The sequence below is a fragment of the Pseudomonas sp. LF020 genome, from assembly GCF_053456425.1.
In genome coordinates, this window is the sequence record NZ_JBRFIX010000001.1 from 798,861 (window position 1) to 856,531 (window position 57,671).

Here is a 57,671-nt window from a genome sequence, read left to right on the forward strand (position 1 = left end):
CCTCCGACAACAACAATTGAGGTATGCCATGCGTGAAGTGGTGATCGTCGACAGCGTGCGGACCGGCCTGGCCAAGTCCTTTCGCGGCAAGTTCAACCAGACCCGTCCCGACGACATGGCGGCCCATTGCGTCAACGCGCTGCTGTCGCGCAACGACATCGACCCGGCCAGCGTCGAGGACTGCATTGTCGGCGCCGGCTCCAACGAGGGCGCGCAGGGTTACAACATCGGCCGCAACGTGGCGGTGCTTTCGCGGCTGGGCACCGGTGTGGCCGGCATGACCCTCAACCGTTTCTGCTCTTCGGGTTTGCAGGCGATTGCGATTGCCGCCAACCAGATTGCTTCCGGTTGCAGCGACATCATTGTTGCCGGCGGCGTCGAGTCGATCAGCCTGACCCTGAAAAGCGTCAACACCGATCACCTGATCAACCCTTTGCTCAAGCAGCAGGTGCCGGGCATCTACTACACCATGGGCCAGACCGCCGAAGTGGTTGCGCGCCGTTACGACGTCAGCCGCGAGGCCCAGGATCGTTACGCGCTGCAAAGCCAGTTGCGCACTGCCCAGGCGCAGGCGGCCGGGCTGTTCGATGACGAAATTGTGCCGATGGCGGTCAAGTACCGGGTCGAGGACAAGAACAGCGGCGCTGTGCAGATTCTTGACGGCATCGTCGATCGCGACGACTGCAACCGCCCGGACACCACTTACGAAAGTCTCGCCGGACTGAAACCGGTATTTGCCGAGGACGGTTCGGTGACAGCCGGCAACTCGTCACAGCTGTCTGACGGCGCCTCGATGACGCTGGTGATGAGCCTGGAAAAAGCCCTGCAACTGGGGCTCAAGCCCAAAGCGTTTTTCCGTGGCTTCACCGTCGCCGGGTGCGAGCCGGATGAAATGGGCATCGGCCCGGTGTTCTCGGTGCCAAAACTGCTCAAGGCCAAGGGCCTGCAAGTGGCCGATATCGACCTGTGGGAGCTCAACGAGGCGTTTGCTTCGCAGTGCCTGTATGCCCGCGATCGGCTGGAGATCGACAACGAAAAATACAACGTCAACGGCGGCTCGATCTCCATCGGCCACCCGTTCGGCATGACCGGATCGCGGCAGGTCGGGCATCTGGTGCGTGAGTTGCAGCGGCGTAATTTGCGTTACGGCATCGTGACCATGTGCGTGGGGGGCGGGATGGGGGCGACGGGGTTGTTTGAGGCTGTTCGCTGACGGGCCAACACAATCCTTGTGGCGAGGGAGCTTGCTCCCGCTGGGCTGCGGAGCAGACCTGAAATTTCCCGGTAAAGCCTGAAACGAGGGCCGCTGCGCGCCCCAGCGGGAGCAAGCTCCCTCGCCACAGGTCTACGCTGTCTGCGCCTGCATCCGCGCGATATACGCCTGAATTTCCTGCTCAGCCTTCTCCGGGGACTCGAACGGCCCCTCAAGGGTGTTCTCCCGCGTGCAGAAAAACAGTTCGCCATTGACCCGGCACAACCGGTCGCTGCGAAAGTGCGTGGCGGGGGCGCTGTCCTGGGCGCGCATTCCGTACATGATCGGGGCTCCTTGAGTGATCCGTTGCAGGGATCCAATCAGCTTATGCCTGAAGCACTTGGCACGCCCGGTGAGCCGATCAACGGCAAAGCGTCAATTTAATACTGCGACCTGCACAGTTTCATTCGCGGCCTGGCCCGAACTGTCCCTGTGTTACGTCTGACGGCGAGCCTAGAATGACCGCTCTTGTCAGCAGGCATTGGGGTTCGCATGCACATTTCATCCGGTCGCTGGGTTTACGGTCTGTTCCTGGCGCTGCTGACGGCATTTTTGTGGGGCATCCTGCCGATCAAGCTCAAACAGGTGTTGCAGGTGATGGACCCGATCACCGTGACCTGGTTTCGCCTGTTGGTCTCCGGGGGATGCCTGTTCATTTATCTGGCTTCGGTCAGGCGCTTGCCCAGTCGCAAGGTGCTGGGGCCAAAGGGCGGCTGGCTGGTGTTGATGGCGGTGCTCGGGCTGGTGGGCAACTACGTGTTGTACCTGATGGGTCTCAACCTGCTCAGCCCCGGCACCGCGCAACTGGTGGTGCAGATGGGGCCGATCATGTTGCTGATCGCCAGCCTGTTTGTGTTCAAGGAGCGCTTCAGCATCGGTCAGGGCATTGGCCTGGCGGTGTTGCTGATCGGCTTTGTGCTGTTTTTCAATCAACGGCTGGCCGAACTGCTCACCTCATTGTCGGACTATACCGCCGGCGTGTTGCTGGTGCTCTTGGCCTCGACGGTCTGGACCTTCTATGCGCTGGGTCAGAAGCAGTTGCTCACGGTGTGGAATTCGCTGCAGGTGATGATGGTGATCTACCTGTTCTGCGCGCTGCTGCTGACGCCGTGGGTGCATCCACTCAAAGCGCTGGAGCTAAGCCCGTTGCAGGGCTGGCTGCTGTTGGCGTGCTGCATGAACACGCTGATTGCCTACGGTGCCTTTGCCGAGGCGCTGGCGCATTGGGAGGCCTCGCGGGTCAGTGCGACGCTGGCGATCACGCCGTTGGTGACCTTTGGCGCGGTGGCGATTGCCGCCGGGGTGTGGCCGGACTATGTGCACGCCGAGCAGATCAACGGGCTGGGTTATGGCGGGGCGGTGCTGGTGGTGCTGGGGTCGGCGCTGGTGGCGTTGGGGCCATCGTTGATTGCCGGGCTGAAGGCGCGGCGGATGAAGATGGCCGCCAGTTGAATCGCGTCAACCTCATTCGCGAGCAAGCTCGCTCCCACATTGTCACGGCGTACACCGATCAAAATGTGGGAGCGAGCTTGCTCTCGAAGGCTTACTTTCAGGCGCTGCATAAGCTAGCCCTTGGCGCCAGCCTCGATCATATTCTCCGGACGCACCCAGGCATCGAACTCTTCATCGGTCAGATAGCCCAGCTGCAGCGCCGCCTCACGCAAGGTCAGGCCTTCGCCGTAAGCCTTCTTGGCGATTTCCGCTGATTTGTCGTAACCGATGTGCGGGTTCAGTGCAGTCACCAGCATCAGGCCACGTTCCAGGTGCTGGGCCATGACCTGCGCATCCGGCTCGAGCCCTGCAATGCAATGCTGCTGGAAGTTGCTGCACCCGTCAGCGAGCAGGCGAATCGATTGCAGCACATTGTGGATAATCACCGGTTTGTACACGTTCAGTTGCAGGTGACCCTGACTCGCCGCGATGCCGATGGTGACGTCGTTGCCCAACACCTGGCAGGCCAGCATCGACAGCGCTTCGCATTGAGTCGGGTTGACCTTGCCGGGCATGATCGAACTGCCCGGCTCGTTCGCCGGCAACTTGACTTCGGCAAAGCCAGCACGAGGGCCGGAGCCGAGCAGGCGCAGGTCGTTGGCGATTTTCATCAGCGCCACGGCGAGGGTCTTGAGCGCGCCGGACAGACTGGTCAGCGGCTCATGCCCGGCCAGGGCAGCAAACTTGTTCGGCGCGGTAACGAACGGCAGGCCGGAAAGGGCGGCGAGTTCGGCGGCAATCGCTTCGCCAAAACCGTGCGGCGAATTCAGGCCGGTGCCGACCGCGGTACCACCCTGCGCCAGTTCACACACCGCCGGTAGCGCGGCGCGGATCGCCCGTTCGGCGTAATCCAGCTGCGCTATAAAGCCTGACAGCTCCTGACCGAAGGTGATCGGCGTCGCGTCCATCATGTGCGTACGGCCGGTCTTCACCAGTTTCATGTGCCGTGCGGCCAATTCGGCCAGACCACCGGACAGCTCGGCGATCGCCGGCAGCAATTGCTCCTGCACGGCTTTGGCGGTGGCGATGCTCATGGCGGTGGGGAAGCAGTCGTTGGAGCTTTGCGAGCGGTTGACGTGATCGTTGGGATGCACCGGCGTTTTGCCGCCGCGCGGGTTGCCGGCCAGTTCGTTGGCACGGCCGGCGATCACTTCGTTGACGTTCATGTTGCTCTGGGTGCCGCTGCCGGTCTGCCAGACCACCAGCGGAAACTGGTCGTCGTGCTGGCCGTCGAGGACTTCGTCGGCGGCCTGTTCGATCAGGCGGGCGATGTCGGCGGGCAGGTCGCCGTTGCGGTCGTTGACCCGGGCGGCGGCTTTCTTGATCAGGGCCAGGGCGTGCAGTACCGGCAGCGGCATGCGTTCCTGGCCAATGGCGAAGTTGATCAGTGAGCGTTGCGTCTGAGCACCCCAGTAGGCGTCGTCCGGGACTTCGATCTGGCCCAGGCTGTCGGTTTCGATACGGCTCATCGTGCACACTCCTGTTGGTCTGTTTGCGCAGTTTAGGCCCGGTCAGGCCCAGGTGGTTCCCTCGAACCGATTGTTGACCGGTAAAACCCGGCCAATCAAGCACGGCAAGGCTCGGGGGTTGAGCCACAAGGTTTTTTAGGCGCAGAATGGTCGCCCTTGGGGTTTTACCTCGCCTAGCTGAAAAGGAAACTCGATGACTCGTCTTCGTGCCATCTGCACCGCGGTTGCACTGGTTTGCGCCAGCGGCCAGGTGCTTGCCGATACCGCCAGCCACAACGCCAGTGCTGAAGCTTTCCTGACCCTGGCGCACGCTGACAAGCTGGGCACTCCGGTGTACATGCAAGTGCAGCAAATGTTCGCTCAGCGTTTTGAACAGACCAAAGCCCCGGAATCCAAGAAAGCCGTACTGGAAACCTACCAGGCCAAGGCCAACGCCGCCCTGGACCAGGCCATCGGCTGGAACAAGCTCAAGCCTGACATGGTCAAGCTCTACACCAGCAACTTCAGCGAATCGGAGCTCAAAGACCTGGTCGCGTTCTACCAGTCGCCACTGGGCAAGAAAGTCCTGGAAAAAATGCCGCAGCTGACCCAGCAATCGGCCCAGATGACCCAGGCCAAGCTGGAAAGCGCCGTGCCTGTCGTCAACAAGTTGCTCGACGACATGACCAACGAGCTGGCACCGAAAGGCGCTGCGCCGGCCAAGAAGAAGTAAGCGGAGTTCGTGATGAGCATGCAACAACGCATCGAATCGACGCTGGGCCTGCTGCAGCCTGAGCATCTGCAAGTGCTGGACGAAAGCCACATGCACAGTCGCGGGTTACAGACGCACTTCAAGGCGGTGGTGGTCAGCGCGCAGTTCGAAGGCCTGAACCGGGTCAAGCGCCACCAGAAAGTCTACGGCACGCTCGGCGAGCTGATGGGCGAGTTCCATGCGTTGGCGCTGCACACCTACACCCCGCAGGAATGGGCAGAAGTGGGCGCCGCCCCGGCGTCGCCGACCTGTGCCGGCGGTAGCAAACACTGAGGATTGCGAGGGCTGTTGTGGCGAGGGAGCTTGCTCCCGCTGGAGTGCGCAGCACTCCCAAGATGCGAGTTTTGCGACTGCTGCGCAGCCGAGCGGGAGCAAGCTCCCTCGCCACAGAGTTTCGACAGATCCAAAATTCACCGTGTTTTTGCTAGAATCCGCAACGCGCCGCTCACCCGGCGCGTTTTTTTTTGAATCCGGTTCACCCTTTGCGAGGGTAGCCACCTGGAGAAATACCCATGACACAACCGATTGTCGTGGCGGCACTGTATAAGTTCGTCACCCTCGAAGACTACGTCAACCTGCGCGAGCCTCTGCTGCAAGCGATGGTCGACAACGGTATCAAAGGCACCCTGCTGATCGCCGAAGAAGGCATCAACGGCACCGTGTCCGGCAGCCGCGAAGGCATCGATGGCCTGCTCGCCTGGCTGAAGAACGACCCGCGCATGATCGACATCGACCACAAAGAGTCGTACTGCGACGAGCAGCCGTTCTACCGCACCAAGGTCAAGCTGAAGAAAGAGATCGTCACCCTCGGCGTCGAAGGCGTGGACCCGAACAAGAAGGTCGGCACCTACGTCGAGCCGCAGGACTGGAACGCGCTGATCAGCGACCCGGAAGTGCTGCTGATCGACACCCGCAACGACTACGAAGTGGCGATCGGCACCTTCGAAGGCGCCATTGATCCGAAAACCACCAGTTTTCGCGAATTCCCCGACTACATCAAAGAGCACTTCGACCCGGCCGTGCACAAGAAGGTCGCGATGTTCTGCACCGGCGGCATTCGCTGCGAGAAAGCCTCCAGCTACATGCTGGGCGAGGGGTTCGAAGAGGTTTACCACCTCAAGGGCGGCATCCTGAAGTACCTCGAAGAAGTGCCGCAGGAAGAGACCAAGTGGCAGGGCGACTGCTTTGTGTTCGACAACCGCGTGACCGTGCGTCACGACCTCAGCGAAGGCGACTACGATCAATGTCATGCCTGCCGCACACCGGTCAGTGTTGAAGATCGCGCCTCCGAGCACTACGTGGCCGGCATCAGCTGCCCGCACTGCTGGGACACGCTGAGCGAGAAAACCCGCCGCAGCGCCATCGATCGGCAGAAGCAGATCGAACTGGCCAAGGCGCGCAACATGCCGCACCCGATCGGCTACAACTATAAACAAGCATCCACCGAGGCCTGATCATGACTGCGCGCCTGCTCTATGTGATGGATCCGATGTGTTCCTGGTGCTGGGGGTTCGCTCCGGTCGCCAAGGCCTTGGTCGAGCAGGCGCAGGCAGCCGGAGTGGAGCTGCACCTGGTGGTCGGCGGCTTGCGCACCGGCAGCGGTGCGGCGCTGGAGCCGACCACGCGGCGTTACATTCTTGAGCACTGGCAGGCGGTCACCGAGGCCACCGGTCAGCCGTTCAAGTTCGACGGCGCGCTACCCGATGGTTTCGTCTACGACACCGAGCCGGCCTGCCGCGCGATCGTCACCGCGCGCAGTCTGGCGCCGGATTGCGCATGGAAACTGGTCGGCCTGATCCAGCAGGCGTTTTACGCTGAAGGCCGCGATGTCACCCAGGCCAGTGTGTTGGTCGAGCTGGCCGAGCAGGCCGGCGTGCCGCGTATCGAGTTTGCCGCGCTGTTCGATCATGCCGATCAGCACAAGGCGACTCAGGCTGATTTCAGCTGGGTGCAAGATCTGGGCATCGCCGGGTTCCCGACCCTGCTCGCCGAGCGCAACGGCCAACTGGCGCTGTTGACCAACGGCTATCAACCGCTCAGCGAGCTGTCGCCGTTGCTCGGACGCTGGCTGGAGCGCGCAGCCTGTGCCTGACCGGGCCGATGACACGCCAGCCGTAAAGCGTGTCGACCGGCTGAGCTGGGCAGAAGTCCGGCGCCTGGCACTGCATCACAAAAAGTCTCTGTGGATCGCCAACGGTGTGGCCGTGCTGGCGACGCTGTGCAGTGTGCCGATTCCGTTGCTGTTGCCGTTGCTGGTGGACGAGGTCCTGCTCGGGCATGGCGATGCCGCGCTGAAAGTCATGAATCACGTGCTGCCGTCGATGTGGCAACAAGCGGCGGGCTACATCGGCCTGATGCTGGTGGTCACCCTGACGCTGCGTTGCAGTGCCCTGTGTTTTGGTGTGTTGCAGGCGCGGCTGTTTGCGCGGCTGGCGAAAGACATCGTTTACCGTATCCGTGTGCGCCTGATCGAACGCCTGAAGAGGATTTCCCTCGGCGAATACGAAAGCCTCGGCAGCGGCACCGTGACCACGCACCTGGTCACTGATCTGGACACCCTCGACAAGTTCGTCGGCGAAACCCTCAGCCGGTTTCTGGTGGCGATGCTGACCCTGGTCGGCACCGCGAGCATCCTGATGTGGATGCACTGGAAACTGGCGCTGCTGATCCTGCTGTTCAACCCGTTGGTGATCTACGCCACGGTGCAATTGGGCAAACGGGTCAAGCACCTGAAGAAACTCGAGAACGACAGCACCTCGCGTTTCACTCAGGCCTTGAGTGAAACCCTCGATGCGATTCAGGAAGTGCGCGCCGGCAACCGACAGGGCTTCTTCCTCGGGCGGCTTGGCTTGCGTGCGCAGGAAGTGCGCAATTATGCAGTCAACTCGCAGTGGAAGACCGATGCGTCCAATCGCGCCAGCGGTCTGCTGTTCCAGTTCGGCATCGACATCTTCCGCGCGGCGGCGATGCTCACCGTGCTGTTTTCCGACCTGTCGATCGGCCAGATGCTCGCGGTGTTCAGCTACCTGTGGTTCATGATTGGCCCGGTCGAGCAACTGCTCAATCTGCAATACGCCTATTACGCGGCGGGTGGCGCACTGTCGCGGATCAACGAACTGCTGGCGCGGGCTGATGAGCCGCAGTACCCCGGTGGTGTCGATCCGTTCAAGGGCCGGGAAACCGTGGGCATCGAGGTGCAGGGGCTGAGCTTTGGTTACGGCGACGAGTTGGTGGTGGATCAGATGAACCTGTCGATCGCCCCCGGGGAAAAAGTCGCGATTGTCGGTGCCAGTGGCGGCGGCAAAAGTACTCTGGTGCAGTTGCTGCTGGGGCTGTACACACCGTCGGCGGGTACCATTCGTTTCGGCGGTTCGACCCAGCAGGAAATCGGCCTGGAGCTGATTCGCGAAAACGTCGCGGTGGTGCTGCAGCATCCGGCGCTGTTCAACGACACGGTACGAGCCAACCTGACCATGGGCCGCCCCCGCAGCGACGAAGCCTGCTGGCAGGCGCTGGAAATCGCTCAACTGGAGGCGACGATTCGGGCGCTGCCGGACGGCCTCGACAGTATCGTCGGACGTTCCGGCGTGCGTCTGTCCGGTGGTCAGCGCCAGCGTCTGGCGATTGCGCGGATGATTCTCGCCGAGCCGAAAGTGGTGATTCTCGACGAGGCCACTTCGGCCCTCGATGCCGCCACCGAATACAACCTGCATCAGGCCATGGCACGGTTTCTCCATGGCCGCACCACGCTGATCATTGCCCATCGCCTGTCGGCGGTGAAACAGGCGGATCGGGTGCTGGTGTTCGATGGCGGGCAAGTGGCCGAGGATGGCGATCACCAGCAACTGATCGCCGATGGCGGCCTCTACGCCAAGCTCTACGGCCACCTCCAGCGCCTCTGATCAGCCCCAGAGCACCTGCAACGCCGCCTCTCCGCCGTCATGGGCGAACTGCTTCATCACCACCGAACAGGATTCGCACGGGCGCATGGTCGTCGCGATGTCGACCGCGCGGATCTCTGTCGGGTCGGGGTATTTCTCGCGCAGCACGCTGATCAGTTTGCTTTCGCTGTCCAGCGAGGTCGGCCGACTGGTCTGCGTCGGTTGATAGCTTTTCAGGTCCTTGATGGTCAGCGGCACGGCCAGCAATTGCCCTTGCTCGGTAACCTCCAGCGAGGTTCGCGCAAACGCCGGGTTGTAGTCGATGTTGATGTAAGTGGTGTCGCCGATCCGCACGTGATTGGCGCCCATGTGGCGAAACAGCGGCAGACGCTGGGTACTGCCTTGAGCGCCGGACACGCTGACGTAAATTTCCCGTTTGCCGCTGACCGTGGTGACTTCGGCATAGGCAATGTTGCGTGCGTTGACCGGCCGCTCCCGCATGGGCAACAGGTTGTGCAATTTCTGCATGGTACTGTCGATGCGCAGTGCTGCGTTGGTGTTGGCCGGATTGATCGTCGGTGACAGAAACAGCGTGTCGAAAATCTCTGCGGTTTTCTGCCGAAAGGCTTCCGGCGCCTCTTTGCTGCGCGCCCAGGTGGCGGCGCCTTCGGGCAGGCGGGTGACGATCATCCGTGTCGAGTGATCGAACATCAGTGCTTCGCCCGGGCTGGTGTCGACCTTCAGCCATTTCATGTTGTTTGCAGGAATGGCTGTGGTGCCGATGGGGATCGCGATCTGTTCCATGGTGCGCATCGCGCGCTCGACTGATTCAAGGCCATGGAGGCGCACCATGTTGTTGGCATGCAGCGAGCCGGTGTAGACGGTCAGCAGTTCCGCACCGAGGGTGCCGTCGGCCAGTTCGGCGGGGGCCAGGCGCTTGAACGTCAGCTGCTTGCCGGGGATTTCGCCTTTGGCGAAGGTTGCCAGGTAGTACTCATGGTTGTTGACCCGGAAAAACACATGGGTGGCCGAGCCGTCGATGGCCGGCATCAGCACGGCGCCGACCTGATGTGAATCGTTGATTCCGTCATAGGTACCGCCGGTTTTTATCCGCGCATAAATGCCTTTGCGAAACTGCAGCGTGGCTTGAATCTGCTGCCTCGGCACCAGTTTGCCTTGATTGATGCCCAGCCGACGCAGGTCGCCGGTGAACAGCCGCGGGCGGTTATCCACGATCTGATAAAGCTTGGCATCGACCGCCAGCAACGGTGCGTCTTGCCGGGGCAGGGTGGCCGGCTCCGAAACCCGTTCGCCGAACCACGGGGCGTAACCTTTTTCCTTGTCGATGGTGCCGAGCGCGGGGGTCGGGGCGGGGTCTGCAGTGATGTAGCTGACGCGGCAGTCGCCCGCGCCCGGTGCGCGACGTATCCTGCACGGCAGCAGCGTCCAGTGCTGACTGTCATCGAGCAGATCGACCCGGCGCAGTTCATCGCCGTCAAGTCGATAGGGCACATCATCGATCAACACCGTGGTGCGTCCGCCAGCCTCGGGCATGAGCTCGACGCGCCTGTCGGGCATCAGCTCGATATCGATCTTGTCGTCGGTTTTTTTCACCGTGCTGTAGTGCGAACGCCCCAGCGAAAAGTCATGTTCGTGTGCGAGCAGCTGTGGCCCGTAAGGGCGGTCGGACAGCGGATCGAGCACGTGATACCGCGAGCCGCCGATGTTGCGCACCGGCACATCGTCAATGCCCCTGACCACGGCCAGATGATCGGCAGGCTTCAGCGCTTTCCAGCGTCCGGCATCCAGCGCCTGAGGCAGGCTGTGCAGCAGGTCATAGTCAGCGCTTCTGCCGGCGAGCCTTTTCAGACGCGCCACGGCACGGTGTTCCAGATGCGCTACGGCCCGCACCGCGCCGATTGCGCCTCGGCCACCGAGCTTGAGCAAGAGGGGTACAGCGGCCAGCGGGTTGACGTTTTTCAAGGTCGAAACCAGCAGGTTTTCCGACAGTCGCGCCATGCGGGGCAGGGCGACGCGAATCGACATTTTTCCTGCCACTGCGGCGAGGCGGATGCTGCCGGCGACGAACTTGCCCAAGGGAATTGCGAACGAGACGATATCGAGGAACAGGCCGAGCACGCCCAGTGCGCGTTTCCACAGCTTGTCCGATTGCAGGTCTTCGAGGCTGCCCCAGAACGGGATAAAGCCCCTGATGGCATGAATCCAGTGTTTTTTGCTGGTGTCGCGTTCGAAGCGGGTTCTTCCCCAGGCTTCACTGCGCAGCGCCTGCTCATCGACATAGAACAACTGGTTCGCGATGAGCGAGGCTAATTGCGTAGTGCGTGGCGAGGTGAAGGTCAGGTTCGGTGAACTGTCGTGATGGGCCGCCGGGATCATCGAAGCCGGGAGGGGGCCGCCCAGTGGTTCGAGAATGGCAACGCACTTGGCGTCGGGGGCGGGTATCGAACCGTTCCAGTGTGCTTCTCGATCGAATGGCAGGCGGCGGGCGACGATGCGAGAGATGCTCTGGCCTTTGGTGCGTCCACGTTTGGGCGGTAGTGGTCGCAATAACAGACCGCCGATATGTGTACCATCCAGATCCGGGCGTTGACGAATGATGCCGGCGCGTGGCAAGCATTCATAGAAGCGCGGCGGGCCATGATACGTCGCCTGCAGCACGAAGCCCATGCGGGCCCGGTACGGCAGGATGTTTTCCGCTGTTTCCAGGTGAGCCTCGATATGCCGTGTCGGATCCCTGAGGCCGAGAATCCTCACTTCACCGTGCTCCAGTGCCCGGCGATCAGCCCACGGCAGCGTGACCAGCAGCGACTTGATCAGATATTCGTAGGCTTTGCGGGTCTTGCTCAGATAGCCGTCATAGCCGTCGAACTGCTGGTCGAACAAGGTCTTGATGTCGGGCAGAGTGCGGTTGCTCGGGAACCGGGAGAGGGGGCGGCCAGGTTGGTCGGAATTGACGAAGCCGCTTTGCAGTTTGCCTGCTGCATTGAGGCTGATCCACTCGCTGGCGTTGCGGCCATCATGACTGACGTACCAGCGCGAGTCGGTGCTCAGCCCGCCAGAGGCATAGACCTCAAGCAGCGGCCAGGTGGGCAATGCCACATCCGGGGTATCGATAATGCTGCGTCGGCTACGGTTGGGCGTTGAAGGGTGGTGGCGTTTGAGGCGAATCGTCGTGTGATCGTACAGATCGTTGGCCAGCGCCTTGTCCAGTTGCTGTTTGGCCAGGGCGAGCCGCCGTGGCGGTTCGATGTCCAGTTGCAGGATCGCTGCGTTCAATTTTGTCTTGTGGTTTTCCAGCGCTTGCAGGGCAGCGTCATCTCCGGATGTCTCGTTCGCTGCGGGCTGGGCTCCGGTGGCCAGTGTCCAGGTCTGAGCGGCGGCCGCTCGGGTCATGGCGATCAGGGTCTGCAGTTCGGGGCTGGCGTTTTCGCTTTTGTGCAGCGGCAGATCGACCAGTTGCTGAAAGCTCAGATGCTCCAGCAACTGTGGATCAAGGGCATGGGCGAGGTGCACGCCATGCACGAAATTGACCCAGACCACCGAGCTGGCATACGGCAGGTCGTCAGGGATGTCTTGCACTTGAAAATCCAGTCCGAACTGCGCCAGGCATACCCATCCCAGCAGATGTTTTTCGGTGGTGGTCGAGGTTCGGTGCGTCTCCTCCAGATGCCGTAAAAAGTCCCGGCGAATGGTGGCGTAGCTGGCGCCGTGGTGAGCGTGTTGTTCCAGCGCAAAACCCGCCACTTCGGTCGAGTTGCTGTCGCCGGGCAGTTCGTACCACAGGCACAAGGCTTCGAGCAGTAAACGCAGGCCAATATCGGGGACGGTCGGCTCATCGGGCCGGGCGCCGTACCATTGCAGTTTCTGCAGCAAGCGCTGGCCCAGGTCGCGCGCCTTGGGGGTGTCGAGCAGGCGTTCCAGGCACGCGGCGGGCTGCTGTTCCAATTGCTGGCGGGTGAAGGAAGGCGTTACTTCAGCGGCCAGACTGTCGATCGCCGACAAGGTTTTGCCAGTGAGCCAGTCGCCAATCAGGTCGTGAACCGCGGCTTTGTCATCGTCGCTCATCAGTACCGTCAGCGCCGGGTGATGTCGCAGATTCAGCCGGTGGCTGGCGCGTCGTTCTTCGACCTTGGCGATCAGCCGGGTCAGTGCCGTGGCGTCCTGTGCGCCCGCAAATGTGAACCCCGACTCACGCAGCAGTTGTGACAACGGCAGCAGCCTGTCGGAACGCAGGTGTGCGCCTATACTCAGCAACGCTCGCTGAAACTCTTGAATGCGGCTGGAGGCCCGGCTGACATCCTCGATGGCGTAACGGGCGACACTGCCATCGGGACGGTTGAAGGAGAAGCTGCAGTGACCGGCTGTGGCGTCGACTTGCAGCAGTGATCCTCTGGACGCTTGCAGGTGAGCCGCCAATAGGGGTCCGGCGCTGTCTTCGAACAGAGCTTGCAGAAGGTTTTGCGCCTGATCGTGTGCAGCACCCAGGCGTGAATGTGTCTGGGGCGTGAGGTAGCAGGTCTCCACTGACGTCGAAGCGTCAAGGACGGCGCGCAGGGCGGTGATCATTGCGCGGTATTCGCTCTGTTGGGCAGTATGGCGTTGCAGCGTGGCGGAAGGTGACTGCATGGAAAACGACTCTGGAATGATTGAAAGCCGTCAGTGTCGAAGCATGGCGAACAGCGGGTGCGGTACATACGTATCGCCGGTTGAAAATGTCCTGGCTTGCTGGAAGGGGTCGCTCCCTGGTCTGGCTCTGGCGGTCTCCCCTTGAAGATGACAGTGCGTGCGCAAAGGACCTCATGAAGCAAAAAAGGACTCTCGGAACGCCACGGTTGTTGGGCATCGTCTGGCCATTTATTGCCGTCGTGTTATTTCAGGCGTTATTGGGGGGCGTGAGTCTTTACGTCCTGTCGGCCGTTCGCGGCTATGTCGCCGGCGAGAGTCTCTGGTCCAAGGGCCAGAAAGACGCCATCTATTACCTGAACCTGTATGCCGACAGCCGCGACGAGGCGATCTTCCTCAAATACAAGGAAGCGATTGCCGTGCCTCAGGGCGGTCACCAGTTGCGTCTGGCGCTGGATCGTCAGCCGCCGGATCTGCAGGCGGCACGGGAGGGGATTCTCAAGGGCGGCAACCATCCCGATGATGTGTCGAGCCTGATCTGGCTGTACCTCAATTTTCGTCATTTCAGTTATCTGGAAACCGCGATCGACCGCTGGACCATCGGCGACGCCTATCTGGTGCAACTGGACAATGTCGCGCGCGAGATGCATCAGCGCATCAGCGAAAACATCGCGACGCCGGCTGATATTCAGCACTGGAAAGCGCAGATCTTTGCCATCAACGACGGTGTGACGCCGGCGGCCAAGGCGTTCAGCGATGCCTTGGGCGAAGGTTCGCGGATGATCCTGCGCCTGCTGCTGTTCACCAACCTGGCCACGGCGCTGGGGTTGATCGTGCTGGCACTGTTGCGCACCCACAAACTGCTCAAGCAGCGGCATGCCTTTGCTCAGGCGTTGCAGCTGGAGAAGGATCGGGCACATATCACCCTGCAATCGATTGGCGACGGGGTGATCACTACCGACGTCAACGGCGCTATCGATTACATGAACCCGGCGGCGGAGGCCATGACGCACTGGAAGTCCGAGCACGCGGCGGGTCTTCCGTTGGCGGCGTTGTTCAATCTATTGGATGACAACGCCCAGGCCGAAGGGCTGACGCTGATCGAGCATATTCTCAGTGGGCAACTGGTCGGTGGCAGCGAACACTCCAAGCTGATCCAGCGTCTGGATGGCAGCACGGTCTCGGTGACGCTGGTGGGCGCGCCGATCCGCAATGCCGACAAGGTCATTGGGACGGTGCTGGTGCTGCATGACATGACTCAGGAACGGCAATACATCGCCAACCTGTCGTGGCAGGCGACCCACGATGCCCTGACCGGTCTGGCCAATCGCCGCGAATTCGAATATCGCCTGGAGCAGGCGTTGCACAACCTGACGCGTCAGCCCGGTCGGCATGCGCTGATGTTCCTCGATCTGGATCAGTTCAAACTGGTCAACGACACCTGCGGTCACGCCGCCGGCGATGAGTTGCTGCGGCACATCTGCACGCTGTTGCAATCGGGCTTGCGCGAGAGCGACACCCTGGCGCGGCTGGGCGGTGACGAGTTCGGCATTCTGCTGGAGAACTGCGCTCCGGATGCCGCCGAGAAAATCGCCGAGAGCCTGCGCCAGACCGTGCAGAACCTGCACTTCGTGTGGAAGGGGCGGCCGTTCCTGACCACTGTGAGCATCGGCCTGGTGCACATCGCCCAGACCCCGACCACCCTCGAAGCGTCATTGCGCGCCGCCGACATGGCCTGCTACATGGCCAAGGAAAAGGGCCGCAACCGGGTCCAGGTCTACCATGCCGACGACTCCGAACTGTCGCTGCGTTTCGGCGAAATGGCCTGGGTGCAGCGCCTGCACATGGCGCTGGAAGAAAACCGCTTCTGCCTCTATGCCCAGGAAATTGCTCCGCTGGGCGCTACAGCCCATGGCGGCGGGCACATCGAAATACTCTTGCGTCTGCATGACGAAGCCGGACGAATGATCCTGCCGGACAGTTTCATTCCGGCGGCAGAACGTTATGGCCTGATGAGTCAACTGGATCGTTGGGTGGTCGAGAATGTTTTTAAAGTGATTGCCCAATGCATCGCCGAACAACATGAAGGTCCGTTGGCAATGTGTGCGATTAATCTTTCAGGCATTACTATCGGAGATGACGCGTTCTTGCACTTTCTGCGTGAACAGTTTGTTAGTTACGCTATACCCCCTGAAATGATTTGTTTTGAAGTTACTGAAACCAGTGCTATTGCCAATCTGGGCAGCGCAATCCGATTTATTAATGAACTCAAAGGCTTAGGTTGTTACTTCTCACTTGATGACTTTTGTGCCGGAATGTCTTCATTCGCTTATTTGAAACATTTGCCTGTAGACTTCCTGAAGATCGACGGGAGTTTCGTAAAGGATATGCTGGACGACCCGATTAACCGCGCTATGGTCGAGGTGATCAATCACATCGGGCATGTCATGGGTAAGCAGACAATTGCCGAGTTTGTAGAAACAACTCAGATCGAGCAGGCATTGCTTGAAATCGGGGTGGATTACGCTCAGGGTTATGTCATCGAACGCCCGCAGTTGTTTACCTGCGACAGTTTGCAAAGTCGGCCCGCCAGACCGCAGCCGCTGTTGTTCAAGGCGCCTGGCACGTTCCGTTGAAAGCTCTTGCCGATCCTTACAATCACAAATCAAAAGGAGCCGAACAGTGATCGACACATTCAACCGAACCGGACCACTCATGGAAGCTGCAAGTTATCCTGCCTGGGCCCAACAGCTCATAACGGATTGCAGCGAGAGCAAGCGCCGGGTTGTCGAACATGAACTGTATATGCGCATGCGTGATAACAAGCTCAGCGCCAAAACCATGCGTCAGTACCTGATCGGGGGCTGGCCAGTGGTTGAACAGTTTGCGTTGTATATGGCGCAGAACCTGACCAAGACCAAGTTCGCCCGCCATCCTGGGGAGGATATGGCGCGCCGCTGGTTGATGCGCAACATCCGCGTCGAACTCAATCACGCCGACTACTGGCTGAACTGGAGCCGCGCGCATGGCGTCAGCCTGGAGGATCTGCAGGCCCAGCAAGTACCGCCGGAACTGCATGCGCTGAGTCACTGGTGCTGGCATACGAGTTCGGCGGATTCGCTGATCGTCGCCATCGCTGCGACCAACTACGCTATCGAGGGGGCGACCGGGGAGTGGTCGGCGCTGGTCTGCTCAACTGGCGTGTACGCGGCGGCGTTCCCGGAAGAAGAGCGCAAGCGCGCGATGAAGTGGCTGAAGATGCATGCCCAATACGACGACGCCCATCCGTGGGAAGCGCTGGAAATCATCTGCACGCTGGCAGGCATGAACCCGAGCAAGGCGTTGCAGACGGAACTGCGCCAGGCGGTGTGCAAGAGCTACGACTACATGTACCTGTTCCTGGAGCGCTGCATGCAGCTGGAAACCGCCGAGCGTGCGTTGCACGGGCGTGAACGTCGGGCACTTGTAGAGAGCTGATAGCCAATAACGCCGTAAAAAATGTAGGAGTGAGCCTGCTCGCGGTGTGTCAGTCAATGTAGAGGGTGACTGACACTCCGGATCGCGAGCAGGCTCACTCCTACAGTGGTTTTTGGGTGTCTGGAAGAATTCAGCCAGCCATCGCCAACCGATTGCGCCCCTCGCGCTTGGCCACGTACAGCGCACTGTCGGCCCGGCGCAGCAGACTGTCCGCGGATTCACCCGGCAGCAGAGTCGAGCAGCCAAGGCTCACAGTCAGGTCGATCAACTGCCCGTCCGCGAAATATTCCGCAGTCTGCGCGGCATGGCGCAGACGCTCGCCGACCATCGCCGCCGCTTCCCGGCCGGTGTTGCACAGCAAGATCAGAAACTCTTCCCCGCCATAGCGAAACACCATGTCGACGTTGCGCAGCTGGCCCTTGATCGAGGCCGCCACGGCTTTGAGCACGTCATCCCCGGCGCTGTGGCCGTGGCTGTCGTTGACTCGCTTGAAGTGGTCGATGTCGAGCATCAGCACCGACAGCGGTTGCAGGTGCCGGCGGGACATGTCGATTTCGCGTTGCAGGGTCTGCTCCATGGCGATTCGGTTGCCGGTTCCGGTCAACGGGTCGCGCAATGCACTTTGCGTTGCTGCGCGGTAGAGCAGGGCGTTGCGCATCGGGAATAACAGAGACGACAGCAGTGACTCTAGGTTGCCCTGATCCTGCTCGCTGAAGCGCTGGTTGCGGCGGAAAACCAGTTCGCCCAAGTGTTCGCCTTCGTGGCTGAGGCTGTAGCTGACCGAATGGTGACCGCGCGCGCCGAACTCCAGGCGCAGGTCGCTGCCCGTATGCACGTAGCTCAAGGCATCCAGCGGCACCAGGCGCTGAACTTCACGGAAAAACAGACCAAGGATTCGTTGCGGCTCAAGACTGGTTTGCAGTTGCAGGCTCATTTGCTGACGCAATTGCGCCAGGCTGGCCGGGCGTTCCAGAAGCGGAGGCAGCTGACCAAAGCCCAGGCGTTGCAATTTGGCACTGTCAAAGTCAATTGCATTGGTCTGGGAGGGTGATTTCATATGGCGTGAGCCCCTAAGCAGTAAGTCTGTCTTACAGGCTGGGTGAGAGCGGCTATGGGCTGCGCGTCATACTGATCCATCAGTCCCGTAGGACATTTGGCGTAAGTTTAGTCTGCCTGATGACGATTAGTCAGCTATCGAAATCGGCCTTGCCCCAGTGCCTTCACACGGCATGCTTTGAGGAAAATTAGAGCGAAAGTCGTGCCATTCAGTTCAGGTTTATTAAAACCTTTATAAATCAACAGGATGGCTTTTTGCTTTAAGGGCCGGTGGCGGATATTTGACTGAAGTGTGACGGTGAGAAGCGGCAATTGTGTGCCGCGACGGTAATCCGCCACGGCAACAAAAGCGACGTATGGCAGTTATTGCGCGTTGAATGCCTGGCCATTGATGCCCGTGCTGTCCGGGCCCATCAGGTACAGGTACACCGGCATGATCTCTTCCGGAGTCGGATTGTTCAGCGGGTTTTCCCCCGGATAGGCCTGTGCACGCATGCTGGTACGCGTGCCGCCCGGGTTGATGCTGTTGGAGCGCACGGGGGCCACGCCATCGACCTCGTCGGCCAGCGTTTGCATCAGGCCTTCGGTGGCGAACTTCGACACCCCGTAGGCGCCCCAATAGGCGCGGCCCTTGCGCCCGACGCTGCTGGAGGTGAACACCACCGAGGCATCCTGCGACAGCTTGAGCAGCGGCAGCAGGGTGCTGGTCAGCATGAACATGGCGTTGACGTTGACCTGCATGACACGCATGAAGTTTTCGCCCGACAGCTGTTCGATCGGCGTGCGCGGCCCGATGATCGAGGCGTTGTGCAGCAGGCCGTCGAGGTGGCCGAACTCGGTTTCGATCATCGCCGCCAGCTCATCGTACTGATGCGGCAGGGCAGTCTCGAGGTTGAATGGGATCACTGCCGGTTGCGGATGGCCCGCGGCCTCGATCTCGTCGTAGACCTGGGTCAGATTGGCTTCGGTCTTGCCCAGCAGCAGCACGGTGGCGCCATGGGCGGCGTAGGTTTTCGCGGCAGCCGCACCGATGCCACGACCGGCACCGGTGACCAGAATGACCCGATCCTTGAGCAATTCGGGACGGGCGGTGTAATCAAACATAAAAACCTCTCCATAAGGCGAATGCTGAACTTTGTGGCGAGGGAGCTTGCTCCCGCTCGGCTGCAAAGCAGTCGTAGTGCCAGCCAGTGCGGTATGCCTGAGAAAATGCGGACTCAGGTAAAAAAGGGGCCGCTGCGCGACCCAGCGGGAGCAAGCTCCCTCGCCACAAGGGGGGGCAGGTCAGCAGCTGCACAGCGCGCTATCGAGCACCTTGCGCAACTCCAGCGGATGATCCACCACCACATCCGCGCCCCAGTGCCGCGGGTTGTCGTCCGGGTGAATGTAGCCATAGGTTACGGCGCAGGTCTTGGTGCCGGCATCGCGGCCCGACTCGATATCACGCAGATCATCGCCTACAAACAAAACGGTCGATGGATCCAGATCAAGCATCTTGCACGCGAGGATCAGCGGCTCCGGGTCCGGTTTGCTGTTTTTCACGTGATCCGGGCAGATCAGCAGCGCCGAGCGTTCGGCCAGCCCGAGTTGCTGCATGATCGGCTCGGCAAACCGCACCGGTTTGTTGGTGACCACGCCCCAGATCAGGTTGGCCTTTTCGATATCGGCCAACAGTTCGCCCATGCCGTCGAACAGCTTGCTGTGCACCGCGCATCCAGCCAGATAACGCTCGAGGAATTCCTGACGCAGCTCCTCGAAACCCGGCGATTCCGGGTCCATCGAGAACGTCACAGCGACCATCGCTTTGGCGCCGCCGGAGATCTCGTCGCGGATGTGCTTGTCGTTCATCGGCGGCAAGCCACGATCCGCGCGCATCGCCTGACAAATGGCGATGAAGTCCGGCGCGGTGTCGAGCAGGGTGCCGTCCATGTCGAAAAGGACTGCTCTGATGGCCATCGGCTTACTCCTCGCGCAGGGTCTGGATCATGTAGTTGACGTCAACGTCGTTGGCCAGCTTGTAGTGCTTGGTCAGCGGGCTGTAGGTCAGGCCGATGATGTCCTTGACGGTCAAGCCGGCAATGCGGCTCCAGGCGCCCAGCTCGGACGGGCGGATGAATTTCTTGAAGTCATGGGTGCCGCGCGGCAGCAGCTTCATGATGTATTCGGCGCCGATGATGGCGAACAGGTACGCCTTCGGGTTGCGGTTGATGGTCGAGAAGAACACCTGGCCGCCCGGCTTGACCATGCGGTAGCAGGCACGGATCACCGACGACGGGTCCGGTACGTGCTCGAGCATTTCCAGGCAGGTTACGACGTCGAACTGCTCGGGCATTTCCTCGGCCAGGGCTTCGGCGGTGATCTGCCGGTATTCGACGTTGACCCCGGATTCCAGCTGATGCAGTTGCGCAACCGCCAGCGGCGCTTCGCCCATGTCGATGCCCGTCACGGTTGCACCGCGCTGAGCCATGGCTTCGCTGAGGATGCCGCCGCCGCAGCCGACGTCGAGGACTTTCTTGCCGGCCAGATTGACCCGCTCGTCAATCCAGTTGACCCGCAGCGGGTTGATGTCGTGCAGCGGTTTGAATTCGCTTTCACGGTCCCACCAGCGATGGGCCAGGGCTTCGAATTTGGCGATTTCGGCGTGGTCGACGTTGCTCATATCTATTCCTCGAAAAACTTGAAAAGGGTTGTAGCCGCGGAATCTGCGCCGCGGTGTTTACGATTCGGTGTGGCCGCTGATGCGCTGGCCCCAGGCCCGGGCGGTGGCGCCCAGTTGTTGTTCGTCCAGACGGGTCAGGCGCCGGTCGTCGAGTAATTGTTTGCCGGCGACCCACAGGTGTTTCACGCAGTCGCGGCCGGTGGCATAGATAAGTTGCGACACCGGGTCATAGACCGGTTGCTGGGCCAGGCCGGACAGGTCGAACGCGACTATGTCCGCGGCCTTGCCGATCTCCAGCGAACCGACCTGCGCCTCGATGCCCAAGGCCCGTGCGCCGTTGAGCGTGGCCATGCGTAGCGCACGATGGGCGTCCAGCGCAGTGGCCGAGCCGGCGACGGCTTTGGCCAGCAGCGCGGCGGTGCGGGTTTCGCCGAGCAGGTCGAGATCGTTGTTGCTCGCCGCGCCATCGGTACCGACGGCGACGTTCACGCCAGCCTGCCACAAGCGCTCCACCGGGCAGAAACCGCTGGCCAGCTTCAGGTTCGATTCCGGGCAGTGGATCACGCTGGTGTTGCTTTCTACCAGCAATGCCAGATCGTCATCGCTGATCTGGGTCATGTGCACCGCCTGGAAACGCGGGCCGAGCAGGCCGAGACGACCGAGGCGGGCCAGTGGCCGCTCGCCGCGATGTTCCAGCGATTGCTGGACTTCGAAGGCGGTTTCGTGGACGTGCATATGGATCGACGCGTCCAGCTCTTCGGCGATCACGCGGATTTTTTCCAGGTTCTCGTCGCCCACGGTGTAGGGTGCATGAGGGCCGAAGGTGATCTTGATTCGTTCGTGATGCTTCAGATCGCCGAACAGCTCGACGCCTTGACGAATCGCCTCATCGGCGCTGCTGGCGCCGGGGATCGGGAAATCGAGGATCGGAATCGCGATCTGCGCGCGAATGCCGCTGTTGTGCACGCGCTCACTGGCGACCTTCGGGAAGAAGTACATGTCCGAGAAACAGCTGATGCCGCCCTTGATCTGCTCGGCAATCGCCAGGTCAGTGCCATCACGGACGAAATCTTCATCGACCCATTTGGCTTCGGCCGGCCAGATGTGGTTTTCCAGCCAGGTCATCAGCGGCAGATCGTCGGCCAGGCCACGGAACAGGGTCATCGCCGCATGCCCGTGCGCGTTGATCAGGCCCGGGGCGAGCAGCACGTCCGGTAATTCGCGGACTTCAGTGGCGTTACACTTCAAAGCTTCGGCGCGCGGACCGATAAATACGATGCGACCGTCGCGAATGCCCAGGCCATGCTCCTTGAGCACCACGCCTGCGGGTTCGACGGGTACCAGCCAGGTCGGCAGCAATAATAAGTCGAGCGCAATGGCAGGTTTCGGCATCGAGGGTCGGTTCCAGTGCTTTTGTAAAGGATGGCGAAGTATACCCGAGCGTCTTCGCGGGGGGATCGCTATAATCGGCGGCTTTTGTTCATGAGTGCGGGGTGAGGGATGCGCGATCGACTGTTGGCTGCGGAGAAAGTAAAGGCCATCGATTGGCGAGATGGCGCGCTCCACCTGCTGGATCAGCGTATTTTGCCGTTCGAGGAAACCTGGATTGCCTACACCAGCGCTGCCGGTGTGGCTGAAGCGATTCGTTCGATGGTGGTGCGTGGCGCACCGGCCATCGGCATCAGCGCGGCCTATGGCATTGTGCTGGCGGCCCGCGCTCGCGTGGCTGAAGGCGGCGACTGGTATGCGGCGCTGGAAGAGGATTTCGCCCTGCTGGCGGATTCCCGCCCGACCGCAGTCAATCTGTTCTGGGCGCTGAATCGCATGCACGACCGTCTGGATCGGCTGAAAGAAAACGCCGATCCGCTGGCGGCGCTGGAAGCTGAAGCCATCGCCATTCATGAAAGTGACCGCGAAGCCAACCTGACCATGGCCCAGCTCGGCGTCGATCTGATCCGCAAACATCAGGGCAATGCCCAGGCGATCCTGACCCACTGCAACACCGGTGCTCTGGCCACCGGCGGTTTCGGTACGGCGTTGGGGGTGATTCGTGCGGCGTACCTGGAAGGCATGGTCGAGCGGGTGTATGCCGATGAAACCCGGCCATGGCTGCAGGGTTCGCGCCTGACGGCCTGGGAGCTGGCGAACGAAGGCATTCCGGTGACGCTGAATGCCGACTCGGCCGCTGCGCACATCATGAAGACCAAAGGCGTGACCTGGGTGATCGTCGGTGCTGACCGGATCACCGCCAATGGCGATGTGGCAAACAAGATCGGCACCTACCAACTGGCGGTCAACGCCATGCACCACGGCGTGCGTTTCATGGTGGTGGCGCCGAGTTCGACCATCGACATGAATCTGGCCAGCGGCGACGACATTCCGATCGAGGAACGTGACGGCGCCGAACTGCTGGAAGTCGGTGGCAAGCGTGTGGGGGCGGACGTCGAGGCGTTCAACCCGGTGTTTGATGTGACGCCGGCGGATCTGATCGATGCGATCGTCACTGAAAAAGGCATCGTCGAGCGCCCGGATACGGCGAAAATGGCCCAGTTGATGTGCCGCAAGCGCCTGCATTGATTGGCTTTGGCGTCTGCAAGGACGCCTTCGCTGGCAAGCCAGCTCCCACAGGTTTTGTGCTCGCTGCTGACCCTGTGGGAGCTGGCTTGCTCGCGATGGGGCCCTAAAAGTCAATAAACATCGCAAAACCTGACCTCAAATCTGCATTCAAAGAAGCTCTGAGCCTCTCTCGTCCCCTTTACGCCTGTCATCGGTCAACTAACTATGCTCCATGCGCATCTGGGGGATAGGTGCGTGGCGGCTCTTGTGATAACATCCCGCGTTTTCCGAGGCAGCTTCACGGAGCTGTCTTTACTGCGCAAATCACGGTCCGACTTGTTGATTTGTCGTAAGTCGGCGCACGGCACTCAGCCTGCCCCGACGAGCTTCGTACATCCCATATGGATATGACGAAGTTTCACCAGAAAAAGGAATCAGGCTTCTCATGGGCGAACTGGCCAAAGAAATCCTCCCGGTCAATATCGAAGACGAGCTGAAACAGTCCTACCTCGACTACGCGATGAGCGTAATCGTCGGCCGTGCACTGCCGGATGCGCGCGATGGCCTCAAGCCCGTGCACCGTCGCGTACTGTTCGCGATGAGCGAGCTGGGCAACGACTTCAACAAGCCGTACAAGAAATCTGCCCGTGTTGTCGGTGACGTGATCGGTAAGTATCACCCGCACGGTGATACCGCGGTGTACGACACCATCGTCCGCATGGCCCAGCCTTTCTCCCTGCGCTACCTGCTGGTTGACGGTCAGGGCAACTTCGGTTCGGTGGACGGCGACAACGCCGCGGCCATGCGATACACCGAAGTGCGCATGACCAAGCTGGCGCACGAGCTGCTGGCCGACCTGCACAAGGAAACCGTGGACTGGGTGCCGAACTACGACGGCACCGAAATGATCCCGGCGGTGATGCCGACGCGCATCCCGAACCTGCTGGTCAACGGTTCCAGCGGTATCGCCGTGGGCATGGCGACCAACATTCCGCCGCACAACCTCGGTGAAGTCATCGACGGTTGCCTGGCCCTCATCGACAACCCCGAGCTGACCGTCGATGAGCTGATGCAATACATCCCCGGTCCGGACTTCCCGACGGCTGCGATCATCAACGGTCGTGCCGGCATCATCGAAGCCTACCGCACCGGTCGCGGCCGCATTTACATGCGTGCGCGCTCGATCATCGAAGACATCGACAAGGTCGGTGGTCGGCAGCAGATCGTCATCACCGAGCTGCCATACCAGCTGAACAAGGCGCGTCTGATCGAGAAGATCGCCGAGCTGGTAAAAGAGAAGAAGCTCGAAGGCATCACCGAGCTGCGCGACGAGTCCGACAAGGATGGTATGCGCGTCGTGATCGAACTGCGTCGCGGCGAAGTGCCTGAGGTGATCCTCAATAACCTCTACGCCCAGACTCAGCTGCAATCGGTATTCGGCATCAACATCGTCGCGCTGATCGACGGCCGTCCGCGCATCCTCAACCTCAAGGATCTGCTGGAAGCCTTCGTTCGTCACCGGCGCGAAGTGGTTACCCGTCGTACCGTATTCGAACTGCGCAAGGCTCGCGAGCGTGGTCACATCCTCGAAGGCCAGGCCGTTGCCCTGTCGAACATCGACCCGGTAATCGCCCTGATCAAGGCTTCGCCGACCCCGTCGGAAGCGAAAGAAGCGCTGGTCAGCACCCCTTGGGAGTCCTCGGCGGTGGTGGCAATGGTGGAACGTGCCGGCGCCGATTCGTGCCGTCCGGAGAACCTCGATCCGCAATACGGTCTGCGCGAAGGCAAGTACTTCCTGTCGCCAGAGCAGGCGCAAGCCATTCTCGAACTGCGCCTGCACCGTCTGACCGGTCTGGAGCACGAGAAGCTGCTGGCCGAGTACCAGGAGATCCTCAACCAGATCGGCGAGCTGATCCGCATCCTCAACAGCGCCGTGCGCCTGATGGAAGTGATCCGCGAAGAACTGGAAGTGATCCGCGCCGAATACGGCGATGTGCGTCGCACCGAGATTCTCGATGCGCGCCTCGACCTGACCCTGGGCGACATGATCCCGGAAGAAGAGCGCGTCGTGACCATTTCCCACGGTGGCTACGCCAAGACCCAGCCACTGGCTGCGTACCAGGCTCAGCGTCGTGGCGGTAAAGGCAAGTCGGCGACTGGGGTCAAGGATGAGGACTACATCGCTCACCTGCTGGTTGCCAACAGCCACACCACGCTGCTGCTGTTCTCCAGCAAAGGCAAGGTTTACTGGCTCAAGACTTACGAAATTCCGGAAGCGTCCCGTGCCGCCCGTGGTCGTCCGCTGGTCAACCTGCTGCCGCTGGATGACGGTGAATACATCACCACCATGCTGCCGGTCGAGGAATACACCGAAGGTCACTACATCTTCATGGCGACCGCCAACGGCACCGTCAAGAAGACCCCGCTGGAATCCTTCAGCCGTCAGCGCAGCGTCGGTCTGATCGCGCTGGAGCTGGACGAAGGCGACGTGCTGATCTCCGCGGCCATCACCGATGGCGAGCGTGAAGTGATGCTGTTCTCCGACGGCGGCAAGGTAACGCGCTTCAAGGAGTCCGATGTGCGTGCCATGGGCCGTACTGCTCGCGGCGTACGCGGCATGCGTCTGCCGGAGGGGCAAAAGCTGATTTCGATGCTGATCCCGGAAGAAGGCAGCCAGATCCTCACCGCTTCCGAGCGTGGTTATGGCAAGCGCACCGCGATCACCGAGTTCCCTGAGTACAAGCGCGGCGGCCAGGGCGTGATCGCCATGGTCAGCAACGAGCGTAACGGTCGTCTGGTCGGTGCGGTTCAGGTGCTCGACGGCGAAGAAATCATGCTGATTTCCGATCAGGGCACGCTGGTGCGCACGCGGGTCGACGAAGTGTCGAGCCTGGGTCGTAACACCCAGGGCGTGACCCTGATCAAACTGGCCAAGGATGAAACCCTGGTCGGTCTGGAGCGGGTTCAGGAGCCGTCGGAAGTCGAAGGCGAAGAGCTTGAAGGTGAAGAGGGTGCCGAGTTCGAGGGGGATGTCGTGATCGACGACGTTGCCGAGGACCAGCAACTCGACGCCGCAGCTGACGAAGAGCCGCAGGAATAAGCGGACAAGCGAGGGGGCGGATGAAAATTCGCCCCCTTGTTATTTGTCGGCCATGAAACATGATCCCTGTAGGAGCTGCCGGAGGCTGCGATCTTTTGATCCTGCTTTGTCCAGTCAAGATCAAAAGATCGCAGCCTTCGGCAGCTCCTACATGGGGTCGGTGTACAGATTCGATGTGCAGAATCACCGATTTACAGATTTTTTGTGTATCACCAAGTCAGAGCGAGATTGGATGTGAGCAAGCGAGCCTATAACTTCTGTGCCGGTCCTGCGGCGCTTCCTGAAGCTGTCCTGCAACGTGCCCAGGGTGAACTCCTTGATTGGCATGGCAAGGGTCTGTCGGTCATGGAAATGAGCCATCGCAGTGATGAGTTCGTGTCCATCGCCACCCAGGCCGAGCAGGATCTGCGTGACCTGCTGAATATCCCGTCGAACTATAAAGTGCTGTTTCTGCAAGGTGGCGCCAGCCAGCAATTCGCGCAGATCCCGCTGAATCTGTTGCCGGAAAACGGCTCTGCCGACTACGTCGACACCGGTATCTGGTCGCAGAAAGCCATCGAAGAAGCCTCGCGCTACGGCCACGTCAACGTTGCCGCCACCGCCAAGCCTTACGACTATTTCGCCATTCCGGGGCAGAACGAGTGGAACCTGTCGAAAGACGCCGCTTACGTTCACTACGCGCCGAACGAAACCATCGGCGGTCTGGAATTCCAGTGGATCCCGGAAACTGGCGACGTGCCGCTGGTGGCCGACATGTCTTCGGACATCCTCTCGCGTCCGGTCGATATCTCGCGGTTCGGCATGATCTACGCCGGCGCGCAGAAGAACATCGGCCCGAGCGGCATCGTCGTCAACATCATCCGCGAAGACCTGCTGGGCAAAGCGCGGTCGCTGTGCCCGACCATGCTCAACTACAAGGTCGCGGCCGATAACGGCTCGATGTACAACACGCCGCCGACCCTGGCCTGGTACTTGTCCGGTCTGGTGTTCCAGTGGCTGAAAGAGCAGGGCGGCGTTGAAGCGATCGCCAAGCTGAATGACGTCAAGCAGCGCACGCTGTACGACTTCATCGACGCCAGCGGTCTCTACAGCAACCCGATCAACAAGTCGGACCGCTCGTGGATGAACGTGCCGTTCCGTCTGGCTGATGATCGCCTGGACAAGCCGTTCCTCGCCGGTGCCGACGAACGCGGCCTGCTCAACCTCAAGGGCCACCGCTCCGTGGGCGGCATGCGCGCCTCCATCTACAACGCCGTCGACATCAACGCCGTCAACGCGCTGGTGGCGTACATGGCTGAATTCGAGAAGGAACACGGCTGATGTCCGAGCAAGAACTCAAGGCACTGCGCATTCGCATCGACGCTCTGGACAGTAAAGTCCTCGAGCTGATCAGCGAACGTGCCCGCTGCGCCCAGGAAGTTGCGCGAGTAAAGATGGCCTCGCTGGCCGAAGGCGAAGTGCCGGTGTTCTATCGTCCCGAGCGTGAAGCTCAGGTGCTCAAGCGCGTGATGGAGCGCAATCAGGGGCCATTGGGCAACGAAGAGATGGCGCGGTTGTTCCGCGAAATCATGTCCTCGTGCCTGGCGCTCGAGCAGCCACTGAAAGTGGCTTACCTCGGCCCTGAAGGCACCTTCACCCAGGCGGCGGCCATGAAACACTTCGGCCACGCGGTGATCAGCAAGCCGATGGCGGCGATCGACGAAGTGTTCCGTGAAGTCGCGGCGGGTGCGGTGAACTTTGGCGTGGTGCCGGTGGAGAACTCCACCGAAGGCGCGGTCAACCACACCCTCGACAGCTTCCTCGAACACGACATGGTGATCTGCGGCGAAGTCGAGTTGCGCATCCACCATCACTTGCTGGTCGGGGAAAATACCAAGACCGACAGCATCAGTCGCATCTACTCCCACGCGCAGTCGCTGGCCCAGTGCCGCAAGTGGCTGGACGCGCATTACCCGAATGTCGAGCGCGTGGCGGTTGCGAGCAATGCCGAAGCGGCCAAGCGGGTCAAGGGTGAGTGGAATTCGGCGGCGATTGCCGGCGACATGGCGGCAGGGCTATATGGCCTGACGCGCCTGGCCGAGAAGATCGAAGACCGTCCGGACAACTCGACGCGCTTTCTGATGATCGGTAACCAGGAAGTGCCGCCGACCGGCGACGACAAGACCTCGATCATCGTCTCGATGAGCAACAAACCCGGCGCGCTCCACGAGCTGCTGGTGCCGTTCCACGACAATGGCATCGACCTGACTCGGATCGAAACCCGTCCGTCGCGCAGCGGCAAATGGACCTACGTGTTCTTCATCGACTTTGTCGGCCATCACCGTGATCCGTTGATCAAAGGTGTACTGGAAAAGATCAGTCAGGAAGCAGTAGCACTCAAAGTGCTGGGTTCCTACCCGAAAGCAGTTCTCTAAGGGGCGGTAGCAAATGAGTGGCAACTTCCTCGCTCTGGCACAGCCGGGCGTGCAACAACTTTCGCCGTACGTTCCGGGCAAGCCTGTGGACGAGCTGGCGCGCGAGCTGGATCTGGATCCGGCGAAAATCGTCAAACTGGCAAGCAACGAAAATCCGCTGGGCGCCAGTCCGAAAGCCTTGGCGGCGATCCGCGAAGAACTGGCGGAGCTGACCCGTTATCCGGACGGTAACGGCTTTGCGCTGAAATCGCTGCTGGCCGAGCAGTGCCGCGTCGAGCTGAACCAGGTGACCCTGGGCAACGGCTCCAACGATATTCTCGAGCTGGTGGCGCGCGCCTATCTGGCGCCGGGCCTGAACGCAGTGTTCAGTGAGCACGCGTTCGCTGTCTACCCGATCGCGACCCAGGCGGTCGGTGCGCAGGCCAAAGTGGTTCCGGCCAAGGACTGGGGCCACGACTTGCCTGCGATGCTCGCGGCCATCGACGCCAATACCCGCGTGGTATTCATCGCCAATCCGAACAACCCGACCGGTACCTGGTTCGGCGCCGAAGCGCTGGATGAGTTCCTGCAGGACGTGCCGGAGCACGTGCTGGTGGTGCTGGACGAGGCGTACATCGAATATGCCGAAGGCAGTGATCTGCCGGACGGTCTGGACTTCCTCGCGGCGTACCCGAACCTGCTGGTCTCGCGCACGTTCTCCAAGGCCTATGGCCTGGCAGCGCTGCGCGTCGGTTATGGCCTGTCCACTGCGGTGGTGGCGGACGTGCTCAACCGTGTGCGCCAGCCATTCAATGTCAACAGCCTGGCGCTGGCCGCGGCCTGTGCGGCGCTGAAAGACGAGGAGTATCTGGCGCAAAGCCGTCAGCTCAACGAATCCGGCATGCAGCAGTTGCAGGCAGGGTTCCGTGAGTTGGGTCTGAGCTGGATCGAGTCCAAAGGCAACTTCATCTGCGTCGATCTCGGTCAGGTTGCTGCGCCGATTTTCCAGGGGCTGCTGCGTGAAGGCGTGATCGTGCGTCCGGTGGCCAATTACGGCATGCCGAACCACCTGCGGGTGACCATCGGTCTGCCGGCGGAAAACAGCCGCTTCCTCGAAGCGCTGCGCAAGGTTCTGGCTCGTGGGTGATGTCACTGCTCTGCAATCTGCTGCACCTATGATCGGTCGCCTTGTGGTGGTCGGTCTGGGCTTGATCGGTGGTTCGTTTGCCAAAGGCTTGCGTGAAAGCGGTCTCTGCCGCGAAGTGGTCGGGGTCGATCTCGACCCGCAATCGCGCAAGCTGGCGGTCGAGTTGGGTGTGGTGGATCGCTGTGAAGACGATCTGATCGCTGCGTGTCAGGGCGCTGACGTGATTCAACTGGCGGTGCCGATCCTGGCGATGGAGAAAGTGCTTGCCCGTCTGGCGAGCGTCGATCTGGGCCAGGCGATCCTGACCGATGTCGGCAGCGCCAAAGGCAATGTAGTGCGCGCGGCGACCGAGGCATTCGGCGGCATGCCGGCGCGTTTCGTGCCGGGTCATCCGATTGCCGGGTCGGAGCAGAGCGGGGTGGAAGCTTCCAACTCTGAGCTGTTCCGGCGGCACAAGGTGATCCTCACGCCGCTCGAGCAAACCGACCCGGCCGCACTGGCAGTGGTTGATCGCTTGTGGCGCGAGCTGGGCGCTGACGTCGAGCACATGCAGGTCGAGCGCCACGATGAAGTGTTGGCCGCGACCAGTCATCTGCCGCACCTGCTGGCCTTTGGTCTGGTCGACTCGTTGGCCAAACGCAATGAAAACCTTGAGATCTTCCGTTACGCTGCGGGCGGTTTCCGCGATTTCACAAGAATCGCCGGAAGCGACCCGGTGATGTGGCACGACATCTTCCTCGCCAATCGCGAGGCTGTCCTGCGCACACTCGATACATTTCGCAGCGACCTCGACGCCTTGCGCGACGCGGTCGATGCAGGGGATGGGCACCAATTGTTGGGCGTCTTCACGCGCGCCCGGGTTGCCCGCGAGCATTTCAGTAAAATCCTGGCCCGCAGGGCCTATGTGGACGCTATGAATTCCAACGATCTGATTTTCCTGGCTCAACCTGGTGGCCGCCTGTCCGGTCGGATTCGCGTACCAGGTGACAAATCGATTTCCCACCGTTCGATCATGCTCGGCTCGCTGGCCGAAGGCGTGACCGAGGTTGAAGGTTTCCTGGAGGGCGAAGATGCCCTGGCGACCTTGCAGGCATTTCGCGACATGGGCGTGGTCATCGAAGGCCCGCACCACGGTCGTGTGACCATTCATGGTGTCGGTCTGCATGGCTTGAAGCCGGCGCCGGGCCCGATCTATCTGGGCAACTCCGGCACTTCGATGCGTCTGCTGTCCGGCCTGCTGGCGGCGCAGAACTTCGACAGCACCCTGACCGGCGATGCGTCGCTGTCCAAGCGTCCGATGAATCGCGTGGCCAATCCGCTGCGGGAAATGGGCGCCGTGATCGAAACGGCTGCCGAAGGTCGTCCGCCGATGACCATTCGTGGCGGGCACAAGCTCAAGGGTCTGACCTACACCATGCCGATGGCCAGTGCTCAGGTGAAGTCCTGCCTGCTGCTGGCGGGTCTGTACGCGGAAGGCAAGACCACCGTGACCGAGCCGGCGCCGACCCGTGACCACACCGAACGCATGCTGCGTGGTTTCGGCTACCCGGTGAGCGTCGATGGCGCTACCGCGTCGGTCGAATCCGGCGGCAAGCTGACCGCGACCCACATTGAAGTACCGGGCGACATCTCGTCGTCGGCGTTCTTCCTGGTGGCGGCCTCGATCGCTGAAGGTTCGGAGCTGGTGCTGGAGCACGTGGGCATCAACCCGACCCGTACCGGTGTCATCGACATCCTGCGCCTGATGGGCGCCGATATCACTCTGGAAAACCAGCGTGAAGTCGGTGGCGAACCCGTAGCCGACTTGCGCGTGCGGGCAGCTAAACTGAAAGGTATCGAGATTCCGGAGGCGCTGGTGCCACTGGCCATCGACGAGTTCCCGGTGCTGTTCGTGGCGGCGGCGTGTGCCGAGGGTCGCACTGTACTGACCGGCGCCGAAGAGCTGCGCGTCAAGGAATCGGATCGCATTCAAGTCATGGCGGACGGCCTGCTGGCGCTGGGCGTCAAGTGCCAGCCGACCCCGGACGGCATCATTATCGACGGCGGTCAGATCGGTGGTGGTGAAGTGCATGGTCACGGTGATCACCGTATCGCCATGGCGTTCAGCGTTGCCTCGCTGCGTGCCACTGCGCCGATCCGCATCCATGATTGCGCCAACGTTGCGACGTCGTTCCCGAACTTCCTCGCGCTGTGCGCGCAGGTCGGCATTCGTGTGGCTCAAGAGGCTCAGTCGTGAAAAACATTGCACCGGTCATCACCATCGATGGGCCAAGCGGTTCGGGCAAAGGCACGGTCGCCGGGATTCTGGCCAAGCGTCTGGGCTGGAATCTGCTGGATTCCGGTGCGCTGTATCGCCTGCTGGCGTTCGCTGCGCACAACCATGGTGTCGACCTGACCAATGAAGAGCTGCTGAAGAAACTGGCCGCTCATCTGGATGTGCAGTTCATTGCGGCGACCGAAGGTCAGCTGCAGCGCATCATTCTTGAGGGCGATGAAGTCAGCGATGTGATCCGTACCGAAAGTGTTGGTGCGGGAGCGTCCCAGGTGGCTGCGCTGCCGGCAGTGCGCGAGGCGCTGCTGCAGCGTCAGCGCGCCTTCCAGGAAGCGCCGGGTCTGGTGGCTGATGGTCGCGACATGGGCACAGTGGTGTTTCCCGATGCGCCGTTGAAGATTTTTCTGACTGCCAGTGCCGAGGAGCGGGCGCGTCGCCGATATTTGCAGTTGAAGGGCAAAGGCGAGGATGTTAGTCTGTCGAGTCTGCTAGATGAGATCCGTGCACGCGACGAGCGTGATACCCAGCGCGCAGTAGCCCCGCTCAAGCCGGCGGCTGATGCGATACAGCTGGATTCCACGGAGTTGTCCATCGATCAGGTGCTTGAACGCATCATGAGCGAGATCGCCATTCGCGATATCGCCGGGTGACCAAGAAGGCCGCAGGGGACCAGTCATAGTCCTGCAGCGCTTCTTTTAAATGAAACTAACCCACACCGTCTGGGGTGTGGAGATGGGCGTATTCTTCGCCCTCATCTACAGGAATTAAAATGAGCGAAAGCTTTGCGGAACTCTTTGAAGAAAGCCTAAAGACCCTGAACCTTCAGGCAGGCTCCATCATCACCGGTGTTATCGTTGATATCGATTACCAGGCTCGCTGGGTAACCGTTCACGCTGGCCTGAAGTCTGAAGCACTCATCCCGCTGGAACAGTTCTACAACGATGCTGGTGACCTGACTATCAATGTCGGTGACGAAGTTCACGTAGCTCTGGATTCGGTTGAAGACGGTTTCGGTGAAACCAAGCTGTCCCGTGAAAAAGCCAAGCGCGCTGAATGCTGGATCGTTCTGGAAGCAGCCTTCGCAGCCGAGGAAGTGGTCAAGGGCGTTATCAACGGTAAGGTTAAAGGCGGCTTCACTGTCGACGTTAACGGCATCCGTGCGTTCCTGCCAGGTTCCCTGGTTGACGTCCGTCCAGTGCGCGACACCACGCACCTGGAAGGCAAAGAGCTGGAATTCAAGGTCATCAAGCTGGACCAGAAGCGCAACAACGTTGTCGTTTCCCGTCGCAGCGTCCTGGAAGCCGAGAACTCCGCCGAGCGTGAAGCTCTGCTGGAATCCCTGCAGGAAGGCCAGCAAGTCAAAGGTATCGTCAAAAACCTCACCGATTACGGCGCATTCGTCGATCTGGGTGGCGTGGACGGCCTGCTGCACATCACCGACATGGCCTGGAAGCGCATCAAGCATCCTTCCGAGATCGTCAACGTTGGTGACGAAATCGACGTCAAGGTTCTGAAATACGATCGCGAGCGCAACCGTGTTTCCCTGGGCCTGAAGCAACTGGGCGAAGATCCATGGGTTGCTATCAAAGCCCGTTACCCAGAAAGCACTCGCGTTACCGCTCGTGTAACCAACCTGACCGACTACGGCTGCTTCGCTGAGCTGGAAGAAGGCGTTGAAGGTCTGGTACACGTTTCGGAAATGGACTGGACCAACAAGAACATCCACCCTTCGAAAGTCGTACAAGTCGGCGACGAAGTGGAAGTCATGGTTCTGGACATCGACGAAGAGCGTCGTCGTATCTCCCTGGGCATCAAGCAGTGCAAGTCGAACCCATGGGAAGACTTCTCTGGCCAGTTCAACAAGGGCGACAAGATCTCCGGCACCATCAAGTCGATCACCGATTTCGGTATCTTCATTGGTCTGGACGGCGGCATCGACGGTCTGGTTCACCTGTCCGACATCTCCTGGAACGAAGTGGGCGAAGAAGCCGTACGTCGTTTCAAGAAGGGCGACGAACTGGACACCGTCATCCTGTCGGTTGACCCAGAGCGCGAGCGCATCTCCCTGGGCATCAAGCAACTGGAAAGCGATCCGTTCTCCGAGTACGTCTCGGTTAACGACAAAGGCGCTATCGTTACTGGCACCGTGAAAGAAGTTGACGCCAAAGGCGCCATCATCGTTCTGGCTGACGACATCGAAGCGACCCTGAAAGCCTCCGAAATCAGCCGTGACCGCGTTGAAGACGCGCGCAACGTTCTGAAAGAAGGCCAGGAAGTTGAAGCCAAGATCATCAGCGTTGATCGCAAGAGCCGCGTAATCCAGCTCTCGATCAAGTCGAAAGACGATGCTGAAGAGAAAGAAGCCATCCAGAGCCTGAAAGCAGCTCCGGAAGGTGAAGCAGCTGACACCACTATGGCGGCACTGCTGCGTCAAGCAATGGCCAAACAGAACTAAGTTCTGCTTGATCATGAAAAAGGGCGACTTCGGTCGCCCTTTTTTGTGCCCGCGATTTGATGAGGTGTGCCGCGGTTTGCGTATGTCGGGGCTGTGGTGAAACCAATCTCTTCAGCGAGTTGTCTGTTTCTTTAATCGGATCAATCGCCTATTCGCGACTAAGCTGGGTATTACTCGTGCGGTAGTCGGGCGTTGCCTGGCATAAGGAAGTGGATGAACAGGTTTATTGTGTTGATTGCAGTGTTGGTTTTGGCTGGATGTACCACAAGTGCCAAAACGCATGCCGTGCGCGGCGTCAGCGGTATCGAGATCGACTGCTCTGGTCTGGGTTCGGGGTGGGAGAAGTGCCAAAGACGCGCGGCGAAGGAGTGTAAGGGGGCGGGTTACAGGGTAATCACCCGATCTGACCAGGCCAGGGATGAAGATGAATATCCGTTTGGCTTCAATCCCGCAGGCTACGTCACTCGAACCATGCTGGTCATGTGCCGTTGAATGTGCGCGGCTTCGGTTTGTGCTTTTGTGCACTGAAAACAGGTGTTTCGGCGCCAAGGAAGATATGTCAATCCCTGGGCTGTTCAAAATCTTCCGGGCGTGCTAAAACCTTTCAAGCGCTGATCTAGCTGCTTGAAAAAGAAGGGAAAAATATGACGAAGTCGGAGTTGATCGAACGAATTGTCACCCATCAAGGGCTACTCTCATCCAAGGATGTGGAGCTGGCCATCAAGACCATGCTTGAACAAATGTCCCAGTGCCTGGCTACCGGCGATCGCATCGAGATCCGTGGGTTTGGCAGCTTCTCTCTGCACTACCGTGCGCCGCGCGTCGGTCGCAATCCGAAGACCGGTCAGTCGGTCAGCCTTGACGGCAAGTTTGTTCCGCATTTCAAGCCGGGCAAGGAATTGCGTGATCGGGTAAACGAGGAAGAGGAGGAGGGGGTTTGACAGTCGCTATTTCTCAAGGAGTCACTCATGCGTAACCTCAAGCGCATGCTTCTTGGCGTTTTCATTTTATTGTTGGTGTTGGTGATTCTGGCGTTCGTGCTCGAGAATCAGCAATCCACCTCGTTGATGTTTCTCGGTTTGGCTGGGCCACAACTTCCACTATCGTTGGTGGTGGTGTGCGCATTGCTCGTTGGCATGCTGATTGGTCCGATCCTTGGGTGGTTTCTGGGGCGTTCGTCCAGAGCTGCACGAAAGCGCCTTGTCTGAGTTTGATGGTTGCAGCGCGCCTATCAAATTTGGGTCGTCGCTTGTCCATATCCATTAGTAAAACGTTCATTAAGCTGTAAAATGCAACCCTTGTTCGATAGTGGTCTATTTCCACGTCGATTCAGACTGACTCTGACGGAAGCCCTGAGGTTGGTGGCTTCCGCATTCATGGATTAGACAGCGCCCTTATATGGCCTGTCCGCAGCTCAAGGGTATGCTTTCGCGTGAAAATTCTAGTTACCGGCGGCGCCGGGTTCATCGGCTCGGCAGTCATCCGTCACATCATCTCCAACACCACCGACTCTGTCGTTAACGTTGATAAGCTGACCTACGCCGGTAACCTGGAGTCTTTGGCTGAGGTCAGTCATGACTCGCGATACGCTTTTGAGCGTGTTGATATTTGTGATCGTGATCAGATTGATCGTGTTCTGCGTGAGCATCAACCCGATGCGATTATGCATCTGGCCGCAGAATCTCATGTTGATCGCTCTATTTCCGGGCCTTCCGAGTTCATCCAGACCAACATCATCGGCACTTACACATTGCTTGAGGCGGCTCGCCATTATTGGGCTGCACTGGATGATGCGCGTAAAGCCAGCTTCCGTTTCCATCACATTTCGACTGACGAAGTTTATGGTGATCTGGAAGGTCCGGAAGATCTGTTCACTGAAACTACACCTTATCAGCCTAGTTCCCCGTACTCGGCCAGCAAGGCCAGTTCCGATCACCTGGTTCGCGCATGGGCTCGCACCTACGGCTTGCCGACACTGGTGACAAACTGCTCGAACAATTACGGCCCTTGCCACTTTCCCGAGAAGTTGATCCCGTTGATCATTCTCAATGCACTGGAAGGCAAGCCATTGCCGGTCTATGGCAAAGGCAATCAGGTTCGCGATTGGTTGTATGTCGAAGACCATGCGCGTGCGCTGTACAAGGTTGTAACTGAAGGTGTCATTGGCGAGACCTACAATATTGGTGGTCACAACGAGAAGCAGAACATTGAGGTTGTCCATACTCTTTGCGCGCTGCTTGACGAGCTTCGTCCTGATTCCGCGCATCGCCCGCACGCAAGTCTGATTGCTTATGTGCAGGATCGCCCTGGCCATGACCAGCGCTACGCGATCGATGCAAGCAAGATTCAACGTGAGCTTGGCTGGACGCCGGAAGAAACCTTCGAAACCGGTATTCGCAAGACTGTCGAGTGGTATTTGCAGAACACTGAGTGGGTTGCTCACGTGAAGAGCGGCAGCTATCAACAGTGGATCGATCAAAACTACGCAGACCGTTCAAAAAAAGCATGAAAATCCTTCTACTTGGAAAAAACGGCCAGGTAGGCTGGGAGCTGCAACGCTCCCTGGCTCCTCTGGGCGAACTGGTTGCTCTGGATCGCCACCCGGCTGGCGGTCTGACTGGTGATCTGTCTGACCTTGACGCGCTGCGTAATACGATTCGTCAGGTCAAGCCCGACATCATTGTCAATGCGGCGGCTTACACTGCCGTTGATAAGGCCGAGTCCGAAATCGAGTTGGCTGATCGCGTGAACGGTCTCGCCACGAAGGTTATGGCGCAGGAAGCTGCGTCTTTGAACGCGTGGCTGATTCACTATTCCACCGACTATGTGTTCAGTGGAGAAGGATTGGCTGCCTGGCGGGAGACCGACGCGGTATCGCCGGTCAATCACTATGGCGCCAGCAAGCTGGCAGGCGAACAGGCGATCGTCGCCTCGGGTTGCAGGCACCTGATTTTCCGTACAAGTTGGGTCTATGCAGCGCGTGGCAATAATTTCGCCAAGACCATGCTGCGTCTGGCCAAGGATCGCGAGACACTTGGTGTCATCGCCGACCAGATCGGTGCTCCAACAGGTGCTGACCTGATTGCTGACGTGACAGCATTGGCTATTCAGCGGGTTCTGCTCCGCCCTGAGTTGGCAGGTCTCTATCATTTGGCCGCTGCCGGCGAAATCTCATGGCACGGATATGCCTGTCATGTGATTGACCTTGCCAAGGCTAACGGTGAGGAGCTTGCCGTCAAGGCAATCAATCCAATAGATACCACCGCCTACCCGACTCCTGCGCGCCGCCCTCTGAATTCCCGACTGGACACTCAGAAACTGCGCGACAACTTTTCTCTACACTTGCCGGATTGGCAAAGTGGTGTAACCCGAATGATTATGGAAGTTCTGAATAAATGATCACGACAAATCGTAAAGGCATCATTCTCGCCGGCGGTTCCGGCACACGCCTGCATCCACTGACGCTCGGCGTTTCCAAGCAGATGCTGCCCATCTACGACAAGCCGATGATCTTTTATCCTTTGTCGGTGCTGATGCTGGCCGGCATGCGTGAAATCCTGATCATTTCCACGCCCGATGATTTGCCAAGCTTCCGCAAGTTGCTGGGAGACGGAAGTCTATACGGCATCAAGCTGACTTACGCAGAGCAGCCAAGCCCCGATGGTCTTGCTCAGGCGTTCATCATTGGTGAAGAGTTCATCGGTGATGATCCGTGCTGCCTGATTCTGGGCGACAATATTTTTCATGGTCAGCATTTCTCCGACAATCTGCGCTCAGCCTGCTCTCAGCAGGAGGGGGCCACAGTGTTTGGATATCATGTTTCTGATCCCGAGCGCTTCGGTGTCGTGGAGTTTGATGCGCAAGGTCGGGCGCTGAGCATTGAAGAGAAACCGGCCAAGCCCAAATCGAGCTATGCGGTTACCGGTTTGTATTTCTATGACAACAAGGTCGTCGAGATTGCCAAGGGAATCAAGCCTTCTCCGCGTGGTGAGCTTGAAATCACCGACGTAAATCGGGCCTATTTGAGCCAGAATTCCTTGAAGGTTGAGCTTCTTGGTCGCGGTTTCGCATGGTTGGATACAGGGACTCACGAGTCGCTGCTTGAGGCCAGTCACTTTGTGCATACGATCGAGCATCGGCAAGGTTTCAAGGTCGCATGCCTGGAAGAAATCGCCTACAACAATGGCTGGATTGATGCTGTCCAGCTCGCGCAACAGGCAGGGCGCTTGAAGAAAACCGGTTACGGGCAATATCTGCAGCAACTGTTGGAGACAGGTCATATCTGAATTTGCTCGTGAAAATTCAGTGCGCCCTTCTTTAGGGGTAATTCAGGGCTGGTATAGCGGTGAGACCCATTAAAGTTGCAATTTTGCTTGCTGCGTACAATGGCATGGCATGGATCGAAGAGCAGGTCGCTTCGATTCTTTGCCAGCAAGGGGTGGAGCTCAACCTCTTTATCAGTATCGACCCCTCAACGGATGGTACTGAAGCCTGGTGTGCAGATCTTGCCGCCCGACATGATTGTGTGACAGTGCTGCCTACCGGTGATCGGTATGGCGGCGCTGCATGTAATTTCTATCGCTTGGTTCGTGATGTCGATCTGACTGCGTTTGATTTCGTCGGGTTTTCCGATCAGGACGATATTTGGCTTCCTGAAAAACTGAAGCGCGCCACCGATATTCTTGCAACCGGCGAATACTCCGCTTATTCGAGCAATGTCACGGCCTTTTGGTCGGATGGGCGAACTGTTGTTTTGAATAAGGCGCAGCCTCAGGTTGCCTGGGATCATATATTCGAGGCGGCAGGTCCAGGTTGTACCTATGTATTCAGTCGCGCATTGGCGCAACACCTGAAACAATCAATGCTGGCCAACTGGCATTCGCTGCAGGGTGTCACTTTGCATGACTGGTTCTGTTACGCCTTTGCGCGTAGCCATGGATATCGCTGGTTCATAGATCCTTTGCCTTCTATGCGATATCGGCAGCACGAGCACAATCAGGTGGGCGCGAATACCGGAATTTCCAATCTGATTGCTCGATACAAAACGATCCATGATGGTTGGTGGTTTGATCAGGTGCGATTGATTGTGCGGTTGGTGGGGCTGGATTCGGATCCTTTTGTTCGGCGCTGGTCGAAGCTGGGGCGTTGGCAGTTACTCAAACTATCACTGAGTGCTGCAAGTTGCCGGCGACGATTGCGTGACAAAGTGTTGTTTTTCTTTACCTGTTGGTTAACTTCTCTGTTAGGAGGGAAGGCAAGATGACTTCCCGAAGAGTATTGGTTACAGGTGCTACCGGTTTTGTCGGCGAGGCGGTCGTTCTCCGATTATTGCTTGATCAAGTGCTGACCCCGGTAGCTGTCGTCAGAAGGGCATCGTGTTTGTCGGGATTGTGCCCCACGGTAATGTTCGATCTTGCCAGTTCGAATGAGCTGCCCGAGTTCGAGAATATAGATGCGGTGATTCACGCGGCCGCGCGCGTGCATGTCATGAAAGAGGCAGCACCAGATGCGCTCGCAGCCTTTAGAAAAGTAAACGTCGACGGTACTGTGAAACTGGCGCGAAAAGCGGCGCAATCAGGGGTCAGACGCTTCATATTTATCAGTTCGATCAAGGTTAACGGTGAGGTGACGCTGCCAGGTCATCCGTTCAAGGCCGATGACATCCCGGCGCCTCTTGATGCGTACGGCATTTCAAAGTTCGAGGCGGAAGAGGCGCTGAAGAGTATCGGTAAAGAGACCGGGATGGAGGTTGTCATTATCAGGCCTCCGCTTGTCTATGGGCCGGGTGTAAAGGCAAATTTCTACCGGATGATGAGCGTGCTGACGAGGCGGTTGCCGTTGCCGATGGGCGCAATCAATAATCGTAGAAGTTTGGTGGGTATCAGTAATCTGGTGGATCTGATTGTCACCTGTGTTGATCACGTTGGTGCCAGGAATCAGACCTTCCTGGTCAGCGATGGCAGAGATTTGTCCACTAGCGAACTGTTGCGTTGCCTGCGAGAGACAATCGGTGGCAAGGCGTTGCTGATACCTTTTCCCGAAGTGGTGCTCAGGGCGGTTTTGAGATTGTGTGGAATGCACTCTGTCATACAGCGAGTTTGTGGTTCTTTGCAGGTTGACATTACGGCAACAAAGACGGCTCTCGGTTGGTCTGCGCCTTATTCTCCAGAGGTGGAGTTAAAGAGGACTGCACTAAAGTTTCTTGAGAAGCAACAATAAATTATTATTGATATGGAGCTTTGGAAGTGCGGTTGGAATGTTGTTAGGTTGCAGGTGTTAGCAATAATTACTGGGGCTGTATCTTTTTTTTGTTGTGATGTATAATGGGGGGTATTTTTATATTTGTTTTTGTGCTTGAGAGTAGTGGATCCCGTTGAGTTTTGAGTCGAAATATTTCCTCTTGGGGTGCATTACCAATCTTACTTAAAGGATTAATGTGGTGGAGTTAAAGTGGAGTGGTTTTTGGAAGTTGTCATGGAAGTGTTGTTTTGCACATGACTAACTAATCATTCGCTTTTCTCTAATCAATGAGATGGATTTAAAATGAAGTTTGGTCAAGTGGATGATTCTGTGATTTTTATGAACGGTGTAGCAGAACATTTTGGGGCTTGCGAGTCGATCATTGTGGGAACTAACGTTAGGCAGTTACGCATCGTTTCAGATGGTGCAGGAAATCTCCCGAGCGATGCTGAGGTGTGCTGGTAATGGAAAAGTTTTCAATTTCGCCCCTGAATATGGTCAGTAGTTTCTGGAAAAATCGCGGACTTATCAAGGCTTTGGTCAAACGCGAAATTGTTGGGCGTTATCGCGGCTCCATGATGGGTATCCTGTGGTCATTCCTGATCCCAGTATTTATGTTGAGTGTGTATACACTGGTGTTCAGTGTTATTTTCAAGGCGCGCTGGGGTGGAGGAGGTGACTCTAAAGTCGAGTTCGCCCTGGTACTGTTTGCCGGTCTGCTGGTTTATAACTTTTTTGCTGAATGTATCAATAAATCACCGTTATTGATTACAAGTAATATAAATTATGTAAAGAAAGTTATTTTTCCTCTTGAGATTCTGCCTTGGGTCAGTATGGGGGCGGCTCTGTTTCATGCGCTGATCAGTTTAAGTGTCTGGATTGCAGCCTATGCCTTGCTTTTTGGTATTCCTCATTTGACCGTATTTCTTATTCCTCTGGTTTTTTTGCCGCTCATATTGTTTGTGATGGGGTTTTCCTGGTTGCTCGCTGCGTCCGGGGTTTTTCTGCGTGATATATCGCAACTGATCGGTATTATTACAACGACGCTGATGTTTTTGTCGCCGATCTTCTATCCGGCAACGGCCATTCCCGAAGAATTCCGCGGCCTGCTTTTCATGAACCCTCTGACCCCAGTGATTGAGTTGGCGCGAGGCGTATTATTTTTTGGGCAAGGTATTGATTGGGGACTCTACTCAATCTGCATGGCGGTCTCCGTCGTCGTATGCTGGCTGGGTTTCGCCTGGTTCCAAAAAACAAGAAAGGGGTTTGCCGATGTCCTCTGATATCTCGATCAAAGTTGAGAACCTGAGCAAGTGCTATCACATTTACGACAAGCCCAGCGACCGCTTGCTGCAAATGCTTTCTCCAGTGAGAAAGCAGTATTACAAAGAATTTTGGGCGCTTCGCGATCTTTCGTTTGAGGTCAAGCGAGGAGAGTCGATTGGTATTCTCGGCCGAAACGGTTCGGGCAAATCAACGCTTTTGCAAATGATTTGCGGCACACTGAACCCGACCACCGGCAGCGTGCAGACATTTGGCAGGATTGCTGCGTTGCTTGAACTTGGCTCGGGGTTCAATCCAGATTTTACAGGCCGTGAGAATATTTTTCTGAATGGCACGATCCTCGGCCTGACCCAGAAAGAAATCGAAGACCGTTTTGACGCAATCGCTGCTTTCGCAGATATCGGTGATCACCTTAACCAGCCGGTTAAAACATATTCGAGCGGGATGCTGGTTCGTTTGGCGTTTGCCGTACAGGTCCAGGTCACTCCAGACATCCTTATCGTTGACGAGGCGCTCGCGGTTGGCGATGCGCTGTTTCAAAAGCGCTGCTTCCAGCAGATTGAAAAGCTGATTTCTGATGGCACCACGCTACTTTTTGTTTCCCACGATCAGGAAAGCGTTCGCACCCTGACTCACCGAGCTTTGCTTCTGCACAAGGGGGTGAGGAAGATGTGGGGTAAATCATCTGACGTCGTTCTGGAGTATCGTCGGATGCTTCATGAGGACGAACGCCAGAGCTTTCTTGAGTACGGTGCAAAGCTGACGGCCAATGCGGCAGCCACTACAGCGGCGGTTAAAGAGGCAAAGGTCAAAGGCGTTGAACTTCCGGAGAAACATAACAAGATCAAGTCTTTTGGTGATCTCGAAGCTGAAATTCTGGGTGTGAAAATCCTCGATTCCAAAGGTGTTGAGGTCTCGCATTTTTATATTGGCGAGCGCCTCACGATCAAGGTCTCGCTGCGGGCGAACGTTGATCTGAATAATGTCAACGTTGCATTTCGTATTCGAAACAAGGAAGGCGTCAAGATTACTTCATGGGGCACATTGAATCATGATATGCGCGCATCACTGAAGAATGCTGACGCGTCTGAAATTATTTGGTTGAAGAACTTCAGCGCAGGTACGGAGTTTGCGGTGGAGTTTAATGCTGCCTGCACGCTTGGTGCAAACCTCTACGAGGTACAGGCGACGGTGACTCGTGAGCATGATATGTATTATGGGTCGCAGCAAATATTGCATTGGATGGACGAAGCTGCCTTCTTTACTGTGGCAATCAAACAGCAAGAACATGTTGTTGGCGGTATTTGCGATTTGGGTTTTGAACAAAAACTTATAGAGCATTCAGCATGAAAGTTGCCATCTTCAATGACACCAGCAGCTATCACCATATAGGTTGCCTTGCCGTGTCGGATGCTCACGACAGAATGCTCTCGGAAGTGGGGGCAGTGGTCGAATATCGACACTTCGTCAATGAGTTTCATGATTTGTGGCAGGGTGACGAAAAATCAACCCGTGATTTTCTTGCAAATGGTGCCCTGGCTGCAGAAATTTCTGCAGTTGATGCTGTGGTGGTCAATGGTGAAGGCACGATCCATCACGGATCAGGCCTTCATTTGCTTGCCATCCTCGCCTATGCTCAAGAGCTGGGCAAGCGCACCGTTTTGGTGAATGCGGTCTTGCAGGATGTACCTGTTTATCTCGATGTCCTGGCAAAGCTTGATGACTTGACCGTCAGAGAGGTGAACTCATTCAGATACTTGTCTAGCCTGGGCATTGACTCGCGAATTGTATCCGATTCGATTGTTGGAGCACGGTTCAACCCAGGTGTTGACGAAAACTATCGTGACAAGGTCATTATCACCGACTGTCATTTGTCTCGAGAGGATGTAAGGCAGGTTCTGGAAGGAGCCAACGCCGAATTTTCTGCTGATTGTGTTTACTTTCCGCTTGAATATGAAAACAGTGTAAATGACTGGCGGGATACTTTAAGAAAGTTTCGCGCAGCGAAGCTTGTTATTACAGGTCGCCACCACGCCGTCTATCTGGCTTTACTCGCGAACACTCCATTTATCGCCCTGCCTTCCAATACCTGGAAGATTGAGGGCACGTTGGAGCAGTTGGGCGGGTTGTTCGCAATGTGGGCCGGAGAGGATATCGTCCACATGGCTCACCGTGCCATGGAGAATCCCGAGGCATACAAATCGGTATTCGCTCACAAATTGCTTGCCAATCCATTGAGCACTTTTGTGAACCTGCGTGACAGTGGCGTTCCTAAGTCTCTGCTGGATATCGAAGCCTATAAGGAATTGGCAACGAAGTATTTTTCGCCTCTGTCAGACGTTCTGTTTTTAGGTTCGAATGCAAGTCTGCGTTTGTTTAAAAACCACTCGATTGCACGAAACTTCGTATTCAGTGAGATCCCTCTCTCGGTATTGACCGATGGCGCCATTGATACAGTTGCTCTAAAAGGCGTTGTTCCCGAATCAAGTCGTGACATCGATACGATCGTTTGCATCGATGCTGTTGTGGATTCGGCAGGACTTACGTTTCTCACTGCTCTTGCAGCGGAGAAGCTACGGCCTGGTGGTCGTCTTCTGGTTCGGTGTTCGAACGATTCGTGTGCTGACGGGGATATTTCCCCCGAGAATAAATCAGCTCTTGAGGCCAAGGGGCTGCTTTTTGAATCAAGTCTGAGCATTGCTGCACTTGAGGCGCAGACAGCTGAGAGTAACTGGATTCTCTCGTTTTTCAGAAGTCCCCTTGTAAAGTATTCTGCGCCGTATGAAGAGAGAAACTTGCCGAAATTTAATGGCAAGACTCACCTTGTTGATTTCGCTCGGTATTACGAAAATCCGTGGATTGTCCATTCCGTGGTGGAAATTCCATGGAGGATAAAGAATGCTGAGCAACTGTTCAAATTATCGGAACAGATACTCTCATGTTCGAGTGATGCCAGCGCGGACCAAGGTGCAGCATTGGCAATTCTTGGGTGGAGATACTTTGAGGCGGATTCAGCAGTAGACCTGTTGGATTGGAGTAACGCGGTTGATGTATATCTGAAAAATGATCAGTCGGATAATCCACATGTTCGCAGGTGGTGTGTTTCGTTAAATTATCTTCAAGCTCGATTTTGCCACCGAGCGAATTTTCAACAGCGAGCGCTGCAATATTACAAAAGTGTTGTGAATAGCCAGATTTCCAGTATTACGCCGACACTTGGAACAAAGCAGGTCAGTGCGGCCTATCATGCCGGTATGATTCACTGGAATGCTAGTGAGCGTGAACAAGCGATCAGCATGTGGAAACAGGGAGTCAAGCTCGCGTTTGAGTGTTTGAACTCTGATATGTTGGAGTTTGTTGGCAATATCGATCAGCCTTTTATGTTCTCGTTGAATGATTCTGTAGAAATCATCGACGGTGCCGTTCAGTGTGCTTCGGCATTGAATATTTCATCGAAGACATCTGTAGCTTCCGAAGGTTTTATTCTGTCGGCGTTGGACGAAGTTGCACGAAATGCATTGCGTAGTGCATTCAACAGAGTTTCGCTGGAATTACAAGAGTGCAGCGCTGAAAAGGTCTCTCTCCACGCTCGCCTCAACGAAACGCTGACGGCTAAGAAGTACGCTGAGAATCTGGCGTTCGGACGCCTGGATGAGATAAACAGCCTATGTTCTGAAATTCAAAAGGTTCAGGATCAGTTAAAGCTTACGGAAGACGCCAAGAGCTACGCAGAATCTTTGGCGATCTCCCGCTTGGCTCAGCTGGATGCATTAAACGCCAACGTCAGCTCAATGGATAGAATCCATTTCCTTAGCACGGTAAATGATGATCTGAGAAAGCAGTTGAGTCTGATTGAAAGCGCGAAAGACGAATCTGACGCTCTGGCCGTTTCCCGCTTGGGCGAGCTTGATGCACTCAATGTAAAAAGTGTAGAGCAGTCCAAAAAACTTGGTGAAGAGCTTCGTGCACTGACAGAGAAGTTGCAACTGACAGAAAATGCCAAGGCTTATGCTGAATCGTTGGCCATTTCTCGATTGGATGAACTCAATGCACTCAAGGAGAATACTGAAAAGCAGGATCAGATTGTTGGGCTCTATGCAGAGAATCAAGCTTTAAGGGAAAGGCTACAACTTACAGAAGATGCCAAGGCTTTTGCGGAGGAATTGGCAATTTCTCGTTTGGCTGAGCTCGATGCTATTAAAAAAAGTGAAGGGAATTGATAGTGGAAAAGCTACATTGGTCCGTTGATTCGTTAGTACTGCGGAACCAGACTTATTTTGGATTTGGCTGGGCTTTTCACGAAGAGAAGGTGATCGTAGGCGTTAAACTGGCGGTCAAGACCAAAAATGGCTCTTTTCAAGCAATTCCGGCTAGCTACGGGAATCCGAGGGAAGATGTCTCCTCTCATTTTTCCGGCAAGCAAAATGCCTTGCATTCCGGTTTTGTTATGTACGGTAGTTGTAAAGCCGATGCCGAAAATGGTGATAACTTATTTCTTTTGATTGAGTTTGCCGATGGTGCTTCGGTAGAGCTTCCTGTCTCGGTTTCCTCACTAATTTCTTTAGAGAAAACGTCAGCCAATGCGTTGCCATTGGCGAAGCAGTTTTGGGCGTTTTTCAAGCGTGGATTGTCGTTGATCAGGCAGTTGAAGTTTAAATTGTTGGTCGAGAAAATCCAGCGATATACTCGTAACCGTCCTTCGGGTTCGTTAAATGATGTGTCGAACGCACGCGATCAGTTGGGTGTTACGGGCTCGCAATCCTCGGTCCTGATTATTGATCATGATCTGGGTGGTGGTGCCAACCATTATCGCGAACGCCTGGTCGCAGAAAAAATTCAGGAAGGGAAAGTTGTTTATATTTTCAGCTTCCATATTGCCACATTGTCTTATGTCCTCATGGTCAGGAAAGGCGCGACGAGTGAGACATTGTCGATTCCCGGCTACGAGTTTCTGATCGAGCTGTGCAAGTCGCTGAAGATTGACGAGATCGTCTACAATACGGGCGTTTCATTTGCACGCTCGGAAGAGATCCCTCAACTTATTATTGAACTGAAAAAAGAGCTCAATTCAAAGTTGCTGTTGCTGGTCCACGATTTTTTCATGGTGTGTCCTTCACACTTCCTGATCGATGACACCAACAAGTATTGTGGTATTCCCGACCTTAGCAAGTGCCAGTCGTGCTTGTTGAATAACCACAACGGTTTTACTTCGCTGTTCAGTGCTCGAGATATGCATCAATGGCGAGCGCTGTGGGGAACTGTCCTCAGTGTTGCGGATGAGGTGCGTACCTTCTCCACCAACACGCTGGAACTGCTGTGCAAGGCTTATCCATCTATTGATTTGTCGCGCGCCGTGGTCAAGCCGCATGTGGTTGAATACATCGATTTTGGCGCAGTGAAACCTTCCCAGACCTCCGAACTCAGAATCGGGGTGGTGGGGCAGATCGGGCTCCATAAAGGGGCTCAGATTGTCCAGCGTTTGTCTGAAGAGATCATGAGTCAGCAGCTTGACATCAAGATTGTCATCATCGGTTCGATCGAGACGCAGTGTGATGCGTCGGTGGTTACACAAACCGGCCACTACAAGCATGACGATCTGGCAAAATTGATCGAATCCTCGGGCGTGAATGTCATGCTGTTCCCGTCCATTTGGCCAGAAACGTTCTCTTACGTCGTCCAAGAGTTGATGGAAATGAAATTGCCCGTAGCCAGTTTTGATCTAGGGGCACCCGCAGAACGTCTTGCCAGCTATCAAAAAGCGCTCATACTCAAGAACTTCGACGTGCCGTCAGTTCTGAGTGAGCTGGTAATGTTTCATAAAAGAATTTATTCGGTTTAGGAGTATTGGAAATGACTCAAGTGCACGTTTTCACCAGCGCAGCATTCAACTACATTCCGAAAGTGAGGATGTTGTTCAATTCGCTGCGTGAGCACCATCCAGAATGGCGCCTGCATTTGGCTCTGGCTGATGAGTTGCGTGACAATATTGACCTGAGCAGCGAGCCTTTCGACGAGGTCATTCCTCTCAGCGAATTGAATATTCCACACTGGAAAGCCTGGGCGTTCTGCCACACCATCGTTGAGCTTGCCACTGCCATCAAGCCATTCACGTTGTCACGACTGCTTGCGTTGCCGGATACCGCCAAAGTTATCTATCTGGATCCGGACACCGTCGCCTTCTCGCGCCTGGATGACATCGTTGCTGCACTTGATGAATCCAACGTCGTGTTGACGCCACACCAGATTACACCTGAGTCCAGCCTTGCGGCAGTGATGGACAACGAAATCTGCAGCCTGAAGCACGGTGTCTATAACCTGGGTTTCGCCGCCGTTGCAGCAACAGATACCGGTAAGGCCTTCGCCAACTGGTGGGGTGAGCGGATTTACCACTTCTGCCGTGCCGACATTCCGAATGGCCTGTTTACTGACCAGAAGTGGATCGACCTGGTACCTGCGCTGTTTGAAGGTGTCGCGATCATGCGTACACCTCGCCATAACGTCGCACCATGGAACCTGACCACTCGTGAAATCACTATTGATGACAACGGGACTTACCTGGTGAACGGCGAGCCTTTGGGCTTTTATCACTTCACCGGTTTTGACAGCGGTGCTCACCGCGTCATGGCGGCGAAAAATGGCGGTACCAACTCGGCAGTCAGCAAGCTGGTTAACTGGTACGACGATGAAACCAAGAAGCTGGCGGAAGATCCGCTTGCCAAAGAAGTGTGGGCCTACGGTCAATACTCTGATGGCACTCCGATCAGCAAGGGCGCCCGCGCTGTTTATCGTGAGCGTATCGACTTGCAGCGTGCGTTCCCGGAACCGTTCGATGCCACCGGTTACAAGGCTTGGTGGGAAACTCAAGGTAAGGTCGAATACCCGCAGTTCCACGACAAGAAGCAAGAAGCGGCAGCGTTGCTCGAGTTCTCGCGAGTGCTGACCCCAGGTTTTCGTGGTGGCATGGAAACCGTGGACTGGTCGCGCCTGGGTGGCCTGCTGAAGCAATCCATCATGAATCCGAGAACCGGTGGCGAGATGGCCAAGAAGGGCTGGGAAGTCCTGCGCAACCAGGGGCTTCGGGGTTTGAAGAACAAGCTCTTGGGTTAATGTTGCACATCGGCTAGCCCGTCATGCGGGCTGGCCGATTTTTTTATTGTCCTGTGTCCTGAGAATGGAATGAAGTCAGACGCACAGGGTAGTTCGACTCACACTGGCTTGATATTGCGATTATGACTACGGAAATTTTACAGCAGCGTCGATCTTTGCACTTTCCCTTGATCGATTTGTTAAGGGGATTTGCAGCTATATCTGTAGTGATTTATCACATCATCGAACACTTCTCATGGAAGGCGTTTCCAGCTGAAGGTATTTTGAGCTGGTTTCGAATTGGCTGGATGGGAGTTGACCTTTTTTTTGTAATTTCGGGTCTGGTGATCGGCCTCGCAGCGTTTTCAGGCATTGATAAGTTCGGTGCGCAAGGGTTTCGCGTGGATTTCATCCGGCGTCGTATCGCCCGGATCGTGCCACTTCATTACCTGACCATGCTCGTTTTCATCGCTTTCATTATGCCTGAGGTCATGTTTCAGGGATTTTGGGCAAATCTGCTGACGCATTTGTTTTTCCTGCATAACCTCTTTCCCGCCTTTCACGGTGCAATAAACGGCAGCAACTGGTCGCTGGGGACCGAGATGCAGTTTTACGCACTGATGGTGGTGGTTTCCCCGTGGCTGTACGTCGCTCGCATCTGGAAAGTGCTGTTTGCGTTTTTGATGGTGGCCTGGGCATGGCGGTTGGGGACGGTCTGGTTTGTTGAGCCTGATGCAATGGGACCCTTCAAGATCTTTCTGGTCTCGACACAGTTGCCGGGGATGCTGGATGAGTTCGCCATCGGTATTGTGATGGCAAAGTTGTTTCGCAGTGACTTGGGGCACAGGATTTTTGACTACTGTCAGAAGCTGCCTGTTGCCCTGGGCGTATGTGCCGTCGCCGCCGCAGTGTTTTATTTGATGCTTTCCATCTATTGGAGACACGCCAGTTTCTGGGACATCCCGGTGATGGTCGTGTTGTTCCGAACCTTCATTGCAGTGTCATTTGGCATGATCATTTTTGCTGCCTGCGTGATTACCCCAAGCGTCCAGGTCAAGCGCCTGTTGTGGCCGCTCACTTATCTGGGAGAGATCTCCTTCGGCATCTACCTCTGGCACCTTCCTGTGCTGCTTTCGCTCAAGCGTCTGAATTGGCTGAGCTTTGAACAAATTGTAGTGCTGGCTCTGGTGTTGACCATTACGCTGGCGTCCGTGTCCTGGCATTTCTTTGAGCGTCCACTGATGCAGAAATATGCCCGTTCGACTAAGAAAGTGTCGGTTCAGGAGTCTGTGCCGCAAGTGGAAAAAGCCGCTGTATAGGGGGCTAAAGATAAATGTGTTTCCAGTAACTGTTTTCTTTGCACATATCAGCGAAGTCACAATTACTGCGAAACACAGTGTCCTTGCTCGACGAGAATTACAGGGTGACGGGTTGTGATGGATTATTATTTTTTGTGGATGCTGTTGATCCTGGTCATGTCGTTTGCACTGACCCTTTACTTGCGTCATTACGCGCTGCACCGAAAACTTCTGGATGTCCCCAATTCGCGAAGTTCCCACTCAGTACCGACTCCACGTGGTGGTGGTGTGGCGTTTGTATTGACGTATCTTGTATTTCTGACACTTGCGTGGTTTTTCTCCAAGGTCGATAGTTCGACGCTTATGAGTAGCGCGGGAGCAGGGGCGCTCGTCGCAATAATTGGCTTTATCGATGACCATCGCCATATAGCTGCGCGTTGGCGCCTGATCGGACACTTCACAGCAGCCGTTTTGGTCATTGCTCCACTCGGTCCATTTCCAACGATCACGATGGCGGGTTTTGCGCTCGATATGGGCGTGATCGGGCTGGTGCTGTCTGCCGTCTATCTGGTCTGGATGCTGAATCTCTACAACTTCATGGATGGCATCGATGGAATCGCCGCAGTCGAAGCGGTGACAACCTGTCTGGGGATGGTTGTGCTGTACAGCATCACCCAGCATTTCGAACTGATCCTGGCGCCGTTGTTACTCGCCACCTGTGTTGCCGGCTTTCTGATTTTGAATTTCCCACCTGCGAAGATATTCATGGGCGATGCTGGCAGTGGCTTCCTCGGCGTTGTGTTGGCCGGACTCTCGCTTCAGGCCGCTTTCAAGCAACCCGAGTTAATCTGGCCTTGGTTGATCCTGATGGGAGTGTTTATCGTTGACGCGACATTTACTCTTTTGAGGCGTTTGCTGCGGGGCGACAAAGTGTATGAGGCTCATCGTTCGCATGCTTATCAGTTTGCCTCTCGTCAGGTGGGTAAACATCTGCCGGTTACGCTGTGCGTAGGATTGATTAATCTTTTCTGGTTGCTGCCCATTGCATTCTGCGTTGTGCGGCTTGATTTTCCGGGGCTGGCCGGCGTGCTGTTGGCTTATGTTCCGCTGGTACTGCTGGCTATTAAATATCACGCCGGTGCACTGGAAGGCGCCACTCAAGGACCATGACAATGGCGCATCCGGCTGACGGGTGCTGTATTCTTCAGGGATATTGCCTGAGTCGTGGACTTAGTATCGAAAGTTGATGAGAACGAAAGCATTATGGATAGATTTCGGGCTTTGTTACTTGGGTTACCTCGCCGCAAGAAAAGGCTGATTCAGGTAGCCACCGATGTCGTACTCGTTTGGTTGGCGCTTTGGCTGGCCTTCATTGTGCGCCTTGGTGTCGACGATATGTACAACCCTCTCAGGGCGCATTTTTGGCTGTTCGTATCAGCGCCGCTGATCGCGATTCCGCTCTTTGTGCGTTTTGGCATGTATCGGGCAGTCATGCGCTACTTTGGCAACGATGCCTTGATCGCGATCGTCAAGGCCGTGAGCCTTTCGTCGTTGATCCTGGCCCTCGTGGTGTTCTGGTACAGCAATCACGAAGCCGTTGTCCCGCGTTCCATCATCTTCAATTATTGGTGGTTGAGCCTGGTCATCATCGGCGGTCTGCGCTTATTCATGCGTCAGTACTTTATGGGCGACTGGTTTACCGCAGCGCAGCATGTTCCTTTTGCCAATCGTGATGACGGCCTTACCAAGGTTGCGATTTACGGTGCCGGTGTCGCCGGCAATCAATTGGTGGCTGCACTACGCATGGGCCGCGTCATGCGCCCGGTCGCTTTTCTTGATGATGATGCAGGTATTGCCGAGCGCTCCATTTCGGGTCTTCAGGTCTACAAACCCAAGCATATCCAACAGATGATCGACATGACGGGTGCGCAGGAGATTCTTCTCGCGCTGCCATCGTCGACCCGTGCTCGGCGCAGGGAAATCCTCAATATGCTGGAAGGTTTTCCGCTCCATGTTCGCAGCGTACCCAATTTCACCGATCTGGCCAGTGGCCGAGTCAAGGTCGAGGATATCCAGGAGGTCGACATTGCCGACTTGCTGGGACGCGATGCCGTGCCAGCACAGCCCGATCTGCTTGAACGCTGTATCAAGGGCAAGACTGTCATGGTCACTGGGGCCGGGGGGTCGATCGGTGCCGAGTTGTGCAGGCAGATATTTTCGCTAGGCCCGACCACGCTTCTACTGTTCGAACACAGTGAGTTCAATCTTTACAGCATTCTTTCCGAGCTGGAGCCGCGTTGCACCCGTGAATCAATTTCTGTGCGCCTGCTGCCCATCCTTGGCTCCATCCGCCATCAGGACAAATTGCTTGATGTGATGAAGACCTGGAAGGTTGATACGGTTTATCACGCGGCTGCGTATAAACATGTGCCAATGGTTGAGCACAACATTGCCGAAGGCGTGCTGAACAATGTCATTGGCACGTTGAACACTGCCCAGGCCGCATTGCAGTCCGGTGTGTCGAACTTCGTACTGATCTCGACCGACAAGGCTGTTCGCCCAACCAATGTGATGGGCAGCACCAAACGACTTGCCGAGCTGACACTCCAGGCACTGAGCCGTGAGGTTGCTCCGGTCCTGTTCGGCGACAAAGCCAATGTTTCCCGGGTCAACAAGACACGTTTCACCATGGTCCGCTTCGGCAATGTATTGGGATCTTCCGGATCAGTGATTCCACTGTTTCACAGCCAGATCAAGTCCGGCGGCCCGCTGACCGTCACGCACCCGAAAATCACCCGCTATTTCATGACCATTCCCGAAGCGGCCCAACTGGTCATCCAGGCAGGTTCGATGGGGCAGGGCGGCGATGTCTTTGTGCTTGATATGGGCGAACCGGTAAAAATCGTCGAGCTGGCGGAGAAAATGATCCATTTGTCGGGATTGAGCATTCGTTCCGATCGCAATCCTCAGGGTGATATCTCAATCGAATTCACCGGTTTGCGACCCGGTGAAAAGCTCTACGAGGAGTTGTTGATCGGCGATAACGTGGCGGCCACGCCCCATCCGATGATCATGACAGCCAATGAAGACCATCTTCCCTGGGACGCACTCAAGGTCAAGCTGAACGATCTGCTCGCTGCGGTAGATAGGGACGACTATTCCCGAGTTCGTCAACTTCTGCGCGAAACCGTCAGCGGTTATACCCCCGACGGCGAAATCGTCGACTGGATTTACCAGCAGCGCCGCCTCGAACCTTGATTGTTTCACATTCTGTAATAGACGAATTTTTGACACCTGCCCTCCATGGCCTAGGTTTGTAAGAGCAGCTTGGGAAAAGCTGCTTTCTCAAACCATGTCATGGAGTGTCATTTATGCGTAACGGTTTTTTCTACTCTCTGGTTTTTGCTCTGCTTACCGGTGCTTCAGTTGCCGTAATTGCAGCGCCTGCTGTTACTTCTTCCACCGAAAAGGCGACGATGGTGACTGATGCCCAGGCGCAGTCCCCGAGTGAAAAGGTCGATCTCAATGGTGCAGATGCGGCAACTCTGCAAAAGCAATTGTCCGGGATAGGCGAGGCGAAGGCCAAAGCGATTGTTGCGTACCGTGATGCTAATGGGCCATTCGCATCGGTGGATGAGCTGCTGGAAGTCAAAGGCATCGGCAAGGCGATTCTCGATCGCAATCGCGAGAAGCTGGAAGTGAACTAAGCTGATTATTCAACGCCAAGGGGCCGGTCATTGACCGGCCTTTCTGTTTTCGGGATGCCGGAAATTCGGTGGAGGGAGGCTCGCGCGTCTGTCGGCGAGTTGAAAATTACGGGTATCATATTGTCTTGGTATTATGCCTATAATAATTTCCGTCGCCTCCAGACCTGTGTGGGTTGGAGGTTAATGTTCCCCCCTGTTTCAGGAGCACCCTCATGAATTCGGTTCAGTCTCAAGGTACCGCTGTTGTCACCGGTGCATCGTCCGGTATCGGTGCCGTTTACGCACAGCGGCTGGCGGCGCGGGGCTTTGATCTGCTGCTGGTGGCCCGTGATCAGCAACGTCTGGAAAGTGCCGCGAGCCAATTGCGCGAAGCCCATGGTATTCAGGTCGAAGTGCTCAAAGCTGATCTGACGCGAAAGGATGATCTGCTGAAACTTCAGCAGCGCCTGCGCAGTGATTCGAGCATCAGCCTGTTGGTGAACAACGCCGGTGTGGCAGCCAATGGTCTGTTGGCCGATGCTGACGCCGAGCAACTGGAGCGCCTGATTCAGTTGAACGTCACCGCCGTGACCCTGCTGGCTGCGGCGGCTGCCGCCAGTTTCACTCAGGCTGGTCGTGGCACGATCATCAACATTGCCTCGGTGGTGGCGCTGTTTCCCGAGCGTTTCAACGCGACCTACAGCGCCAGCAAAGCCTACGTGTTAGGCCTGACCCAGTCGCTCAACACCGAACTCGAAGGCACCGGCGTCAAGGTACAAGCGGTATTACCGGGCGTTACCCGCACCGAAATCTGGGAGCGCTCGGGCATCGACGCCAGTGGCATTCCGGCGGAGATGGTGATGGAGGCGGGTGAGATGGTCGATGCGGCGCTGGCCGGTCTGGATCAGGGCGAGTTGATCACCATCCCGTCGCTGCCTGACGAAGGTGAATGGCAGGCCTTTGTTCGTGCACGACATGTCATGGCACCGAATCTGTCGCGCAGTTCGGCGGCTGAACGCTACAAGAACTGATCAGAGGTAACTGTGGTATGAGTCAACGTCGAATTGTTGTTACCGGCATGGGGCTGGTTTCTCCTTTGGGCAGCGATGTCGAGACTGTCTGGCAGCGCTTGCTGGCCGGGCGCTCGGGCTTGCGTAATTTGCCGGACGCGGTGAGCGCAGATCTGCCGACCCGCGTCGCCGGAATGGTGCCAACGGCGGCGGAGGACGTCGAGGCCGGTTTCGATCCGGACCTTGCCACGCCACCCAAAGAGCAAAAGAAGATGGATCGCTTCATCCTGTTCGCCTTGGAAGCGGCGCGCCAGGCGTTGGCGCAAGCCGGATGGCAGCCGTCCGAGGCAAGGGATCAGGAGCGCACCGCGACGATCATCGGCTCCGGTGTTGGCGGGTTTGGTGCAATCGCCGACGCCGTACGCACCACGGACAGTCGTGGCCCGCGTCGTCTGTCGCCGTTCACCATCCCATCGTTTCTGGTCAATCTGGCGGCCGGACATGTGTCGATCCAGCACGCTTTGAAAGGCCCGCTCGGCGCACCGGTGACTGCTTGTGCGGCCGGGGTCCAGGCGATTGGTGATGCTGCTCGGATGATTCGTGCCGGTGAAGCGGATATCGCGATTTGTGGCGGGGCGGAGGCGTGCATCGATCGGGTCAGCCTGGCCGGTTTTGCCGCGGCGCGAGCGCTATCCAGCGGTTACAACGACACCCCCGAACGCGCTTCGCGCCCGTTTGACAGCGGTCGCGATGGTTTCGTGATGGGCGAGGGCGCCGGTCTGCTGGTGATCGAATCGCTGGAGCATGCGCTGGCCCGAGGTGCTCAGCCATTGGCCGAGTTGGTGGGTTATGGCACCAGTGCCGACGCCTATCATCTGACCGCCGGTCCGGAAGATGGCAGCGGTGCACGACGCGCGATGCAGTTGGCGCTGGCTCAGGCAGGTGTCGCGCCTGATCAGGTGCAGCATCTCAATGCACATGCCACCTCGACCCCGGTCGGCGATCTGGGTGAGTTGGCGGCGATCAAAAGCGTGTTTGGCGAGCAGAACAAAATCGCCGTCACTTCCACCAAGTCCGCTACCGGGCATTTGCTCGGCGCGGCCGGCGGGCTGGAGGCGATCTTCACGTTACTGGCCATCCGCGATCAGGTTGTGCCGCCGACGCTCAATCTGGAAAACCCTGACCCGGCAAGTGCAGGCGTGGACATCGTTCACGGCCAGGCGCGGTCGATGCCGATCGAATATGCGCTGTCCAACGGCTTCGGTTTTGGCGGGGTGAATGCCAGCGTGCTGTTCAAACGCTGGGAAGGCTAGTCCTGATCTTTCTTCAGAGCGTCACGTGTGACGTCGAGAATCCGTTGGGCCAACTGCGGATTCTCGACGCTGCGTGCGAGCACCAGTGCGCCCACCAGTGTAGCCATGATAACAATGCTGCGATCAGCGGCCGATGAGCCCTCAAGTGTGCTTTGCACTTGTTCCAGTCGGCTGTTGAGCACCGCGTCGGTGGTCGGGCTGGGCTGACCGCGCAGACCCATTTCCGAGGACATGGTCGGTAACGGGCAGCCTTCGTGCGCAGAGCTGTAGTGCCATTCGGAGAGGTAGCTGTCGATGAATGCCTCCAGCGGGCGCGCCTCGGAGAACAGCATGGCGCAATGCGCGTCCAGCTGCGCTCCAGCCTCTTGCAGGGCTTTTTCCACCAGATCGTCCTTGGACTTGAAATGTGAATAGAACCCGCCATGGGTCAGCCCTAGTGCTCTCATCAATGGCTGCAAACCGGTGGCGCCGATACCGTCCTGGCGAAATCGTGCCGAAGCCTCCTTGATGATGCGCTGATGGGTCTGGGCTTTGTGATCCTGCGAGTAACGCATTTCGACTCTCCGCGACAAGGCCACCATCTTAACCAAGGAAAATTGAATGGTGACTGTACTTCTACTTCTAAAAAGCGTGCGGATAAGTCCAAATCCATAAAAAAACAAACCCCGCCGATTCTGGCGGGGTTTTTCGTTCAGCGATCCTGCGCGTCCTTGATGTCCGCTTCGGCGTTTCGCTGCGCAACGCGTTTGCGTTCTTCGTCGGTCAGTTCAACCTTGTTGGCGGTGTCGCGCAACATCATCAATCCGCCAACGATCGAGCCGATTGCAACGACCAGAATCAACCAGGCATACCAGGGCATAACGGCTCTCCTTAATGGCAGCTCGACGGGCGAGGGTTTCGCCAGCGACGCTGCATATCACTTATGAGCGAAGTGAGTTCGCAGTGGTTCCATTCTAGGCCCGATATCCCCGCCGCACCTTAATTCCTGTAGGAGCTGCCGAAGGCTGCGATCTGTTGACTTTGCTTTTTCAAAAACAAGATCAAAAGATCGCAGCCTTCGGCAGCTCCTACATGATGTGTTATCGCCCCGTGAGCATCGCATCGGCCGGCGCATCGGCGCGCAGTTGCCCGGTGAGCAGGAAGTAACCGAA

At 57.3% G+C, this 57,671-nt stretch carries 47 protein-coding genes (1 of these 47 only partly in view); 36 read left to right on the forward strand and 11 right to left on the reverse strand.

The window, feature by feature from the left end; all coding sequences use genetic code 11:
- Positions 1-28: 28 nt before the first annotated feature.
- Positions 29-1,213: a thiolase family protein gene (locus ACU680_RS03790; protein WP_448178677.1), complete on the forward strand. Its 1,185-nt coding sequence runs from the start codon at positions 29-31 to the stop codon at positions 1,211-1,213.
- A 132-nt stretch (positions 1,214-1,345) separates the two neighbouring features.
- Here the strand turns inward: ACU680_RS03790 and ACU680_RS03795 are convergent, their stop codons facing one another.
- Positions 1,346-1,534 carry a DUF6316 family protein gene (locus tag ACU680_RS03795; RefSeq protein WP_448178678.1) on the reverse strand — a complete coding sequence of 63 codons (189 nt, stop codon included), beginning with the start codon at positions 1,532-1,534 and terminating at the stop codon, positions 1,346-1,348.
- 210 nt (positions 1,535-1,744) lie between these two features.
- On the opposite strand from ACU680_RS03795, the gene ACU680_RS03800 reads away from it, so the two are divergent.
- Positions 1,745-2,704: a DMT family transporter gene (locus ACU680_RS03800; RefSeq protein WP_448178679.1), complete on the forward strand. Its 960-nt coding sequence runs from the start codon at positions 1,745-1,747 to the stop codon at positions 2,702-2,704.
- A 113-nt stretch (positions 2,705-2,817) separates the two neighbouring features.
- Here ACU680_RS03800 and ACU680_RS03805 read toward each other — a convergent pair whose 3' ends face one another.
- On the reverse strand, positions 2,818-4,212 hold the full coding sequence (locus ACU680_RS03805; protein WP_139054911.1) for a class II fumarate hydratase: 1,395 nt from the start codon (positions 4,210-4,212) through the stop codon (positions 2,818-2,820).
- A gap of 193 nt (positions 4,213-4,405) precedes the next feature.
- On the opposite strand from ACU680_RS03805, the gene ACU680_RS03810 reads away from it, so the two are divergent.
- The 5 genes from ACU680_RS03810 (at position 4,406) to ACU680_RS03830 (ending at position 8,865) form a co-directional block, all read left to right on the forward strand.
- Complete coding sequence (locus tag ACU680_RS03810) at positions 4,406-4,924, forward strand: DUF2059 domain-containing protein (RefSeq protein WP_003226938.1); 519 nt, start codon at positions 4,406-4,408, stop codon at positions 4,922-4,924.
- A gap of 12 nt (positions 4,925-4,936) precedes the next feature.
- Entirely contained in the window at positions 4,937-5,236 is a 300-nt protein-coding gene (locus ACU680_RS03815; protein WP_007963599.1) for a BolA family protein, read from the forward strand.
- 239 nt (positions 5,237-5,475) lie between these two features.
- The gene (gene trhO / locus ACU680_RS03820) at positions 5,476-6,417 is read left to right on the forward strand and encodes an oxygen-dependent tRNA uridine(34) hydroxylase TrhO (RefSeq protein ID WP_448178680.1); all 942 of its coding nucleotides are present in this window, start codon (positions 5,476-5,478) and stop codon (positions 6,415-6,417) included.
- A 35-nt stretch (positions 6,418-6,452) separates the two neighbouring features.
- Positions 6,453-7,055 (forward strand): DsbA family protein, encoded by a 603-nt coding sequence (locus ACU680_RS03825; RefSeq protein WP_174823774.1) that lies wholly within the window; start codon positions 6,453-6,455, stop codon positions 7,053-7,055.
- On the forward strand, positions 7,048-8,865 hold the full coding sequence (locus ACU680_RS03830) for an ABC transporter ATP-binding protein (protein ID WP_448178681.1): 1,818 nt from the start codon (positions 7,048-7,050) through the stop codon (positions 8,863-8,865). The genes ACU680_RS03825 and ACU680_RS03830 overlap by 8 nt, the downstream gene beginning before the upstream one ends.
- On the opposite strand, the gene ACU680_RS03835 is transcribed toward ACU680_RS03830, so the two are convergent.
- Complete coding sequence (locus tag ACU680_RS03835) at positions 8,866-13,491, reverse strand: deaminase domain-containing protein (protein ID WP_448178682.1); 4,626 nt, start codon at positions 13,489-13,491, stop codon at positions 8,866-8,868.
- A gap of 173 nt (positions 13,492-13,664) precedes the next feature.
- Here ACU680_RS03835 and ACU680_RS03840 point away from each other — a divergent pair, with 173 nt between their 5' ends.
- Together ACU680_RS03840 and ACU680_RS03845 are read left to right on the forward strand one after the other, a co-directional pair.
- Positions 13,665-16,124, forward strand: a complete 2,460-nt coding sequence (locus tag ACU680_RS03840) for an EAL domain-containing protein (RefSeq protein ID WP_448178683.1) — start codon at positions 13,665-13,667, stop codon at positions 16,122-16,124.
- A 79-nt stretch (positions 16,125-16,203) separates the two neighbouring features.
- Complete coding sequence (locus ACU680_RS03845; RefSeq protein ID WP_448178684.1) at positions 16,204-16,965, forward strand: iron-containing redox enzyme family protein; 762 nt, start codon at positions 16,204-16,206, stop codon at positions 16,963-16,965.
- Positions 16,966-17,095: 130 nt separating this feature from the next.
- On the opposite strand, the gene ACU680_RS03850 is transcribed toward ACU680_RS03845, so the two are convergent.
- From ACU680_RS03850 to ACU680_RS03870, 5 genes are all read right to left on the reverse strand, one after another.
- Positions 17,096-18,022: a GGDEF domain-containing protein gene (locus tag ACU680_RS03850; protein ID WP_448178685.1), complete on the reverse strand. Its 927-nt coding sequence runs from the start codon at positions 18,020-18,022 to the stop codon at positions 17,096-17,098.
- Positions 18,023-18,384: 362 nt separating this feature from the next.
- The gene (locus ACU680_RS03855; RefSeq protein ID WP_003226924.1) at positions 18,385-19,125 is read right to left on the reverse strand and encodes a YciK family oxidoreductase; all 741 of its coding nucleotides are present in this window, start codon (positions 19,123-19,125) and stop codon (positions 18,385-18,387) included.
- A 180-nt stretch (positions 19,126-19,305) separates the two neighbouring features.
- A complete protein-coding gene (gene mupP, locus ACU680_RS03860; RefSeq protein WP_108592505.1) occupies positions 19,306-19,977 on the reverse strand; it encodes an N-acetylmuramic acid 6-phosphate phosphatase MupP in 672 nt (223 codons plus the stop codon).
- Positions 19,978-19,981: 4 nt separating this feature from the next.
- Positions 19,982-20,680, reverse strand: a complete 699-nt coding sequence (gene ubiG, locus ACU680_RS03865) for a bifunctional 2-polyprenyl-6-hydroxyphenol methylase/3-demethylubiquinol 3-O-methyltransferase UbiG (RefSeq protein WP_448178686.1) — start codon at positions 20,678-20,680, stop codon at positions 19,982-19,984.
- A gap of 57 nt (positions 20,681-20,737) precedes the next feature.
- Positions 20,738-22,072: a TRZ/ATZ family hydrolase gene (locus ACU680_RS03870; RefSeq protein ID WP_134787047.1), complete on the reverse strand. Its 1,335-nt coding sequence runs from the start codon at positions 22,070-22,072 to the stop codon at positions 20,738-20,740.
- Between the two features lie 108 nt (positions 22,073-22,180).
- Here ACU680_RS03870 and mtnA point away from each other — a divergent pair, with 108 nt between their 5' ends.
- The 27 genes from mtnA to fabF all read left to right on the forward strand — a co-directional run bounded on the left by mtnA (position 22,181) and on the right by fabF (position 56,520).
- Positions 22,181-23,257, forward strand: coding sequence for an S-methyl-5-thioribose-1-phosphate isomerase (gene mtnA, locus ACU680_RS03875; protein WP_329696193.1), 1,077 nt, complete (start codon positions 22,181-22,183; stop codon positions 23,255-23,257).
- 424 nt (positions 23,258-23,681) lie between these two features.
- Positions 23,682-26,336, forward strand: coding sequence for a DNA gyrase subunit A (gene gyrA / locus ACU680_RS03880; protein WP_007963619.1), 2,655 nt, complete (start codon positions 23,682-23,684; stop codon positions 26,334-26,336).
- A 234-nt stretch (positions 26,337-26,570) separates the two neighbouring features.
- Positions 26,571-27,656 (forward strand): 3-phosphoserine/phosphohydroxythreonine transaminase, encoded by a 1,086-nt coding sequence (serC, locus tag ACU680_RS03885; protein ID WP_367085315.1) that lies wholly within the window; start codon positions 26,571-26,573, stop codon positions 27,654-27,656.
- Positions 27,656-28,750, forward strand: coding sequence for a prephenate dehydratase (gene pheA, locus ACU680_RS03890; protein ID WP_007963622.1), 1,095 nt, complete (start codon positions 27,656-27,658; stop codon positions 28,748-28,750). The genes serC and pheA overlap by 1 nt, the downstream gene beginning before the upstream one ends.
- A gap of 13 nt (positions 28,751-28,763) precedes the next feature.
- Complete coding sequence (hisC, locus tag ACU680_RS03895; protein ID WP_095137263.1) at positions 28,764-29,876, forward strand: histidinol-phosphate transaminase; 1,113 nt, start codon at positions 28,764-28,766, stop codon at positions 29,874-29,876.
- Positions 29,877-29,904: 28 nt separating this feature from the next.
- Positions 29,905-32,112 carry a bifunctional prephenate dehydrogenase/3-phosphoshikimate 1-carboxyvinyltransferase gene (locus ACU680_RS03900; protein WP_247268177.1) on the forward strand — a complete coding sequence of 736 codons (2,208 nt, stop codon included), beginning with the start codon at positions 29,905-29,907 and terminating at the stop codon, positions 32,110-32,112.
- The gene (gene cmk, locus ACU680_RS03905) at positions 32,109-32,798 is read left to right on the forward strand and encodes a (d)CMP kinase (RefSeq protein ID WP_007963625.1); all 690 of its coding nucleotides are present in this window, start codon (positions 32,109-32,111) and stop codon (positions 32,796-32,798) included. Before ACU680_RS03900 ends, cmk begins: the two co-directional genes overlap by 4 nt.
- Positions 32,799-32,917: 119 nt before the next feature.
- Positions 32,918-34,603, forward strand: a complete 1,686-nt coding sequence (rpsA, locus tag ACU680_RS03910; RefSeq protein ID WP_007963626.1) for a 30S ribosomal protein S1 — start codon at positions 32,918-32,920, stop codon at positions 34,601-34,603.
- 213 nt (positions 34,604-34,816) lie between these two features.
- On the forward strand, positions 34,817-35,095 hold the full coding sequence (locus ACU680_RS03915; RefSeq protein WP_007963627.1) for a hypothetical protein: 279 nt from the start codon (positions 34,817-34,819) through the stop codon (positions 35,093-35,095).
- Between the two features lie 152 nt (positions 35,096-35,247).
- Positions 35,248-35,544, forward strand: a complete 297-nt coding sequence (ihfB, locus tag ACU680_RS03920) for an integration host factor subunit beta (protein ID WP_003189779.1) — start codon at positions 35,248-35,250, stop codon at positions 35,542-35,544.
- A gap of 27 nt (positions 35,545-35,571) precedes the next feature.
- Entirely contained in the window at positions 35,572-35,811 is a 240-nt protein-coding gene (locus ACU680_RS03925; protein ID WP_367085310.1) for a LapA family protein, read from the forward strand.
- Between the two features lie 224 nt (positions 35,812-36,035).
- Positions 36,036-37,112 carry a dTDP-glucose 4,6-dehydratase gene (gene rfbB, locus ACU680_RS03930; RefSeq protein ID WP_025113093.1) on the forward strand — a complete coding sequence of 359 codons (1,077 nt, stop codon included), beginning with the start codon at positions 36,036-36,038 and terminating at the stop codon, positions 37,110-37,112.
- A complete protein-coding gene (rfbD, locus tag ACU680_RS03935) occupies positions 37,109-38,002 on the forward strand; it encodes a dTDP-4-dehydrorhamnose reductase (RefSeq protein ID WP_400764229.1) in 894 nt (297 codons plus the stop codon). Before rfbB ends, rfbD begins: the two co-directional genes overlap by 4 nt.
- Complete coding sequence (gene rfbA / locus ACU680_RS03940) at positions 37,999-38,889, forward strand: glucose-1-phosphate thymidylyltransferase RfbA (RefSeq protein WP_448178687.1); 891 nt, start codon at positions 37,999-38,001, stop codon at positions 38,887-38,889. The genes rfbD and rfbA overlap by 4 nt, the downstream gene beginning before the upstream one ends.
- Positions 38,890-38,942: 53 nt before the next feature.
- Positions 38,943-39,866 carry a glycosyltransferase gene (locus ACU680_RS03945; protein WP_448178720.1) on the forward strand — a complete coding sequence of 308 codons (924 nt, stop codon included), beginning with the start codon at positions 38,943-38,945 and terminating at the stop codon, positions 39,864-39,866.
- Positions 39,863-40,822 carry a UDP-glucose 4-epimerase family protein gene (locus tag ACU680_RS03950; protein ID WP_400764232.1) on the forward strand — a complete coding sequence of 320 codons (960 nt, stop codon included), beginning with the start codon at positions 39,863-39,865 and terminating at the stop codon, positions 40,820-40,822. The genes ACU680_RS03945 and ACU680_RS03950 overlap by 4 nt, the downstream gene beginning before the upstream one ends.
- A 485-nt stretch (positions 40,823-41,307) precedes the next feature.
- Positions 41,308-42,126, forward strand: coding sequence for an ABC transporter permease (locus ACU680_RS03955; protein ID WP_367085305.1), 819 nt, complete (start codon positions 41,308-41,310; stop codon positions 42,124-42,126).
- Positions 42,116-43,477 carry an ABC transporter ATP-binding protein gene (locus tag ACU680_RS03960; RefSeq protein WP_367085304.1) on the forward strand — a complete coding sequence of 454 codons (1,362 nt, stop codon included), beginning with the start codon at positions 42,116-42,118 and terminating at the stop codon, positions 43,475-43,477. Before ACU680_RS03955 ends, ACU680_RS03960 begins: the two co-directional genes overlap by 11 nt.
- Positions 43,474-46,347, forward strand: a complete 2,874-nt coding sequence (locus tag ACU680_RS03965; RefSeq protein WP_448178688.1) for a polysaccharide pyruvyl transferase family protein — start codon at positions 43,474-43,476, stop codon at positions 46,345-46,347. The genes ACU680_RS03960 and ACU680_RS03965 overlap by 4 nt, the downstream gene beginning before the upstream one ends.
- 2 nt (positions 46,348-46,349) lie before the next feature.
- A complete protein-coding gene (locus ACU680_RS03970) occupies positions 46,350-47,966 on the forward strand; it encodes a glycosyltransferase (RefSeq protein ID WP_367085302.1) in 1,617 nt (538 codons plus the stop codon).
- Between the two features lie 11 nt (positions 47,967-47,977).
- Complete coding sequence (locus ACU680_RS03975; RefSeq protein WP_367085301.1) at positions 47,978-49,234, forward strand: glycosyltransferase family protein; 1,257 nt, start codon at positions 47,978-47,980, stop codon at positions 49,232-49,234.
- A gap of 122 nt (positions 49,235-49,356) precedes the next feature.
- Entirely contained in the window at positions 49,357-50,532 is a 1,176-nt protein-coding gene (locus tag ACU680_RS03980; protein ID WP_400764240.1) for an acyltransferase family protein, read from the forward strand.
- A gap of 117 nt (positions 50,533-50,649) precedes the next feature.
- On the forward strand, positions 50,650-51,681 hold the full coding sequence (locus ACU680_RS03985; RefSeq protein WP_400764243.1) for an MraY family glycosyltransferase: 1,032 nt from the start codon (positions 50,650-50,652) through the stop codon (positions 51,679-51,681).
- A gap of 93 nt (positions 51,682-51,774) precedes the next feature.
- Positions 51,775-53,769, forward strand: a complete 1,995-nt coding sequence (locus ACU680_RS03990) for a polysaccharide biosynthesis protein (RefSeq protein ID WP_025113105.1) — start codon at positions 51,775-51,777, stop codon at positions 53,767-53,769.
- 113 nt (positions 53,770-53,882) lie between these two features.
- Positions 53,883-54,218 (forward strand): ComEA family DNA-binding protein, encoded by a 336-nt coding sequence (locus tag ACU680_RS03995; RefSeq protein WP_400764245.1) that lies wholly within the window; start codon positions 53,883-53,885, stop codon positions 54,216-54,218.
- 212 nt (positions 54,219-54,430) lie between these two features.
- Positions 54,431-55,228 carry an SDR family NAD(P)-dependent oxidoreductase gene (locus ACU680_RS04000; protein ID WP_448178689.1) on the forward strand — a complete coding sequence of 266 codons (798 nt, stop codon included), beginning with the start codon at positions 54,431-54,433 and terminating at the stop codon, positions 55,226-55,228.
- Between the two features lie 17 nt (positions 55,229-55,245).
- The gene (gene fabF, locus ACU680_RS04005) at positions 55,246-56,520 is read left to right on the forward strand and encodes a beta-ketoacyl-ACP synthase II (RefSeq protein ID WP_448178690.1); all 1,275 of its coding nucleotides are present in this window, start codon (positions 55,246-55,248) and stop codon (positions 56,518-56,520) included.
- On the opposite strand, the gene ACU680_RS04010 is transcribed toward fabF, so the two are convergent.
- The 3 genes from ACU680_RS04010 to eat all read right to left on the reverse strand — a co-directional run.
- A complete protein-coding gene (locus tag ACU680_RS04010; protein ID WP_367085295.1) occupies positions 56,517-57,074 on the reverse strand; it encodes a TetR/AcrR family transcriptional regulator in 558 nt (185 codons plus the stop codon). The genes fabF and ACU680_RS04010 overlap by 4 nt on opposite strands.
- Before the next feature lie 137 nt (positions 57,075-57,211).
- On the reverse strand, positions 57,212-57,379 hold the full coding sequence (locus ACU680_RS04015) for a DUF2897 family protein (RefSeq protein ID WP_003226857.1): 168 nt from the start codon (positions 57,377-57,379) through the stop codon (positions 57,212-57,214).
- 220 nt (positions 57,380-57,599) lie between these two features.
- Positions 57,600-57,671: the 3' end of an ethanolamine permease gene (gene eat, locus ACU680_RS04020; protein ID WP_448178691.1), read on the reverse strand. Its footprint extends 1,293 nt past the window's final position; the window shows 72 of its 1,365 coding nt (coding positions 1,294-1,365); the start codon falls outside the window, past its right edge; its stop codon occupies positions 57,600-57,602.

What these genes read in the sequence shown, in the direction of transcription:
- ACU680_RS03790 (WP_448178677.1), top strand. Translation starts at nt 29, where the DNA reads ATGCGTGAAGTGGTGATCGTCGACAGCGTGCGGACCGGCCTGGCCAAG.
- ACU680_RS03795 (WP_448178678.1), bottom strand. Translation starts at nt 1,534, where the DNA reads ATGTACGGAATGCGCGCCCAGGACAGCGCCCCCGCCACGCACTTTCGC.
- ACU680_RS03800 (WP_448178679.1), top strand. Translation starts at nt 1,745, where the DNA reads ATGCACATTTCATCCGGTCGCTGGGTTTACGGTCTGTTCCTGGCGCTG.
- ACU680_RS03805 (WP_139054911.1), bottom strand. Translation starts at nt 4,212, where the DNA reads ATGAGCCGTATCGAAACCGACAGCCTGGGCCAGATCGAAGTCCCGGAC.
- ACU680_RS03810 (WP_003226938.1), top strand. Translation starts at nt 4,406, where the DNA reads ATGACTCGTCTTCGTGCCATCTGCACCGCGGTTGCACTGGTTTGCGCC.
- ACU680_RS03815 (WP_007963599.1), top strand. Translation starts at nt 4,937, where the DNA reads ATGAGCATGCAACAACGCATCGAATCGACGCTGGGCCTGCTGCAGCCT.
- trhO (WP_448178680.1), top strand. Translation starts at nt 5,476, where the DNA reads ATGACACAACCGATTGTCGTGGCGGCACTGTATAAGTTCGTCACCCTC.
- ACU680_RS03825 (WP_174823774.1), top strand. Translation starts at nt 6,453, where the DNA reads ATGTGTTCCTGGTGCTGGGGGTTCGCTCCGGTCGCCAAGGCCTTGGTC.
- ACU680_RS03835 (WP_448178682.1), bottom strand. Translation starts at nt 13,491, where the DNA reads ATGCAGTCACCTTCCGCCACGCTGCAACGCCATACTGCCCAACAGAGC.
- ACU680_RS03840 (WP_448178683.1), top strand. Translation starts at nt 13,665, where the DNA reads ATGAAGCAAAAAAGGACTCTCGGAACGCCACGGTTGTTGGGCATCGTC.
- ACU680_RS03845 (WP_448178684.1), top strand. Translation starts at nt 16,204, where the DNA reads ATGGAAGCTGCAAGTTATCCTGCCTGGGCCCAACAGCTCATAACGGAT.
- ACU680_RS03850 (WP_448178685.1), bottom strand. Translation starts at nt 18,022, where the DNA reads ATGAAATCACCCTCCCAGACCAATGCAATTGACTTTGACAGTGCCAAA.
- ACU680_RS03855 (WP_003226924.1), bottom strand. Translation starts at nt 19,125, where the DNA reads ATGTTTGATTACACCGCCCGTCCCGAATTGCTCAAGGATCGGGTCATT.
- mupP (WP_108592505.1), bottom strand. Translation starts at nt 19,977, where the DNA reads ATGGCCATCAGAGCAGTCCTTTTCGACATGGACGGCACCCTGCTCGAC.
- ubiG (WP_448178686.1), bottom strand. Translation starts at nt 20,680, where the DNA reads ATGAGCAACGTCGACCACGCCGAAATCGCCAAATTCGAAGCCCTGGCC.
- ACU680_RS03870 (WP_134787047.1), bottom strand. Translation starts at nt 22,072, where the DNA reads ATGCCGAAACCTGCCATTGCGCTCGACTTATTATTGCTGCCGACCTGG.
- mtnA (WP_329696193.1), top strand. Translation starts at nt 22,181, where the DNA reads ATGCGCGATCGACTGTTGGCTGCGGAGAAAGTAAAGGCCATCGATTGG.
- gyrA (WP_007963619.1), top strand. Translation starts at nt 23,682, where the DNA reads ATGGGCGAACTGGCCAAAGAAATCCTCCCGGTCAATATCGAAGACGAG.
- pheA (WP_007963622.1), top strand. Translation starts at nt 27,656, where the DNA reads ATGTCCGAGCAAGAACTCAAGGCACTGCGCATTCGCATCGACGCTCTG.
- hisC (WP_095137263.1), top strand. Translation starts at nt 28,764, where the DNA reads ATGAGTGGCAACTTCCTCGCTCTGGCACAGCCGGGCGTGCAACAACTT.
- ACU680_RS03900 (WP_247268177.1), top strand. Translation starts at nt 29,905, where the DNA reads ATGATCGGTCGCCTTGTGGTGGTCGGTCTGGGCTTGATCGGTGGTTCG.
- rpsA (WP_007963626.1), top strand. Translation starts at nt 32,918, where the DNA reads ATGAGCGAAAGCTTTGCGGAACTCTTTGAAGAAAGCCTAAAGACCCTG.
- ACU680_RS03915 (WP_007963627.1), top strand. Translation starts at nt 34,817, where the DNA reads ATGAACAGGTTTATTGTGTTGATTGCAGTGTTGGTTTTGGCTGGATGT.
- ihfB (WP_003189779.1), top strand. Translation starts at nt 35,248, where the DNA reads ATGACGAAGTCGGAGTTGATCGAACGAATTGTCACCCATCAAGGGCTA.
- ACU680_RS03925 (WP_367085310.1), top strand. Translation starts at nt 35,572, where the DNA reads ATGCGTAACCTCAAGCGCATGCTTCTTGGCGTTTTCATTTTATTGTTG.
- rfbD (WP_400764229.1), top strand. Translation starts at nt 37,109, where the DNA reads ATGAAAATCCTTCTACTTGGAAAAAACGGCCAGGTAGGCTGGGAGCTG.
- rfbA (WP_448178687.1), top strand. Translation starts at nt 37,999, where the DNA reads ATGATCACGACAAATCGTAAAGGCATCATTCTCGCCGGCGGTTCCGGC.
- ACU680_RS03950 (WP_400764232.1), top strand. Translation starts at nt 39,863, where the DNA reads ATGACTTCCCGAAGAGTATTGGTTACAGGTGCTACCGGTTTTGTCGGC.
- ACU680_RS03955 (WP_367085305.1), top strand. Translation starts at nt 41,308, where the DNA reads ATGGAAAAGTTTTCAATTTCGCCCCTGAATATGGTCAGTAGTTTCTGG.
- ACU680_RS03960 (WP_367085304.1), top strand. Translation starts at nt 42,116, where the DNA reads ATGTCCTCTGATATCTCGATCAAAGTTGAGAACCTGAGCAAGTGCTAT.
- ACU680_RS03965 (WP_448178688.1), top strand. Translation starts at nt 43,474, where the DNA reads ATGAAAGTTGCCATCTTCAATGACACCAGCAGCTATCACCATATAGGT.
- ACU680_RS03975 (WP_367085301.1), top strand. Translation starts at nt 47,978, where the DNA reads ATGACTCAAGTGCACGTTTTCACCAGCGCAGCATTCAACTACATTCCG.
- ACU680_RS03980 (WP_400764240.1), top strand. Translation starts at nt 49,357, where the DNA reads ATGACTACGGAAATTTTACAGCAGCGTCGATCTTTGCACTTTCCCTTG.
- ACU680_RS03985 (WP_400764243.1), top strand. Translation starts at nt 50,650, where the DNA reads ATGGATTATTATTTTTTGTGGATGCTGTTGATCCTGGTCATGTCGTTT.
- ACU680_RS03990 (WP_025113105.1), top strand. Translation starts at nt 51,775, where the DNA reads ATGGATAGATTTCGGGCTTTGTTACTTGGGTTACCTCGCCGCAAGAAA.
- ACU680_RS03995 (WP_400764245.1), top strand. Translation starts at nt 53,883, where the DNA reads ATGCGTAACGGTTTTTTCTACTCTCTGGTTTTTGCTCTGCTTACCGGT.
- ACU680_RS04000 (WP_448178689.1), top strand. Translation starts at nt 54,431, where the DNA reads ATGAATTCGGTTCAGTCTCAAGGTACCGCTGTTGTCACCGGTGCATCG.
- fabF (WP_448178690.1), top strand. Translation starts at nt 55,246, where the DNA reads ATGAGTCAACGTCGAATTGTTGTTACCGGCATGGGGCTGGTTTCTCCT.
- ACU680_RS04010 (WP_367085295.1), bottom strand. Translation starts at nt 57,074, where the DNA reads ATGCGTTACTCGCAGGATCACAAAGCCCAGACCCATCAGCGCATCATC.
- ACU680_RS04015 (WP_003226857.1), bottom strand. Translation starts at nt 57,379, where the DNA reads ATGCCCTGGTATGCCTGGTTGATTCTGGTCGTTGCAATCGGCTCGATC.